Annotated in this window: 26 protein-coding genes and 2 pseudogenes; 18 read left to right on the top strand and 10 right to left on the bottom strand. The window is 43.3% G+C overall.

Going from position 1 to position 49,118, the window contains the following annotated elements; translation table 11 throughout:
* The 10 genes and pseudogenes from BACCELL_RS06220 to BACCELL_RS06180 all read left to right on the top strand — a co-directional run.
* Positions 1-838, top strand: a pseudogene (locus BACCELL_RS06220) (beta-L-arabinofuranosidase domain-containing protein); the annotation flags it as partial.
* Positions 839-916: 78 nt separating this feature from the next.
* A complete protein-coding gene (locus BACCELL_RS06215; protein ID WP_007210780.1) occupies positions 917-4,924 on the top strand; it encodes a hybrid sensor histidine kinase/response regulator transcription factor in 4,008 nt (1,335 codons plus the stop codon).
* Positions 4,925-5,055: 131 nt separating this feature from the next.
* Entirely contained in the window at positions 5,056-7,974 is a 2,919-nt protein-coding gene (locus BACCELL_RS06210; protein ID WP_007210779.1) for a SusC/RagA family TonB-linked outer membrane protein, read from the top strand.
* An 18-nt stretch (positions 7,975-7,992) separates the two neighbouring features.
* Positions 7,993-9,594: a RagB/SusD family nutrient uptake outer membrane protein gene (locus tag BACCELL_RS06205; RefSeq protein WP_007210778.1), complete on the top strand. Its 1,602-nt coding sequence runs from the start codon at positions 7,993-7,995 to the stop codon at positions 9,592-9,594.
* Between the two features lie 32 nt (positions 9,595-9,626).
* Positions 9,627-11,750 carry a carbohydrate binding domain-containing protein gene (locus BACCELL_RS06200; RefSeq protein ID WP_007210777.1) on the top strand — a complete coding sequence of 708 codons (2,124 nt, stop codon included), beginning with the start codon at positions 9,627-9,629 and terminating at the stop codon, positions 11,748-11,750.
* 191 nt (positions 11,751-11,941) lie between these two features.
* Positions 11,942-13,486, top strand: a pseudogene (locus BACCELL_RS06195) (IS1182 family transposase).
* Positions 13,487-13,812: 326 nt separating this feature from the next.
* Positions 13,813-13,950 (top strand): hypothetical protein, encoded by a 138-nt coding sequence (locus BACCELL_RS26815; protein ID WP_007210771.1) that lies wholly within the window; start codon positions 13,813-13,815, stop codon positions 13,948-13,950.
* 7 nt (positions 13,951-13,957) lie between these two features.
* Entirely contained in the window at positions 13,958-14,425 is a 468-nt protein-coding gene (locus BACCELL_RS06190; protein ID WP_007210770.1) for a CYTH domain-containing protein, read from the top strand.
* A gap of 117 nt (positions 14,426-14,542) precedes the next feature.
* Positions 14,543-15,835 (top strand): MgtC/SapB family protein, encoded by a 1,293-nt coding sequence (locus tag BACCELL_RS06185; RefSeq protein WP_026366563.1) that lies wholly within the window; start codon positions 14,543-14,545, stop codon positions 15,833-15,835.
* Positions 15,836-16,018: 183 nt separating this feature from the next.
* Complete coding sequence (locus BACCELL_RS06180; protein ID WP_007210768.1) at positions 16,019-18,547, top strand: TonB-dependent receptor domain-containing protein; 2,529 nt, start codon at positions 16,019-16,021, stop codon at positions 18,545-18,547.
* Positions 18,548-18,656: 109 nt separating this feature from the next.
* On the opposite strand, the gene BACCELL_RS06175 is transcribed toward BACCELL_RS06180, so the two are convergent.
* The 8 genes from BACCELL_RS06175 to BACCELL_RS06140 all read right to left on the bottom strand — a co-directional run bounded on the left by BACCELL_RS06175 (position 18,657) and on the right by BACCELL_RS06140 (position 34,167).
* Positions 18,657-20,534, bottom strand: coding sequence for an outer membrane protein assembly factor BamB family protein (locus tag BACCELL_RS06175; RefSeq protein WP_044153429.1), 1,878 nt, complete (start codon positions 20,532-20,534; stop codon positions 18,657-18,659).
* 49 nt (positions 20,535-20,583) lie between these two features.
* Complete coding sequence (locus BACCELL_RS06170) at positions 20,584-21,804, bottom strand: alpha/beta hydrolase family protein (RefSeq protein ID WP_007210765.1); 1,221 nt, start codon at positions 21,802-21,804, stop codon at positions 20,584-20,586.
* Positions 21,805-21,930: 126 nt separating this feature from the next.
* Positions 21,931-24,759: a triple tyrosine motif-containing protein gene (locus BACCELL_RS06165; RefSeq protein ID WP_007210764.1), complete on the bottom strand. Its 2,829-nt coding sequence runs from the start codon at positions 24,757-24,759 to the stop codon at positions 21,931-21,933.
* Between the two features lie 197 nt (positions 24,760-24,956).
* Positions 24,957-26,279 (bottom strand): glucoamylase family protein, encoded by a 1,323-nt coding sequence (locus BACCELL_RS06160; protein ID WP_007210763.1) that lies wholly within the window; start codon positions 26,277-26,279, stop codon positions 24,957-24,959.
* Between the two features lie 8 nt (positions 26,280-26,287).
* Entirely contained in the window at positions 26,288-27,148 is an 861-nt protein-coding gene (locus BACCELL_RS06155) for an endonuclease/exonuclease/phosphatase family protein (protein WP_025725647.1), read from the bottom strand.
* Between the two features lie 26 nt (positions 27,149-27,174).
* Positions 27,175-29,496: a beta-glucosidase BglX gene (gene bglX, locus BACCELL_RS06150; RefSeq protein WP_007210761.1), complete on the bottom strand. Its 2,322-nt coding sequence runs from the start codon at positions 29,494-29,496 to the stop codon at positions 27,175-27,177.
* 107 nt (positions 29,497-29,603) lie between these two features.
* Entirely contained in the window at positions 29,604-31,070 is a 1,467-nt protein-coding gene (locus tag BACCELL_RS06145) for a RagB/SusD family nutrient uptake outer membrane protein (RefSeq protein WP_007210760.1), read from the bottom strand.
* 28 nt (positions 31,071-31,098) lie between these two features.
* Entirely contained in the window at positions 31,099-34,167 is a 3,069-nt protein-coding gene (locus tag BACCELL_RS06140; RefSeq protein WP_007210759.1) for a SusC/RagA family TonB-linked outer membrane protein, read from the bottom strand.
* A 215-nt stretch (positions 34,168-34,382) separates the two neighbouring features.
* Between BACCELL_RS06140 and BACCELL_RS06135 the strand changes: the two genes are divergently transcribed.
* A complete protein-coding gene (locus BACCELL_RS06135) occupies positions 34,383-34,610 on the top strand; it encodes a hypothetical protein (RefSeq protein WP_007210758.1) in 228 nt (75 codons plus the stop codon).
* Between the two features lie 69 nt (positions 34,611-34,679).
* On the opposite strand, the gene BACCELL_RS06130 is transcribed toward BACCELL_RS06135, so the two are convergent.
* The gene (locus BACCELL_RS06130) at positions 34,680-35,594 is read right to left on the bottom strand and encodes an AraC family transcriptional regulator (protein WP_007210757.1); all 915 of its coding nucleotides are present in this window, start codon (positions 35,592-35,594) and stop codon (positions 34,680-34,682) included.
* A 190-nt stretch (positions 35,595-35,784) separates the two neighbouring features.
* Between BACCELL_RS06130 and BACCELL_RS06125 the strand changes: the two genes are divergently transcribed.
* The 6 genes from BACCELL_RS06125 to BACCELL_RS06100 all read left to right on the top strand — a co-directional run bounded on the left by BACCELL_RS06125 (position 35,785) and on the right by BACCELL_RS06100 (position 47,657).
* A complete protein-coding gene (locus BACCELL_RS06125; RefSeq protein ID WP_007210756.1) occupies positions 35,785-37,209 on the top strand; it encodes an L-fucose/L-arabinose isomerase family protein in 1,425 nt (474 codons plus the stop codon).
* Positions 37,210-37,336: 127 nt separating this feature from the next.
* On the top strand, positions 37,337-38,851 hold the full coding sequence (locus tag BACCELL_RS06120; protein ID WP_007210754.1) for an alpha-L-fucosidase: 1,515 nt from the start codon (positions 37,337-37,339) through the stop codon (positions 38,849-38,851).
* Positions 38,848-41,145, top strand: coding sequence for an alpha-L-rhamnosidase-related protein (locus BACCELL_RS06115; RefSeq protein ID WP_007210753.1), 2,298 nt, complete (start codon positions 38,848-38,850; stop codon positions 41,143-41,145). Before BACCELL_RS06120 ends, BACCELL_RS06115 begins: the two co-directional genes overlap by 4 nt.
* Positions 41,146-41,156: 11 nt before the next feature.
* Positions 41,157-43,943, top strand: a complete 2,787-nt coding sequence (locus BACCELL_RS06110; RefSeq protein WP_007210752.1) for a family 78 glycoside hydrolase catalytic domain — start codon at positions 41,157-41,159, stop codon at positions 43,941-43,943.
* Between the two features lie 23 nt (positions 43,944-43,966).
* Entirely contained in the window at positions 43,967-45,484 is a 1,518-nt protein-coding gene (locus BACCELL_RS06105; protein WP_007210751.1) for an alpha-L-fucosidase, read from the top strand.
* Between the two features lie 22 nt (positions 45,485-45,506).
* Positions 45,507-47,657 carry a TIM-barrel domain-containing protein gene (locus BACCELL_RS06100; RefSeq protein WP_007210750.1) on the top strand — a complete coding sequence of 717 codons (2,151 nt, stop codon included), beginning with the start codon at positions 45,507-45,509 and terminating at the stop codon, positions 47,655-47,657.
* Between the two features lie 171 nt (positions 47,658-47,828).
* Here BACCELL_RS06100 and BACCELL_RS06095 read toward each other — a convergent pair whose 3' ends face one another.
* Complete coding sequence (locus BACCELL_RS06095; RefSeq protein WP_007210749.1) at positions 47,829-48,692, bottom strand: helix-turn-helix transcriptional regulator; 864 nt, start codon at positions 48,690-48,692, stop codon at positions 47,829-47,831.
* 237 nt (positions 48,693-48,929) lie between these two features.
* On the opposite strand from BACCELL_RS06095, the gene BACCELL_RS27590 reads away from it, so the two are divergent.
* Positions 48,930-49,052, top strand: coding sequence for a hypothetical protein (locus BACCELL_RS27590; protein WP_007216970.1), 123 nt, complete (start codon positions 48,930-48,932; stop codon positions 49,050-49,052).
* Positions 49,053-49,118: the final 66 nt, after the last annotated feature.

Genomic DNA, 49,118 nt, shown 5'->3' with positions numbered 1-49,118 from the left:
CAACATGCACCAAGGCTGGCCCAAGTACGTTCAGAACCTGTGGTACTCAGCGCATGACAACGGCCTAGCCGCCACACTGTATGCCCCTTCGGAAGTAAAAACAAAAGTGGGTAGCAACAATATACCTATACATATAGTAGAAGATACGAAATACCCGTTCGAGGAGACCATCGACTTCACTATACAGGCGTTGGACACAGACACCAAGTTCCCGTTCATTGTCCGCATACCGTCGTGGAGCACAAAATCTGTAGTTAAGGTTAACGGACAGGCTGTAGAGTACAAGGCCGACAAGAACAACTTGGTATCCATAGACCGCATATGGAAGGCGGGCGACAAACTGACACTCGAGTTCACTCCCGAAGTGAAGCTAAGCGTATGGAAAGAAAGATCGCGCGCCGTGGAAAGAGGTCCGTTGGTGTATGCACTGAAAATGAATGCAAACGAAAAGTTCCTGGATGACGTTCCGGTACAAGACGGTCCTAACCTATGGTACTACCAACACACCTCGACCGACACATGGAACTACGCCTTGATGGACGTTCCAGCCGAAGCGATGAGTACACACTACGTGGTGAATACCGACAAGACCGCTGCCGTGAATCAAAACGACGGTTATCCGTGGAACGTCAAGAACGCACCGATTACCATCAAGACCAAAGGACGTCAGATGTTCAACTGGCGACCCTACAACAAATCGGCCGGTCCGCTTCCCTACTCGGTTATGTTTGCGTCCGAGGTAAGCGAAAAGGTAGAAGACATTGAACTAATTCCTTATGGGTGCACCACCCTGCGCATCACTCAATTCCCGATAACCGGATACCACAGTGCAGAGTAAAAAAATATTAAAAAACAACAAGAACTAAATGTGCAAAGGTGATTTCTTTGTACATTTAGTTCTTCAAGTTTAAAACAGATGAGACAACGCTTGTTATTTTTTATTGTTCTAATCATGATATGCGTAACTCCGGCCCTTTCCGACGAGTTATCGTTCCAGTACTTATCCAGTGCCCAAGGATTGAAGTGCACATGGGCATGGAACATAATGAAAGATAGCAGGGGATACATGTGGTTCTCCACCACAAACGGAGCCTATCGCTACAACGGCTACGATTTTGAAGAATACTCGTTCAAACATATCGGCCGCTATTCCCGGGCAAAAGTGTACTTCGTCTACGAAGATTCCCAAAAAGACCTATGGTTCGGCACCGATGACGGACTGTACCGTCATAATCGCAACTTGAACACCTACACACGCTACAGTGTAGATGCCGACTCGCCCATACGCCTTTCGTCCAACCTCATCCTGTGCATGCTCGAAGACACCGACGGAACATACTGGGTAGGAACCAACTACGGTATCAACAAACTCGACATCGAAGCCGGCAAAAACATCATGTACCAAAGGCTGTACACCACAGACAACATCCGTTCCACAAGCCTTATCTATACTTTCTTTCTCGACAGCAGTAACCGCTTATGGGCAGGTGGGGGTGAAGGAATCGCTGCGTGCTACAACCGAAAGAACAAAGCATTCGACACGCTTCCTCACGACAAGCTGCCATGCAACCAACGAATAAACAAGATATACGAAGATAACGAAAAGAATTTCTGGTTTGCTACCGAGGGCGACGGCGTTTTCAAACTCGACAGCCTGCAATGCACAATGACACACTTCTGTGAAGAAAACAAAAACCTGTCGAACAACATTGCACGTGCCTTTGCCTCCGATGCCGACCATGCACTGTGGATAGGAACTGAAAAAGGAATTACCATAATAAAAGACAGGCGTCCGGAGTTTGTCTACGTAAAAAGTTCACTGCCCAACGGGCTTAACGACAACGCCATTTACAGCATATACACCGATGAGGACAAGAATGTGTGGGTGGGTACATTCTTTGGCGGTGTAAACGTACACTACACCCGCACCGGCCTATTCCACACCGTCAACGTCACCAAAGGTGATTACTCGCTACAGCGCAGTGCTATAAGCTCCATCATCAATGTCGATGGAAAAATCTTGGTAGGAACCGAGAACTTCGGGCTGTTCGTGCTCGACGAATCCAATAATAAGGTCGATGTGATAAACACTGAAAACAGCAACCTGAATAGCAACAATATACACTCGCTCTGTGTGGACAATAACCAGAACCTCTGGATCGGTACATACTATGGTGGAATCAACATTAGCCCCAAAGGTGCTTCAAGCTATAAACACCTGCGACAGCATAGCCAAGAAGCAGGCAGTATACAGTACAACAACGTGTACTGTATCATTCAAGACCGCAAAGGTACGATATGGATCGGTACACAATATGGCGGACTGTGCGTGTACAATCCCACAAGTGGCAAAGTGGAGCAAGCCCCCATTAACCTGCCCAACGACATCTTTGTTTGGGATTTGATGGAAGACAAGCAGGGCAATATCTGGGTGGCTTCCTACAGCCACGGAGTATTCAAATTGGACGTACAAAACGGGTACCGGGTAGTGCCGTTAACCGAACAGGTGTACAACAACGTCAACCTTTACGAACTGTCCGACGGAAAGATAGCGTTAGGTTCCGAAACCATGGGGCTCACCATTATCGATCCCACAGATATGTCGACCCGTAAATACACGGAGAACAACGGTTTCCCCGACAACACCGTCTATGCCATCCTGCAAGATGCGCACAGCAACATTTGGCTGTCCACCAATAAAGGGCTCTATAAGTTCGATCTGCAATTGTCCAAGTTCACCAACTACACCGTAAGCGATGGTTTGCCCACCAATCGTTTCAATTACAAAGCCGCGGCCAACATTGACGGAAAACTATACTTCGGGTCGACGGAAGGGCTTGTAGTGGTAGACCCCGATATGGAAAAGCCTGACGATGCCATCCACCCCATTTGGTTGGACAACTTCTACGTTCATGGCGAAAAGCAAGAGGTTGGGTCGGGCAAGCTGCTCAACCAAGAACTGAACAACATCCGGGAAATCCATCTCAACCACAAGCAAACCTCATGGGGTGTAGACTTTACTTGCAACACGTTCAATTTGCACAGCAAACCTCGGTTTGCCTATAAATTCCTCGGTTTCGACGATCAATGGCAAATGTTAGATTCCAAACATCGGCTCGACTTTCCCGCATTCAGTTACGGGAAGTACAAGTTGAGCATCTGTACTGTCGACAACGACGGCAAGCCGCACAACAACCAGCGCATACTGCACGTACGCATCAGTCCACCGTGGTGGCAATCCACCTTGGCCAAAGTGCTGTTTGCCCTTGCCTTGGCAGGCATTACGCTTTATTTATTTTACCTGTTCACCACCAACCAAAAGAACAAGCACGCATTGGCGCTCGAAAAAGTAGAACGGAAAAAAGATACGGAGATCAACGAACTCAAACTGCGCTTCTTTGTCAACATATCGCATGAGTTCAAGACACCCCTCTCGTTAATCTTGGGGCCGGTGAACCAATTCATGGAAAACCGTGTAAAACCATCTAAACAACTGCACTACTACAGCATTATCAAGAAAAACGCCGATAAACTTTTGAACCTGATCAATGAACTGTTGGCGTTCAGAGAGCTGGAACACCTGAAACTGAAAATAGAACCCATCAACTACTTGGAGTTCATTCACTCGGTACTGAGCAAGCACACGTTGGTGTTCGAGTCCAGAGACATTCAATTCGACGTCACAGACGCAGGGCAGAACACCATCATACACGCCGATGCCGACAAGTTGGAAAAGATATTCGACAACCTGCTGTCCAACGCTTCCAAATACACCGACCCTAACGGAACGCTATCCATCGATATACAGTGCAATACCGATGAGGTGGTTACCATCGTAACCAATACCGGAGCAGGCATCGACAAGGACAAGCTGCCGTTCATCTTCGACCGCTTCTTTACTAACGACTCTTACGACAAGTACTCGTCGGGCGTTGGACTTTCCTATGTCAAGTCATTGGTAGAGGTACATGGCGGCACTATTTCTGCCGATTCTCAGCCCGGAGAGTACACTCGCTTTACGTTCTCCATTCCTATCCGCAAAGATATATTGCAGGTGAAGCCCCGTGCTATAACCGATTACAATTTGGACGTATTTTCCGACAATCCGGCTTTGGCCGCCACAGGTGCCGAGCTGCCCGACCTACAGTTTGAAGCCGTGACCCGCAACACACAAGTACTCATCGTGGACGATGACAACGACTTGCGCGAGATTATTGCCGATTACCTGTCGGACGCATTCATGATAACCGCTGTTTCGAGTGCCGAAGAAGCCTTGAAACTGATAGAACAGCAATCGGTGGATATTGTGGTGAGTGATGTGAAGATGAAAGGCATGTCGGGCTATGAACTTTGCCAAACCCTGAAAGGCGATATCAACACGAGCCACATCCGTGTGATATTGATGACGGTACTTTCCGAAACAAGCTACCGTTACTCCGGATACAAGTCGGGAGCAGACGCCTACATCACCAAGCCGTTCGAACTGTCCTTATTAGAATTGCGCATCAGGAACCTGTTGTACAACAGTTATGAAGCCAAACAGAAGTATAAGGTAGACATTGACCTGTCCAACGTAGAGGTGGCTCATTCCAATTCCGACGAAGAACTGCTGAACAATGCCGTGAACCTTGTGCTCAAGAACCTGTCCGATCCGGAATTTGGCGTGGAAAAGTTCTGTACAGAGCTCAACATGAGCAAGGCCTCCTTGTACCGCAAGCTTCGCGCCACCACCGGACAGTCCATCAACGAGTTTATTCAGAACATACGCCTCAAGTATGCCGCACGCATCCTGATCGAAACCGATAAAAACATTTCCGAGATTGCATACGAAGTCGGATTCTCCGACCCGTACTATTTTAGTAGAGCGTTCAAGAAGTGCTTTGCACAGTCTCCACAGCATTGGCGCGACTCCAAATCTTCATAAAAACGGCCCCCTCAGGTGCTCCTGAGGCGATATTTGACAAATTGTCCATGTATTTGAAATAATTGTCCATTCCCGTAAACGCGCTATTAACTAAGTTTGCCGTCGATAATTAATTTTTAAAACTAATACGTATGACAGGAACATTTAGAACAGGAAAGATTGTATTGAACATCTTTTTATTTCTATTCTTTGTTGTATCCACAGTTTCCGCACAAAACAAGACAGTAACGGGAACAGTGAAAGATACAGATGGTAATACATTACCCGGTGTAACCGTTGTAGAAAAAGGAACTACCAACGGTGTAAGTACAAACATGGATGGCAAGTTCTCCTTAACACTGCAAGGAAACAAACCCGTACTTGTGTTTTCATCCATAGGATTTACTACAATAGAGAAATCTGTTACAGGATGGCAACATGACCTACAGATTGTGATGACGGAAGATGCCGTGGTGTTGAGCGATGTAGTGGTTGTAGGCTACGGTACTGTAAAAAGAAGCACGCTTACCAATGCCATATCATCGGTAGGCAATAAAGACTTTGTACAAGGAGCAGTAAGTTCACCTCTCCAACTGCTTCAAGGTAAAGTAGCCGGTTTGGCCATTAATACCACTTCCGGCGACCCCAACGGTGCAGAAGTGCAAACCATGCTCCGTGGTGTTTCTACCCTTAGCGGTAACCAGCAGCCATTGGTCATCATCGACGGTTTGCCCGGAAGCCTCAACAATATAGCGGTAGACGATATTGAAAGCATTGACGTATTGAAAGACGGATCGGCAGCAGCTATCTATGGTACACGTGGTACAAACGGAGTAATCCTTGTCACTACCAAAAAAGGATCGGCAGGAAAAGCAACAATCAGCTATCACGGGTATGCCACTCTCGAACAAATATCCAACGAAATCGATGTGCTGTCTCCGGATGAATATCGCCGCTTGCCGGAACTGACAGGTGGATTGGTATCTGCCATCAATGACGGAGGAACCAATACGGTATGGAAAGACCAGGTATTTCGTGATGCCTTGAACCATACCCACCACTTGGCATACCAAGGTGGCGACGCACAAACGAATTACTATGCTAGCTTAAACTACAAAAAAAATGAAGGTATTATGAAAAACACCAATCAGGAACGTACTACGATTAAGATTGGGGTAAACAGAATGTTCTTGGATAACAAGCTATCTGTGGGGGCCAATTTAGACTATGTGAATGTAAAAGGTAAGAAAGTGGCGCAAAATGCTGTTTATTTTGCCACCCTAACCGGTAATCCTACCAATCCAATTTTTGACGAAAATACAGGAAAGTACACTACATTCTATGATTCGGAAAACCCGGTACGCCTTATTAATGAATTCAGCAACGACCTGAAGTGGAATGAAATTACTGCAACCGGTAAAGTCGTGTACCGTCCCATCGAGGAAATATCACTGACCATGCAGGCCGGAACAACCAAACATAACAATAACAACGGTACGTATGCCACACGAGCTTATGACAATGTACACAACGGGCAAGTGTGGCGCGAAGCAAAAACCAACGAATCGCGTACATTAGAGTTATTCGGACAATATACCAAAACCATCAAACTGCACGATTTCAGCGTGCTGGCCGGATATAGCTACAATGATTTCGAAGAACAAGCTTTAGATATATACAACTATGATTATCCAACAGATGCTTTAGGATACAACAAACCCAATTTAGGTTTGGCCTTGAAAGACGGACAAGCAGCTATGAACGGATATAAATACATGAACAAGTTGATTTCTTTCTTCGGAAGAGTGAACTACAGCTACAATGACAGATATCTTTTCTCGGGTAGTTTGCGTTACGAAGGTTCAAGCAAGTTCGGTAAAAACAACCGTTGGGGATTGTTCTATGCCGCATCCGGAGCATGGCGCATATCGCAGGAAGAGTTCATGAAAGACCTCACTTGGTTGAGCGACCTTAAACTTAGAGCAGGCTACGGGGTTACAGGTATAGAGCCTACCAACCCTTATCAATCGCACCTGCGCTACGCATTCGGTTCGCCTATACTTATCAACGGCACAGTCGTACAGCCGGTTGCTCCAACCGAAAATGCCAATTCCGACTTGAAATGGGAAGAAAAGCATGAAACGAACATTGGTTTAGACTTCGGTTTGTTCAATAACCGCCTGACGGGTAACATTGATTACTACATCAGAAACACCAAAGACCTGTTGTACACCTACAACGTGCCGGTTCCTCCCAACTTGGCATCGACCACATTGGCCAATGTAGGCGAGGTGGAAAACAAAGGGATAGAAATCATCTTGTCGGGAGAACCGATCCGAACAAAAGATTTCCGTTTGAACTTGACGGCCAACTTCTCGCGTAATACAAACAAGCTGACTAAACTGTCGAACGAAATGTACCAACGCGACTTCCTTGAGTTAGGATACACCGGAGCACCTGTGCAAAAGACAACCCACATTGTACAAGAAGGCGGAGCCATAGGTAACTTCTACGGATGGAACGACATAGGTATGACCGAAAATGGAGACTGGATCGTGGAAGGTGGCGAATATGGTGATAACAGTTCTCGCCGGATATTAGGAAACGGTATTCCTACCATGAGAGCCGGATTCACTGTTGCTGCCACTTACAAGAACTTCGACCTTACGGTATCTATGCGAGGAGCATTCGACTTTGAAATCTTGAACCAATACCGCATGCTTTTCGAAACATTCGAAAAAGGAACACAGTTCAACTACCCTAAAACATTGCTAAGATCGGTATATGGTCAATACGTAAGACGCTCTCCGGCATACGTGAGCTATTATATAGAAGAAGGAGATTATCTTAAATTAGACAATATCACGTTAGGGTATACATTTAAGTTGCCTAATGGCAGTGCTGTAAAAAACCTGAGGCTATATGTTTCGGGTCTCAACTTGTACACCTTTACCAACTATAAAGGCATTGACCCTGAAGTAAACATGAACGGACTGACTCCGGGTATGGACTACTGTGATGGTTATCCAACGACACGGTCGTTCTCATTGGGTGTAAAACTTGGATTTTAATATCATAAAAAACAGAATATGAAAAGAAAAAACATCATATATAGCGCAATCGTGAGCTTATTCTTATTTGGCTCATGTATCGACCTCGACGAAAAGGTGTACGACCAATTGACAGCCGATAAATATTTTGAAAACTTTACGGAAGCAGATATACCCGGAGCTATAGCACAGGTTTACAGTGATCTGCAGAAACTTTATAGTGGTGACAACGCACACACACAAGGAGCATATTTGTACACCACGGAAGAGTCGGCCGACTTGTGGGTAACACCCAAAAGAGGTGGCTCTTGGTACGATGGAGGTATTTACTACCGCCTCAATCAGCACAAATGGCTGTACGATGATGCGCACTTTGAAGGAAATTGGGATAGAGCATACAAGAGTATAAACAACTGTAACCGATTGTTGTATCAGTTCGAAAGCATGGGATTCGACAACGAAGCATTGGTCTCCGAACTAAGAGTGGCACGTGCGTTTTGGTACTATATCTTGATTGACCTATTCGGCAATGTACCCATAGAAACCAAATACGACAATCCGGCCGGATACCTGCCCGAAACATCGAAACGTGCAGATGTGTTCAAATTCATCGTTAAAGAAATAACCGAATCCATAGATCACCTGTCAGACAAAACCTATGGACGCTGGGACAAATTCTCAACTTCCATGTTGTTGGCCAAAGTATATCTGAATGCAGAAGTATGGGAAGGTGAAGGCAAGACATACTGGGATGAAGTGATTGCATTGTGCGACGTGATTATCAAAGACCCACGTTACGATTTGGAAGCAGACTATAAAGCACCATTTGTAACAGATAATGAAAACTCCAAGGAAATTGTAATGGGGATAAGTAATGATGACGTCTACGATTACGGATGTACTTTCCTTATCCACTTATGGACACAGCACTGGAAATACCAGTTCCATGCCAACACCATTACCGGATTTTGGGGAGGCTGTTGTGCCCCTCCCGAATTTGCAAACAGCTATGACCCAGACGATTTGAGATTTGAAAAATCATGGCTCATCGGTCAGCTTTATGATAATGTTGGAAACTTCGGTCCCGTCGGTGCTCCAATGTATTGCGACCCTTGGCATCCAAGCGATAAAGATAAATTGCTGGCATACACTAAAGACGTGCCTTTATACCCGAACGAAGACACACCAACTACAGGCGAACAATATGGAGCCCGCATGAATAAGTACGAAATAAAGAAAGGTGCGGTGAATACATTATCGAATGATTTCGTTTTATTCCGCTATGCAGATGTATTGTTCATGAAAGCAGAGGCACTCTATCGTAAAGGTGGCAAAGTGGCTACACAGGAAATTGTAGATTTGATTAATGATGTTCGCAAACGTTCTTTCGTTAACTATACCGGTAATAAAGTTTTAAAAGTTGCAGACTTGAACGACGAACGATTCCTACAAGAATACGCTTGGGAATTCTGCCAAGAAGGACATAGACGTCAGCAATTAATCCGATTCGGAGTGTTCACTTCTAAGAAATGGTTCTTACACGATTCAAGTGAAGACTTCCGTAACCTATTCCCTATTCCACGTAAGGAACGGTTGGCAAATCCTAAATTAGAACAGAACCCCGGATACCCATTAGATTAATAAACAAGTAACCTTTAATAAATACATATATCATGATAGTTAAGAACTATATATTAAACTTACTGTTAATGCTTGCATTATGCGCATGTAGCGAAGATGACAAAAGAAATGGGCCTTACCCCTATCCGCCCAAAGACCCGAGCAAGGAATATATTGAGATTTGCGACTTTGAAAATACATTTATTAACTTTAAAACTAATGACAGATTAGAATACAGTGTTGTAGACAATCCGTTTAAAGAAGAACCCAACACCAGTGAAAAATGCGGGAAAGTGGTTTCGGCAGGTGATATGTGGGAGCTGATATGGTCGGAACCAGTATCAAAACCGTTCAACTTCACGGAAGAAGGGGCATTGTTCACCGTACAAATACGGTCGCCCAAAGCAGATGCACCTATATATTTCAAACTCGAAAGTTCGGCAGGAGCAGATGCCAAGGAAATAGTCACTGTGAAATCTACAGTGGCCAACCAATGGGAAACGCTTGAGTTCGACTTTACCTCTTGGAACTTACCCGACAATGTGTACGACAAGATCGTGATGATTTTCGATGCAGGCGTAGAAACAGAGGGCGGTGAAGAATGGTTTCTCGATAATATTCACCAAAAAGTAGGAGAAGCCGTTGAACCGACACCTGATCCGGACCCGGATAGTGAATACATAAACTATTGTAACTTTGAAAATACATTTATTAACTTCAAAACTAATGACAGATTAGAATACAGCATTGTAGACAATCCGTTTAAAAATGGTATAAACACCAGCAAGAAATGTGGAAAAGTTGTTGCAGCAGGCGACCAATGGGAATTGATTTGGTCCGAGCCCATCACTTCGGATTATAACACGAAGTTCAACTTCTCCAAGTATGGCGGACTGTTTACAGTGAAAGTGTATTCTCCGGCAGCAGACATACCTGTATATTTCAAACTTGAAAGTACGGCATGGGCAGAAGCCAAAGAACTACAGAATGTAAAGACCACCGTGGCCAACGAATGGGAAACGCTGGAGTTTGATTTTACTTCTTGGAACTTGCCCGATGAAACATACGATAAAGTTGTAATTGTGTTTAACGCAGGAGTTACAACCGAAGGAGGAGAAGTATTCTATTTTGATGATATTACAGGGCCGAACAACAAAAGCGAATCGCTGATGACTCGTTATGAAAACAACCCGGTATTGCGATACCAAGGTGCTCCTACCTGGATGTGCGAACACATAGCCAATGTTGCTATTTTGCCTCCAAACGAATCGCCTGACGGAGAGAACTGGTGGATGTATGCTCGAGGTAGCGGCTACAACGCAGCCAATGTATATCATGATCAGATTGGTTTGTTTACACAGGATGCGGCTACATTCAATCCAACAGGCGGATGGATAGCCAATGAAAACAATCCAATAATACCTCACGGTGCACCGGGAACAATCGATGAAGACCATTTGCTTGACTGCGCTCCGGTAGTGGGTGGCGACGATAATGTATATTTCTACTATCACGCGAAATGCGGACAATCAACCAATACACTCCATAGTTCGTTAGCTTGCCGAAAATCTACCGACGGTGGATATACTTTCGGTGATCCGGTTAAACTGCTCGACGGGGTGGGATGCAGCGATGCTATATACCACAACGGAAAGTACTACATATACTATGGATACGGATATGGTAATGATGGACACATGAAAGTGGATTGTGCCGTTACTTCCGACCCGATGAGCTTTGCCAATGCAGAGATTACAACAGTACTTTGGCCGGGTGGAGGTCCTGCAAACCATGACCGCTTAACAGTAAACGGAACGCGTATTTTCCGGTTGGATGGCGTGAACAAATGGTTTATGGTGTATCAAAGTAGTACACGCTACTTCGACTTCCCCGACCGTTTCCATGTGGCCTATTCCGACGATTTGCTGAACTGGACAAAAGTAGATAACACCAAACCTTTTTTCAAACGCGGAGACGCAAAACAATGGGACCAAGGAGGAATTTGGTTTGGCGAAGTGTTTGAATACAACAATATGCTTTATCTGTATTACGAAGGATGGGGCTGTGAAGGACGGGTTCCGGATAGAGATGAGGTTTATTTCAGGGACGGACACTCGAGCACCGGCTGCGCCTCGGTATCGAAAGATGAATTCTTAGAATGGTGTGGGCTAAATTAGTTAATTGTAAGAAGTGTAAAGGATAACATTGTGTGAAAGAAAAAGAGGGTGTATTAAAATTCTGGTACATCCTCTTTTCATATCCTGTGGTAAAGAAAGCATATAATGAAACAAAGCCCTGACTTGCCCAAGCCAAGGCTTTGCCATATCATAAATAATTTGTATCTTTATGATATACAATCATATATAATATGTCAGAAAACATACACTTTCGGGATTACAATCCCAAACAAACAATTCTTTTTCCTCAGCGTCTTGACAAGGATATTGCGGAGAATGCCCCTGTGATTGACACGGTAATTGACAACTTTAAGTTGGAAAACTTCCGCAAACTTTATAAAGAGCGCGGCCGCAGTCCATACCATCCGAAGGTGATGCTCAAGGCCGTGATTTATGGCTACATGAACAACCTTTATTCCTGTCGCAAGATAGAATCCGCCCTAAAGCGCGATATCCATTTTATCTGGCTCGCTGGTTATGAGCAGCCTGACTTCAATACCATCAACCGCTTCCGCAACTGTGTGAAAGGAGAAATCAACCGTGTATTCACCCAGTTGGTGATTATACTGGCGGAAAAGGGATTCGTCACGCTTGATGTGGAGTATATCGACGGTATAAAAATCGAATCGAAGACGAACAGATACACTTTCGTATGGTGCAAGACTACCGAGAAGAACCGTGTCAGGCTGATTGACAAGATTAAGGCTCTTCTCGAACAAATAGGTGAAGCCATAGCGCAGGAAAACGTCCGGGAGGAAAACGGGCAGGATTTCACACCGTCAGACCTTATGGGTATTGCCAATGCACTCAACCGTTCCTTGCAGAAAGAGCCGGAGCCCGTAACGAAAGAGGAAAAGCTGCACCGGAAAGAAAAAGAGAGACAGATAAGGAGATCAAGGAGCACGCCGGCAAACTTGATGAATATGACGGAAAACTGCGTATTCTTGGGGATCGCAACTCCTATTCAAAAATCGACCATGACGCCACATTCATGCGCATGAAGGAGGACGAGATGAACAACGGGCAGACCAAGCCGGGTTACAACCTGCAGATAGGAATAGAGAACCTGTTCATTCTTGACTTTGGTTTGTTTCAATCTCCCGGAGATACTTTTACCATGGTCCCGTTCTTCAAGTCGTTTTTTGAACGCTACCGCAAATTGCCGGGTATAGGAGTTGCCGATTCCAGCTATGGTTCGGAAGAGAACTACCGGTTCATGGAGGAAGCCGGCATTGCCGCCTATGTGAAATACAACTGGTTCCTCGTGAACAGCGCATGCACTATGAACCCAACCTGTTCAGTCCGCAATCTTTATATTATAATGCCGAAGGGGACTATTATGTCTGCCCGATGGGACAGCACATGGAACGCATTGGCACAGCACGATCGAAGACGGGAAGCGGATATGTTACCGAAAGCGCACGCTACAAGGCCCGATGCTGTGAGGGATCCCGCTTCGGGGAAGTTGCTTCAGAGCTAAAGGGAACAGGATAATCGAAGTCAACCACCGTCTAAACGAATATCGGCGGAAAGCCGGGGAAAGGCTTACCTCAGAAGAGGGAATCAAACATCGGGGACGGCGATGTATAGAGCCGGAAGCAGTCTTCGGACAGATGAAATACGACATGGCGTACAAACGGTTCCGTCATTTTGGAATTGACAAAGTCAAAATGGACTTTGCCTTCTTTGCCATTGCCTTCAATCTAAAGAAAATGTGCTTTTTCGATTTAACCTAGAGCGACGAAATACTACTACGTAGTAAATATTAAACTACTTGTAAGTAGGTGGGCATTTACTGCGTAGTAGTTTACTAACTGCTTGTAGATGGTTCGGGATATCTCTTTGCCGTACCTGAGATGCACTTGCTCCGTACCAAAGCCGTACTTTCTTCGTTCAGAGCTACTTCTGACCGAAGAATATACGGAGCAAGTACGGCTCAGATACGGTTCGGGTATGGTTCAGATATTAGCTTGTTACAAATAAATTTCCTCTTTTCTTTTGGAATCTTCCCGAATTTCATGTTACTTTGTTATTAGTTGAACTTTAATACTAAGAACACATTATGGGAAAGAGTAAGAAAAAGGTTATGCATAGCCGTAAAGAAGAAGAACAAGCTAAGAAAGTGTTGTTGATTATTGGTGTATCTGCATTGATACTGGTGCTGGTGATGCTGATAGGATACTCGTTCTTAGGGAAATAACTAATAGATGTCGCAAGAAATAGAACGGAAATTCCTCGTGACGGGGGAGTACAAATCGAGGGCGTATGAACAAAGCCGTATTGTACAAGGTTATATCAGTAGTGCAAGAGGCCGGACCGTGCGGGTGCGCATCCGTAACGGAAAGGGATATCTTACGATAAAAGGTGCTTCCGATGCTTCGGGACTCAGCCGATATGAGTGGGAAAAAGAGATTCCATTGAATGAAGCGGAGGAACTGATGAAACTTTGTGAACCGGGTGTTATCGATAAAACTCGTTATCTGGTGCGCAGCGGACGGCATACGTTTGAGGTGGATGAGTTCTACGGTGAAAATGAAGGTTTGGTAGTTGCTGAAGTGGAATTGACTTCGGAAGACGAGGCTTTTGAAAAACCGGATTTCATAGGGCGGGAAGTAACAGGCGACGTCCGTTACTATAACTCGCAACTGATGAAGCATCCATACACCGTTTGGTAAGGCCTTAATACCCTGTCAACAAGAAGTTAAGAGTTTGTCAACAAGGAGTTAACTTCTTGTTGACAGGAAGTTAACTCCTTGCAAATGGTTGCTAATCAAGTATATTCTGAGGACGAAATGGAGAAACTTTATGAATACCTGCCTAGAGAACTGGTGACCTTTGTATTGGTGACTTTGTTTTCTTTATTAATAGGACTTTCACAGCGGAAAATCAGTTTGAAGCGCGAAGGGGAGACAACGTTATTCGGTACGGACCGCACGTTCACTTTTATAGGTATTTTGGGGTACCTGCTTTATATTCTTGATCCGGTGGATTACCGCTTGTTTATGGGCGGTGGCGCTATATTGGGACTGCTGCTGGGATTGAACTATTACGTTAAACAATCTCAGTTCCATGTATTCGGGGTTACCACCATTATTATCGCACTCATCACTTATTGTATTGCTCCTATTGTAGCCACACAACCCTCTTGGTTTTACGTGATGGTGGTTGTGACGGTATTGCTCTTTACCGAATTGAAGCATACTTTTACAGAACTCGCACAGCGCATGAAGAATGACGAGATGATTACTCTCGCCAAGTTCCTCGCTATCAGTGGCATTATCTTACCGATGTTGCCGAATGAAAATCTGATACCCGACATTAATTTGACTCCTTATACCGTCTGGTTGGCTACGGTAGTTGTATCCGGTATCTCTTATTTGTCTTATCTGCTGAGGCGATATGTATTTCATGAGTCCGGTATTCTGGTATCCGGTATTATAGGTGGTTTGTATAGCAGTACGGCAACTATTTCTGTTCTGGCACGTAAGAGTCGCAAGGCACCTGCACAGGAGGCGCCGGAATATGCCGCGGCAATGTTGTTGGCAGTGAGTATGATGTTTCTTCGTTTCCTTATACTAATAGGCATATTCAGTAAGGCGATTCTTGCGGAAATTTATCCATACCTCCTTATAATGTCCTTCGTTACGGCGGGAGTGGCCTGGTATCTGCATCGGAAGCGTAAGTCGATTCCGGTGACGGGCGAAGAAGCTGAAGAAGAAGATAGCAGTAACCCGTTGGAATTTAAAGTTGCACTGATTTTTGCCGTTCTGTTTGTGATATTCACCATTGTGACACATTATACTTTGATTTATACCGGTACAGGTGGATTGAATGTCTTGTCGTTCATTGCCGGGTTGAGTGATATTACTCCATTTATTCTGAACCTGCTGCAAGGTTCGGGTGTTGCCGTTGTGGTGGTGACAGCTTGTTGTATGCAGGCTATCGTGAGCAATATTGCCGTGAATATGTGCTATGCGTTGTTCTTTGCCGGTGGGAAGAGTCCGTTGCGCCGGTGGGTACTGCGTGGGTTTGGTGGTGTGATTGCAGTGAATGTCTGCCTGCTACTTTTTTTCTATTTGCTATAAATTCCGCAAGAACGCTTACAAATATTCTCTCTAATCCCTTTTCTTTGTGCTTTTTTAACTCCGAAAATCTCGTAGGTAAAGAAAAAGAGCCTACTTTTGCCGCATTCATGTGACAAAATAGCTACGATGTACGTCTAATACAAAAACAGTCAACTAATATTCATCAAACAAACTAAAACAGAAATGAAAATTAAATGCCCTTTGCTGCTTATAATGCTGGTAATATCCTCATTGGTAGCGGCACAGAATGCGGCACCTCCATTTCAGATTAAAGGAGTCTTACTGGATTCTTTGACTCAAGAGGGAGAACCTTATGCCACAATCAAAATCGTGAAAAAAGAAGCGCCTGCCCATGCATTGAAAATGCTGGTAACAGACATGAAAGGTAAGTTTCAGGAAAAGGTTCCGGGGACGGGTGATTTCGTGATGACGATTTCTTCTATCGGTAGAAATACCATTGTGAAAGATTTTACTGTGAAAGCAGGAGAGAAAATTGTTGATTTCGGTACGCTGTATATTACAGATGCGTCCAATGAGCTTGGACAAGTAGAGGTGGTAGCTCAAAAACCACTGGTGAAAGCTGATATTGACAAGATAGAATATAATGTACAGGATGATCCTGATTCAAAGTCAAACTCTGTATTGGAAATGCTTCGTAAAGTGCCTTTGGTTACTGTAGATGGCGAAGATAATATTAAGGTGAACGGTAGTAGCAGCTTTAAGGTGTATGTGAATGGTAAACCTAACAATATGATGAGTAATAATCCGACGGAAGTACTGAAAAGTATGCCCGCCAATTCTATCAAACATATCGAGGTTATTACTAATCCCGGTCCTAAGTATGACGCTGAAGGTGTAGGGGGGATCCTGAATATTGTCACTGTAGGTAGCGGACTGGAAGGGTATACGGCTACATTTAGTGGAAACGTTAGTAACATGGGGGCTGGTGGTGGCCTGTTCGGTACAATTAAGAGTGGTAAGTTGACGATAAGTGCTCGTTATAATTATAATTATAATGATCGTCCGCGTAGCTATTCTGGTGGTACTCGTCGTACAGTAGGCGACATAACCGACGGTTCTTCAGATTTAGATTATAGTGGCGATAGTAAAGGGCATGGTAATTTCCAGTCCGGCAGCATGGAAGCCAGTTATGAAATTGATACTTTGCGTTTGATAACCATGTCGTTCGGACTTTGGGGTGGCGGAAATAACAGCAATGGACTGAGTAATACTTTTGCAACGATGCCCGGTACCGGTGATGATCTGTATCAATATGTATCGAACAATAGAAGCAAAAGTTCCTGGTATTCTATTGATGGTGGCATTGACTACCAACGTATGTTTCATGTAAAAGATCGTATGTTGACCTTCTCTTATAAAATCAATACCAGACCGGAAAGTTCGGATTCATACTCCACTTATGATTATGATATGGAGGATGTAGCTCCGGATTGGCAGGATTTTATGAAACGTATGAAAAATCAGCATAATGATGGATCCCAGAATACTACTGAACATACTTTCCAGGCTGATTATACGACGCCTATCGGCAAGATACATACTCTTGAAGCCGGTGCGAAATATATTCTCCGTGATAATTCTTCGGAAGATGATCGTTATGAACAAGCGTCAGCAACTCAAGCTGATTATGAGTTTGACAATGATCACAGTTCGCATTATAAACACCAGAATGACATTTTGGCTGCATACCTTGGATATGGACTGAAAGTGAAGAAGATATCCGGAAGGCTTGGTGTGCGTTATGAGCATACGAAGCAGGAGGTGAAATATCTGTTGGGTAAGGGAGATAACTTTGATAAGAATTTTGATGATTTAGTTCCTTCTGCAAGTATTGGCTATAAGTTGACAGATATGTCTAATCTTCGTTTTGGTTATAATATGCGTATTTACCGTCCGGGGATCTGGTATTTGAATCCTTATCTGGACGATAGTAATCCTACAAATATAAGCCAGGGTAACTCTCATTTGGATAGTGAGAAGAGTCATTCATTTAACTTGAGTTACAGTAACTTCACGCAGAAGTTTAATATCAATCTTTCAGCCCGCTATAGCTTTACCAATAATAGTATTGAACGGGTAACAGAACAGGTGAAGGATACAGAAATTTTCGGTCTGCAAAATCCTACAGGTAAAGAAGTGCTTTATTCTACTTATCAGAATATAGGTAAGAGCAGGAATGCCAGCCTAAGTGGTTATATCAACTGGAATGCTACCTCCAATACACGTATCTATGCAAACCTTTATGGTAACTATACTTATTTGGAAGGCGCCAATGGATTGAAGAATGACGGTTGGAATTTGTTTGCTTATGGTGGTGCTCAGCAGTCTTTGCCTCACGATTGGCGTATCAGTCTGAATATTTATGGTCAGACGCCTTGGATCATGTTGCAGGGAAAGGGGAGCAGTTTCTTTGACTACGGATTGAGTGTAAACAAATCATTCTTGAAGAAGCGTCTGACCTTGTCGGCATTTGCTAGCAATTTCTTTAAGAAATATCAGCATCCGACTTCAAGTATAGAAGGTGTAGGCTTTATACAGGATAGTTGGAATAAATATACTCGTCAGCGTTTTGGTGTAAGTGTTAGCTATCGCATCGGTGAGTTGAAAGCCAGTGTGAAGAAAGCCGCGCGTACCATCAGCAATGATGATGTGAAGAGTAGCGGTGGTGAAGGGGGCGGTGGCGGAGAATAATCTGCCCGTACTTTCCTGAATTATTTTTCATCCGCAGATGGCGCGGATAACGCAGATTTACGATTAATGAAGTCTGCGTTATCTGTGACGTCGGCGGATGAACTGTTTTCTATAAGGGATATTCCAGACAAGTCACCGTACCATCCATTGTCATGACAATGATTTTCCCTTTTCCTGCATTCTTTAGTGAAGTTATTGCCGAATGGGAGATTTTGTGTGCCCAGGCAATGCCGCTTCCGTCTGTCCGCACGGCATGGAGAACACCAAATTCAGTAGGAATGAACACCAGTTGTTCGGTTGTTTCCATACGGGTGGGGATGAAGTTGCTTTCGTAGGGCATTGATGTATTCCAAAGACTGGTATAGGTGCCGTGAGATATATCCGCAGCGGTGATGTTGTTCTTGATTCCTTTCACATACATTGTTTTTCCATCCGGTGAGAAGCCGAGGGACTCGCGTCCTTTCGCTTCATCGGAAGCCCAAAAAATTTCTCCCGTCCCGGGATGGAATGAGCGGACGAAATAGTCGGAGCTGAGAACTATGACTTGTTCATTCGTCTTTCCTTGCCGCGTATACGGCAGTACTACCGGCCAGCAGGCACCCGGTGAGAAATATCTGCCTCGTTTGGTGTCGAACTCCCATATTTTCTCCCCACTCCTGCGGTCGATGGCATAGAACATCGCTCCCCAAGTGCCTATATATACGCGCTCTTTATCCACAGCCGGGCGTGATTCGATGTAGCCTTGCAGACCATTACAAGTCCAGTTCAGTGTTCCGTCTGTCAGCTTTAAAGAGTAGAATTTACCGTTGCTGCTGCCGATGTAGACTGTACCTTCGGTTACGACAGGGCACGCTACAATGGGGTAATCAGTATTGTATTTCCATCGCACTGTGCCCTGCTTTCTGTCAAGGGCATAGATGAAACCATCACAGGAAGAGACTATGACAAGTTTTGGGGTGATAAATGGGGCTGAAAATATCTTGTTTCCGGTGGTATAGGTCCACTGGGTTTTGCCGTTCTTGGCATTAAGGGCATGGACAACACCGGCTGTATTGGTGTAAACGTACAAGTTACCGTCTATGCTTCCCTGCGAAGCGATATCGGTCACATCCTTCAATTTCCAGGTTTCGCGTACCGAAGGATAAGTAGCATTGATAGCGAAATCCGGACGATAGTAAGTGGTATCCTTCTTCTCCTGCAAAGGTGCCAGATGGATCGTATTCCATACAGGGCGGGTTTCTGTTTTGATGATGCGTTCATGGAACTCTAATGTATTGCCGCGAAGTGTGACCAGGTTATATCCGCCTATCGGATCTTTTCTGCGCAGGGACGAACGGCCGATTACGGCGGGAATACCTTCGGCATCATAAGCACGGTTCACGTGTAGGTGTCCGCCGAGTATTGCCTGGATATTGCGCGCTTTAAGGATGTCGACAACTTCGTACCAGTTACTCAGATCCTGATCGATAGGGAAGTGATTGATGAAAATAATGGGTTGTTCTGCCGGAGTGGCGCGAACGATAGAATCGAGCCACAGAATTTCTTCGCGGGGAATGTGAGGTGGTCCCATACGCAGACTTGGTCCGGCGCCACAGCCGATGAAACGTACTCCCTGCCAGTCGTAACAGAAATGGGAGGCTTGGAAAATCTTGTCGAACATAGTGCATCCGTTTTCACTCCAGTTTACATCATGGTTGCCGGGGATGAGAAAATAAGGTTTCCGGAAGTTCTTCAGAATGTCTTGCAGCAGATAAAATTCCTTGGTGTCACCGAATTCAGTGACATCGCCGCTGAGGATGGTGAAGGCAACGTCAGGATTGGCATTGATGTCTTCAATGGATTGTCGCAGGTCGTCTTCGGCATAGGCGAAAGAATTGAGATGTACATCACTGAGCCATGCGAAAGTGAAGGCTCGTTCGTTGCTGCCTTGTCCGTAGGAAAGGAGAGACAGCGCTATCACACAGATAGCCAATAAAATTCTTTTCATGATTCTTTGGGGGTATTAGTAAGTGTTATACCCCCAAAGATAAAGAGTTTTAGTGGAATAACCAGCGCTCATAGTCCACCTTTTCGTAAAGTGGCGCAATGGTTACTTCTGTATTCGCATCTTTCTTTCCAAGCAGGAACTTGTCGACAAACGCTTCTACTTCAGGATACTGGCTTTCGGGTAGCTGGCAGTGCCCATGTCCGCCTACGATGGAGAAGCCCATTCTGTCGGCAATGCCGAAGGTTTCCCATACTTTACGGGCAGCACGGCAGGAGACATAACCCGATTCATCAGCCAGCCATACATAGTCCGGGTTTCCGAGTACCAGCAGTGCACGCGGTGCTACCATGGCACACAGTTCGTGGTGGTCATACGGCAATTTCGATACATTATCTTCTTTATACTGGAACATGCTTTCCTTAAACCAGGCATGACTGGTTCTTCCCAAAGTTTCCACTTCACCCAGCGTTTCGGAAACACGCCATGCTGCCGCACCGCCACCACCCGGTTCCTGAGCAATGGTCAGTGCAATACGCTCATCGAATGCTCCGGCAAAAAGAGCCATTTTCCCGGCGAAGGAACAACCGGATATGGCCAGTCGTTTGGTATCTATCTTGCTCTTTTTACCTACGATTTCCAATCCGTCAATGATACGGCTCACTCCCCAGGACCAGGCGCAATAGGCTCCCATGTCTGTACGGTCAGGATAAAGTTTGTTGATAGGCTCGTTGCCGCGCTTTTGTGTGTGCGACATGACTTGTGTGAAGTTGAATGCGATTTGTGCTATATTGCGGCTCGTGAAGATGGTGGGAGGAAGACTACCCGTGCCTCTGCCTATTCCAATGATGGCTGGGAAAGGGCCTTTACCTGCCGGATAAGTAATTTTTGCTTTCAGGGTGAGCGTTTGTCCGTTCACTGTTACATTTACTCTAAGGGTATCATCCACGATATCCGCTGTAATGTCTTTTTTCGATACTACGGGTTTCTTGCCGATTTCGTAGTGTTCTATTTCGCGGGCTATCTCTGCACGCCGTCGGCTCCAGTCCTTGAAGTTGGTTGAACGGCCACTGCCATCGGACCATTGAAAGGGATCGGTCAGTGTTTTTACTACCGGCAGTTCGTTGATACCTGGCAACACGGGTGCAGGATTCTTTATTCCCGTATTTTCCACAGTGTAGACTAAGGGGATTTTCTGTGCAAATGTGGAAATGCCCATACCCATGTTCAGCAGAACAATCAGTACCCATAAACGTGTTTTCCTGTTTTTCATGTTTCTATCTTTTAAGAGGTTTACATCTGTTGGCAAAGATAGACGATGTTTTTTTTAACCGGTTAGTAGGATGTTACAGATACTTTTCATGGTGTTACATAATTAGAGAAATAGACTTCGTTTTTATTAATCTATATTCAAAAAGTACTCATTCAGGTTCTGTGTAGGCTTCAGATCGAGCTTCTTTCGCAATCGGTACCGGTTATTCTCTACTGCACGAACCGAAAGGTTCATTAATGAGGCAATATCCTTAGTCTCCATATTCAGCTTGAGGCAGGCACAGAGACGCAAGTCATTGTTGGTCAGCTGCGGATGCGCCTCTTTCAACCGTTTGAAGAAGTTGCGGTGCTTCTGTTCGAACTTGATAAGGAACATTTTCCAGTCATCTTCCGTATCGAGGTTATTGGCAAGCAACGTATTTATTTTCTGATAAAGAGGTAATAAGGCTTTCTGCGTATTACGGGAGCAAATCTCATCTACCATCTCTTTCAGTTTCAGGATAAGTTCGTTCTTGTGGATGATGAAAGAGGTCTGGGTAAAGATCTCGGCGTCTTTTTCCTCGATTTCATTTTGCAGTTGCTCGTTCATCAAACGCAGGCGTGTAGCTTCCTGAGATTTCATTCTACGCAAGTGCTTGGTTTGCAGGCGTCGTTTCATCAGGTAGAAGGTGCCGAACAGAGTGGCGATAATGAGTAAGCAGCAGGTAAAATACCACCAGACAGTATTGTACCAGGGAGAGAGTACGTCGAATTCCAGAAGAGTGTCCGGTGAGTAATTGTTTAAGCCGTCCGTGGTACGCAGGCGAAGTATGTATTTGCCTTGCGGCAAGCGGGCGTAGGAAATGCTGTTCAGTCGCTTCGGGGCACTCCAGGCACTGTCCATTTCTTCCAGTTGGTATTGAACGAAAAGGTTTCCGGCAAAGGCGGCATTGACAGAGAAGCCGACAGTTACCGTATTGTCTTTATAGGGGATATGAATAGTTTTGTTGAGGTCCATGAAACCTGCATTTTGTTCTTTTCCGGCATGAATAAATTCCAGATTAGGGGCGGAAAGTTCCACGGTTTGCCGTTTGCTGCGATGAGAGTCATGGAGGATAAAACCTGCATCCAGGCAAATGAGTGAGAGGGAGTCGTTGAGAACGGAAATATTCTCATAAGCCGTGATGAGTGAAAGATTGTCAGCTTCCACCTTATATGCTTCGCGGATGCGGGCAATGTATCCGTCGTAGAAGAAACGGTAGACAGATGAGCCGGTGATGGCCCAGCTTTCTTCACTATCGATGGGAACGATACGTTTCAGATCGTGTATCGTTTCGAAACATCGGTTCAGATGCTGCTCAAGCTGCAAGTTGTCGTTGACCTCATCATAGATATAAAATTGATCATTGCCTAAGAATAGGATGCGTCCGCCCGATTTGAATAATTGCAGGCGGGCAGGGAGTGAGTTGTCCTTCTCATTACCGTAATACGTATAGTATCGGAAAGCGCTCTGTTCGTCATTCAGACGGCATTTGTAGACGCCTCGACTGCTGGTTTCCAACCAGATATTTCCCAAATGATCTACTTCGGCATTATATATCGGGTCGGCGATCTGGCGCATGGAGTTTAGCTCTCCGGTAGTTCTGTTTAATATCAGGAGTTCATCATAGGTAATGATAATCTGTATTTGTTTTCCATTGATGGTTGCCTCCAGGGTGCGGAAGACTCCTGTATTGATGCGATACGGGTGACGGATATGGAGATCGGGAAGAATTTCCAGCAGTCCGTTAGTATGTGCGCAAAACAACCGTCCGTCTATTTTACGGAAGGACCATACCTGCCCCTGAGTGCCCTCTATCAATTTGAGGGAAGAAAACATATCCAGATCATTGAGCTTGTCATGGCGGGTGTAGTAAATTCCCTGATTCGTTCCGATGAGCAGATTGTCGTGCCAGATAGTAGCATCGTATATGCCGCCGAAGCCACCGTCTGTGGAACGGTAGTAACTTAAACCATCGGTATACCGGATGTAAGCGAGCCCACGGTCAAGGGCTACCCAGATGTTATTTTGATTATCTTCGTAAAGGGATAGAACGGTGTTATTCTGAAGAATGTTAGCAGTGGAGAAGTGATTGAGGATATTTCCATGGGTATCTACTTCATATATGCCACTGAGCTGTGTGCCCAGATAATAGGTGTTCCGTTTGGCGGAATAGATGGCGCAGTTCAGTTCCTGCCCTCTCAATTGTCGCGAGAGGGAGAGGTTCCAAGGGATAAAGTTCTTTTGATCGTAGATATAGATTGCACCGGTGGAAGTGCCTACCAGATAACGGTCGGTATCGTAGGGTAGGATGACACGGGTAGTGGTGCCGTTCAGGAATTCGCTCCCAGGGATTTTGTTGAGTATGCCGTTGTGCAACTGATAAAGTGCACCATACATTTCTTGTACCCAGTATTCATTACGTACCTTCAGAAGAAGTAAAAAGGCGTTTGGCCCATCAACGGGAGTGATGGTATGGTGATCGTATACGTAGATATGACTGAAAGACTGGAAATACACTTTGTCGCCTTCTATCCAGATACGCCAGAAACTTTGGTTGTCGAGTGGGTTATCCCCATTGATTAATCCTTTCAGTGAAGTGTATTTCAGTTCTCCTGATTGGTCTCGATCCCAGCGTCCCAAGTCTTCGGAGCCCCCACTGTAAATGGTGTGGTGGGATTCTACGGCTATGGCACGTACGAGGCTGGCATCAGGTGTTTGAAAGAGTTTCCATTCCATGCCGTCGGATGCCAGCAGGCCGATGCTGTTACCGAAGTACATGATACCTTTCTCATCTTGCCCGATAGACCAATTCTTGTTGGCAGCGTGGTATTTGTCACGTGAGAGGTTGGTGACATAAGGCTTCTGGTTGGCGAGTATGGTGGCACATACAAAAAGGGACACACAGGTTATGATAATGTTTTTTCGGATGTCCATAATAGGTTGAATAAAGGTTAGAAAAGGTCATGACCTTATTGTTATTCTTGGGACAAAGATAATTAATTTAAGGTTAGAGTAAAAATATAGGGGATTTTCTTTATTCACCACAGAGTGACACAGAGTCTCACAGAGTTCAATCTATAAAAAACAAAAAAATGAAACTCGGCGAAACTCTGTGTTACTCTGTGGTGAGCTTATTTAAACCCCAGCTTCTTCAGTCCGGTTTGCACATCGGGATGGCTCATGAATAGTTTCCACAGCAGGCCGGTACGGTAATTTTCTATCATTACAGCGATAGGTCCTTGGTCGATGGCAAGATAGCGTTTAGGATACCAATCTTCCGTTTCGCTGAAAGCGTCATAGAAGCCATAAGGTCCCAATACCTTGTCTCCCATTCCATAGAGATAGCGCATTACTTCCAGTGAGTATTCCGGAGTATAGACAATGGAAGAAAGAGCGGCAGTGGGAGAGATGACTCCGTGATCTGCCGACTCGTTCGGAGCATGGGCAGAGTAGCCGTTGACAGAGTAACTGGCGGTCAGTCCCCAACAATCAGGACCAAAACCTTTCCACTGCTTCGGGTTGCGGATGCAATAGGCGCGGTTGATCAGAGTAAGATTGCGCATTTCATTGAAATAACCGGGACAATACTTATCAGATAAATTTGTCGGGTCCAGTCCGAGGAAAGAATAGTGTGCCCAAAAGAGGGGACCGGCTTCACAACCTTGATAGCGCAGGTGAAGTTCGATATCTTCTACCTTGTGGGGATCGACAATGGCGCCTTTTTCTGCCCAACCTTCATGATAGACAGTTGCGGGAATGCTGTGCGTGGGGGAGGCAGCAGCAAGAATGTACATGATGAGACACTCATTGTAACCGTGTACGGGGAAATTCATTTCCCAGCCGTATTCGGGACTCCAGTGCCAATAGAGTACATTCTGATCGTTCCGGCGATAGAAATTCCAGTCAACTTCACGCCACAGTGTGTCGATGCGCCCGGCAAGGGCTTGTTCTGCGGGGGAGCCGTTGATGTAATATTGGTGTACGGCAAGCAGACCCTGCATCAGGAAAGCGGTTTCCACGAGGTCACCGCCGTTGTCTTTCTGTCCGAAAGGTTTTACCCGTCCGGTATCTCCGAACCACCAGTGCGGGTAGGCACCGTGGAAACGGTCGGCTGTTTCAAGAAAAGAGACGATGCGCTCCATGCGTGCCAGCCCTTCTTCACGGGTGACGTAACCGCGGTCGATGCCTGCCAATACAGCCATGATTCCGAAGCCACTGCCACCGGTGGTCACTACATTCTGGTCATCTTCGGGATAGATACCATCTATATGGATACGTTCGCATGCCAGTCCGCTATTAGGTTCGGCTCCTTCCCAAAAGTAATTGAAGGTACGGCGTTGCAGGGTGTCCATCAGGGATTCGTCGCTTATCCGGTCCGGTTTTGCTGCCGGGCTTTTACATTGTGTAAAGCCCAGCAACAACAGGAGCAATAATAAGCTATATTGTGTCTTCATACCTATTTCTATCGAAGGATTACGTCAACAAGTACGGGATCGTGATCAGAAAGGAAGCCATTCTCCGGCCTGTCCTGAATGACACGATAACGGTTCGTTTTCATGCCGCCGCTCACAAACACATAATCCAGCAAGACACGTTCTTCCAGCGGCAGTCGACCGAAATCATGGAAAGACCAGGATGGACCGTACGTAATGGCTGCCACCTTTGACGCATTTTCCATTCCTCCTTTTTCAAGAGTCTGCAGAGGTGTCTCGTCGGGAGTACAATTGAAGTCGCCGGTGATGATGGCTGGCATGTGCGGGGCAATCTCTTTAATCTTGTTCAGAATGAGTTGTACGCCTTCTTTACGCGCTATCTCTCCGTCGTTGTCCAGATGGGTGTTGAAGAATACCAACTTCTTCCCGTTACTCTTTTCTTGCAGTATGGCCCAGGTAGTAATACGGTTGTAGGAGGCGTCCCAGCCTTTGATGCCGATGGTTTCGGGCTGTTCACTAAGAGAGAAATTACCGTATTCCACCAATGTGAACCGGTGGCTGTTGAAGAATATCGGGCAATATTCGCCTGCTTCCTTGCCATCGTCACGTCCTACGCCTAAAGCGGTGTATTGGGGAAGACCTTGTTTCAGGTCTTCCATTTGATTGTGACGTACTTCCTGCATACCCAGCAGGTCGGGCTGATAGTAGGTAATCATTTGGCAGACGTTATCTTTGCGATATTTCCAGTTATTGGCACTGTCCGAAGGAGCATCTAGGCGAACATTAAAAGTCATCACCTCCAGTGGCTGTTCATTTTGTGCAGACTGGTTTTTGCAACTGCCGAGAAGCATCAGGCCACACACGCAGGTCAGTAAAGCTATGTGTTTCATGTTTCCTTTGTTTTTATTCTGAATTATCATTTTAAGCTCAAACGGGCTATTTTTACATGCTGGCTGTTACCGCCGATCATTACATCAAAGTCTCCCGGTTCGGCTACATAGTTGAGATCATAGTCGTAGAAGTGCAACAATTCCGGGGTGATTTTGAAAGAGACCGTCTTACTCTCACCTGCTTTGAGGAAGATTTTTTCGAAGCCTTTCAACTCTTTCACCGGGCGGGTAATGCTTCCCACCAAGTCGCGGATATACAGTTGTACCACTTCCGCACCATCCCGCTTACCGGTATTGGTCACTGTAACTACAGCGGTTACAGAACCGTCCTGGTCCATTGCAGGAGCGCTCAAAGTAATGTCCCCGTATTGGAATGTGGTGTATGACAAACCGTAACCGAACGGATACAGTGGATCATTGTCAACATCCAGATAGTTACTGCGGAACTTCTCGAACCATTTACCTTCTTTCAAAGGGCGGCCGGTGTTTTTATGATTATAGAACAAAGGGATCTGCCCTACATTCTTCGGGAATGTCATGGTCAGTTTGCCACTTGGATTTACATCACCGAACAGTACATCGCCGATAGCATAGGCAGCTTCGCTTCCGCCGAACCATACATTCAGGATAGCGGGTACATTTTCCTGTTCCCAGGTCAGTGTCAATGGACGGCCAGTGAAGAGGGTCAATACAACCGGTTTTCCGGTCTTCAACAATGCTTCCAGTAATGTGCGTTGTACATCGGGAATATTCAGATCTGTCCGGCTTGAACTTTCTCCGCTCATTTCAGAAGATTCACCTAAAGCGGCAACGATGACATCTGCGTTTGCCGCTACCTTCAACGCTTCTTCCAGCATTTCCTTGTCTGTGCGGTTGTCACGGTTCAGCGAACGTCCGAACATGGTGGCGCGTTCTTCGTAAGCGGCGTCACTACTGAGGTTGCTGCCCTTGGCATAAGTGATGTTCACCTTACCTGCCATCATTTCTTTCAACCCTTCATATACAGAAGGGTAATCGTTGAGGCGTGCAGCCACACTCCATGTTCCCGGCATGTTGCTACGGGTATTTGCCAATGGACCTATAACGGCAACCGTACCTTTTTTTGCCAATGGCAATACAGGAACCTGACCGGTTTTTGCCGGTTGATTCTTTAAAAGTACAAAGCTTTCACTCGCAATCTTGCGGGCAACATCACGGTGTTCTTTGGTGAAGATATCCCGTTTCGGGCGCTTCAGGTCACAATATTTGTAAGGGTTGTCAAACAATCCCAGCTTATACTTGGCCTCAAGGATACGGCGACAAGCCTTGTCCAGTGTTTCCATGTCAATCTTTCCTTCGGCTATAGACTTTTTAATGGTACCGATGAAGCCTTCGCTCACCATATCCATATCTACGCCTGCGTTGAGCGCACGTGCCGAAACTGTCTGTAAGTCGCCGATACCATGCGCAACCATTTCAGAAATTCCAGTGAAGTCCGTCACTACAAAACCGTCGAATCCCCATTGTTTACGCAGTACATCGGTCATCAACCATTTGTTGGCTGTGGCGGGCACACCGTCTATTTCATTGAAAGAAGCCATAACGCTACCTACACCAGCCTCTACAGCAGCCTGGTAAGGGTATAGGTATTCGTTGAACATGCGGTTGCGGCTCATATCCACAGTGTTATAATCGCGTCCGGCTTCTCCGGCTCCGTACAGAGCGAAGTGCTTTACGCATGCCATGATCTCATCGTTTCGTTTCAACTGATTGTTGAGGTCCACTCCCTGATATCCCGACACCATTGCTTTAGCGATGGCGCCTCCCAGGAACGGGTCTTCACCGTTACCCTCGCTGACACGTCCCCAGCGCGGATCACGGCTGATATCTACCATCGGGCTGAATGTCCATGAGATACCATCGGCACTGGCTTCGGTAGCAGCAATGCGGGCGGACTTTCTGATAGCGTCCATATCCCATGAGCAAGAGAGCCCCAATGGAATAGGGAAGATTGTTTCGTAGCCATGCACCACATCCATACCGAATATCAGGGGGATACCCAGGCGTGATTTCTCTATGGCAAGTTTCTGTACATCGCGGATCTTCTCTACTCCTTTCAGGTTGAGAAGTCCGCCTACCCATCCTTGCTCAATCTTTTTGGCTACATCGCTGTTCTGTGCTTGTCCGGTAACGATTTCACCGGAAACGGGCAGGTTTAGCTGACCGATTTTCTCTTCTACAGTCATCTTCTTCATCAGTGTGTCGATGAAGCGATCCATGTCCTGCGGAGCTTTTTGTGCCTGCATACCGGTAACACCCATCAGGGCAGTAGCCAGCAATAAGCTTGTTTTTCTGAAAACTTTCTTCATGATATGTTTTGTTTGGGCATTTATTTAAGTTTCGCAAGTTAATGATAATCCGGTGCAATCTGTATGTTGTTATCATTAACTTGCGAAAACTAAATTAATTCATAAGGTTACTCATCCTTCGGCTCTTTCAGCAAATCAGGAATCTGAGTATACTGGTTGAAAGGAAGCGGCAAAAGTGCCTTATCTTCAGACCAGCCTTTCAATTCTGTTTTTGCCAGACCGGTGCGTACAAGGTCGTTATAACGTTCGCCCCATTCGCACATCAACTCCATACGGCGTTCGTCGATAACTTGTTGGAAAGTTACATTGGTAAGTTCCGGCATCTTGGCACGTCTTCTTACTTCATTGAATGGAGCGTCACCATTCTTGCCATTTTTGATTTTCGCCTCGGCATTCATCAAGAGAACATCAGCATAGCGGAAAATACGTGCATTATTGTTTGTACCGTATTTCGTACGTCCCGGTGTTAATTGGTTCAGCGGGGTGTATGCTTTACCGTTCCAGCAGTCGGTCTTTTTCGGATCTACTTGCTCCCGGATATAATCACCGTCCGGTGTCGTTTCTCCTGCCAGCAGGAATGAAGTGGTGGCACGTATTGTCTCTCCACGAGCGTATGCCCAGTCACGGAAAGATTTCAGGATACCGCAGTCTCCCCAACCGCTGATGTCACTGCCGGAGTTATTGGGACCTTGACAAACAAACCATTGGTCACCATCAATCAGATCTCCGGAACCATTGCCGAAGTCAGTCATCTGACATTCGAATATAGACTCGTCACAGAGCTTTCCGGGAATCTTCCATAACTGGTAGAAGTCGGGATAGAGTGAGAAATTACCATGCTCAATAATATCGTTTGTCAGTTCTTCTACCTTTGCATAGTTACCCATGTTCAGATGAAACTTGGCAGCCAGCATCTCGGCAGAGAACGCTGTAACGGCTCCCTTGTGTTCACTTTGGTTCGGACGGATACGCGGCATATTATCAATGCCGTACTGCAAATCTTCCAATGCATATTTGTTTACCGCATTGGCAGTGGAGCGGCTCAAATCAACCTGATTATTGTCGCGGAGAATGGTAACCGGACCAAATGCCTGCACCAGACGATAGTAGGCATAAGCACGCATAAACATCACTTCACCACGATATGCCTTATAGTTTTTCATATCGCTATCGTTGGTGATATTCTCAGCGTACAGGTCTAACGATTCAATAGCTGCATTGGCAGTTTTGATAATATTGTAATATTGCATCCACAATTCGTTGAAGCCCCAGAAAGAATCATTATACTTATATTCGCTCAGGTTGTAATAGTCGCTGCCATTCCACTGGCCGCTAAATACGTCCTGGTCGCGAATCGTAGTAATTTCCCAGATCACCCAGTGCAAACCGCTGGTGCGAATCTTTGCATATACGCCTGATACCGGTTGGTACATATTGCTGATATTGGTATAATCCACCTTCTCTTCCGGCACTTTTCCTTCAGGCTCTTTGTCCAGAAAATCATTACAGGATGCGAACGATAATACCATCAAGGCGGACATTATATATATAAAAGGTCTTATTAATGTTTTCATTAGTTCTAAATTATTAATGGGTTATTTCTTAGAAATCAATTTTCAAACCTAAGGTGTAAGTCGATGTCAAAGGATATACTTCGGTATCCCAACCTTGGCTGTCGGACAATTCAGGAGTGAATGCGTTGGCCTTGAAAGTTGTGAACGGACGGTCGGCAGTCAGACTCAGGCGTAAGCCCGGCATGGTATAGTTACCAAACTTGAGGTTACGGAATGTATAACCAAGCGTAATATTCTGAATACGGAAGTAGTCGGCACTTTCTACAAAGTAAGAGCTATACTTCTGGTCGCTTACGTTCCAAGGTTTCAGCAGGGCGGCAGCCGACGGATTGGAGTTCGTGGAACCCGGGCCTGTCCAGCGTTTTTCATATTGGGCGCGGTCGAAGTTATAATTCTGTGAAGAATAACGAAGCGCACGTTTACGGTTGAACATCTGGGCACCGGCCTGTCCGTAGGTAGTCAGCTGGAAGTCGAGGTTCTTGTAGTTAAGACCGAGGTTGATACCGTAAGTAAAATTAGGAATATAAGAACCTAATGTAGTACGGTCATTTCCGTCAAGAACATTGTTTCCATCGAGGTCGGCATACTTTAAGTCGCCCGGTACACAATCGTTGGCCACTGCAATAGGATCAGCGGCAATTTCTGCCTCTGTCTGATAAACACCTATCATTTTGAATCCGTAGAATGAGTTCATTTCTTTACCTACTATATTAACGGTCTTACCGCCTCTGATGATACTGTTACCGTTCAGGTCTTTCACGCGGTTTCTCAAAGTAGAAATGTTTACACCGATATTGTATGAGAAGTCTCTACCGATTTTATCGTTCCAGTTGGCACTTACATCGATACCGGAGTTGAGAATCTTACCATAGTTTCCGGCAAGGGTGGTGGTGCTGAATGGGAGTAGCGGAGCGATCACAGCGTTATTAGTCATACGGTGATAATAGTCAACGTCGATATTCAGACGGTTGTTGAGGGTAATAAAGTTTATACCTGCATTCCATTCTTCAACAACTTCCCACTTCAACCAACTGAAGTATGTACTGTTCTGATAACCTGCAATGGTAGAATTACCAAATACACCGGAGGCAGCGTTACCGGTCGCGATAGAAGCAAAACCGTCGCTTGCTGCTACTTGGTCGTTACCCAGCTTACCCCAGCTTGCACGTAGTTTCAGGAAGTCAATCCATTTCTGATCTTTCAAGAATGATTCTTCGGACAGAACCCAGGCTGCACCTACTGAAGGGAAGTAACCCCAATGTTCCTGATATTTGCTGGAACCATCGGCACGCATTGTGAACATCAACAGATATTTGTCATCATAGTTGTAGTTCAGACGGGCGAAGTAAGAAACACCTCTGTAGCAGTAGCCGTCGTCTTTTACGGTAGCACCTGCTGCGTCACCGTTCTTGATGTACCAGTATTCGTCAGCTCCATCGGGAACGTTGCTTGCTTTACCTTCGAACATACGCCATTGTTCCTGACGCATGGAGTAACCTGCCATGGCGCCGAATCTGTGTTTGCCCCATTGGTCATTATAAGTCAGGGTATTATCCCAGATATAGTTGTAATACTTGTTTTCGTTCTTTGTAAGCTGAGTGGTGGCTGATTGTTGCCAGCTGCTTACGTAGTATTTCGGAGTAAACTCACGACCTTGGGTAGAGAGGAAACTATAAGAATAGTTCGTCTTGAAATTCAATTTGCTGGGAATAAAATCAATCTGAGCGTAGAAGTTGCTCAATACCTGATAGTTTTCTTTGCTTGAATCGAAATACTTGGCAGTTGCGACAGGATTATAGAAGTTTGATGTATAACCGATTGCATCCGGAGAACCAAATTTGTCAGGGAAAGACTTTTCATTGTACTTGTCATCATAAAGAGCTACGATGGGAGGACAGTTGAATGCTTTCTGCCATGCCTGATTGTTAGGCACTTGTTGTGTGGAGTTACTAAACACACCGTTGAAACCGACTTTCAGCCAGTTCGTAGCATCATAATCGACAGAACCACGGAAGTTCATACGTTTGTAGTTGTTGTCAACATCCATAATACCATCTTGATACAAATAGCTTACGCCGACAGCATACACCGCTTTTTCGGAACCACCGTTAATGTTTAAACTGTGGTTTGTGATAGCGGCAGTGCGCAGAAGCTGGTCGTACCAGTCGTTGTCTGCTCCAAAAGTCCAATTATGGAAGTCGGGGTCATCATAACTACCGCCGTATTTGTCGATGGATTGTGTGAAGTGAGTCTTATAGGAGTCGAAGTTACCTTCGAGAAGCATAGTTGCATATTCGTGTGCATTACAGAGTTCGAGCACATTGGATGCTTTCTGGATACCTACATAACCGTCATAAGTGATCTTTGCTTTCTGGTTACGCGAACCTTTTTTGGTAGTGATGAGAACTACACCGTTTGCAGCGCGTACACCATAGATAGCGGCAGCCGAAGCATCTTTCAGGATAGACATTTCCTGAATATCCGCGTTGTTCAGGAAGTTGATGTTGTCGTAGAACATACCATCTACAACGAACAACGGCTTACTGTTGGAGAATGAACCGATACCACGGATCTGTACGGTAGGGCCTTCACCTGGAGCACCATTATTTACGATATTGACACCGGGAACTTTTCCTTGGAGGGCTGCCATAGGAGTAGTAGAAGGTACGGCAGTCAGGGCCTCACCTTTAACTACGGTAATGGGAGCCGTCAGGTCTTTGGCCTTTGCAGCACCATAACCGATTACGATAATTTCTTCCAACTGCTGTGAATCCTCTTTCAATGTCACATTGATAGCCGAACGTCCGTTCACTTTTATATCTTGCGGTAACATACCTATATAACTAAAAGTGAGTGTTCCGTTTTCCGGAACGTTCGTTAATGTATATTTACCGTCTAAATCGGTAACTACACCGTTGCTGGTACCTTGCACGAGGATGGATACACCAATCAGTGCGTCACCCGATGTGTCGGTTACGGTACCTGTTACTGTTCTTGTCTGGGAGAGTACGGGCATTGCTACCAATATGAGGCACGCCGTCAAGAATAGATTCTTTAGCCATAAGGCTTTTTTCAGAAGATGTGTTTTACTCTTCATCGCATTAAATTTTTTTAGGTGGATAACTCTTTTTGTTTTCTTCTTAGCTCTGCGCAGTGCTCGAATTAAACTTCATCGCAAATGTAGAAATTTCGATGTGCGAACTGCAAAAAAGATATTCACCACCAATACATATCCCTGATTTTTAACAAATCGGGGACTACTCATTTACTACTCAAATCAATTTAATGTATTGTTTATGAGATGGATAAAGAGTGAATATAGAAATAACTATTTTCAGAAGAAACTTCTCTAATGTAACAGATACTCTGTTTACTACACTAATCCCTCTTGAAGAATATAAGTTGGATAAAAAGAAATTCAAGGAGGTTGTGTTGTCTAATGATGAACCTTTTGGTGGATGGGGATTGGGAATGAGTAATATTTTATACATTAACCAAGTGTTTTTGTTTGTTGTAGTACATTCTGTTGCGTTTTTATAGGCAAGCTGCTTTCACTGCGTCTTAATTTTGTTTTTTCGGAGATAAAGACTGCAGATGTAGTGAAAGTGGCTAATTGTGTCTTAAATCGTTGGAAATGTATTTCCCCTGTGCTAAGTTTCTATATTCCAAAGGCGAATAACCAGTTCGTTTCTTGAAAAGAATACAGAAATAATAAGGTGTGTCAAAACCTACTTCGAAAGCAATCTCCTGACTGGTCATGGTGGTATTTGCCAGCAATTCCTTACTTGTCTGTAACCGTAGTTCTTCTTTGTATCTGGATGGGGAAAATCCGGTATATTGTTTGAAAACCTTTCGGAAACAGGAATAGCTCATGTTAATTTTAGTGGCTATATCTTTCGGTGTAATTTCTGTTTTATAATTTTCAGCGATAAGATGTTTAGCTGTATTTATCTGATCAAGCACATTCATATTTATAAATGAATTCTGTTTATGCTCTGAATAGGTATAGCCAAGTAGAAGATGGACTATTCCCGCAAGTATTTGCTGGAATCCTGTAGTCTGTTCTTGTGCCACGTTGGCTGCCTGTTTGTATAATTGAATTACATTCTCATTTAATCCGATGTTGAAGATAGGATTGTCTTTTCGGAAGAAATCTACTTCAACTAACTTCTCTATGTCTTGTCCATTGAAGCCAATCCAATATTCGTACCATCCTGTTTCTTTATCGGGTTTGTAGCTATGCCATTCGCCGGGAAAAAGTAAAATCATGTGGCCGCTATGTATCTGCATTTTCTTCTTATTCATAGATACGAATGTTCCTTTTCCGTCGAGAATATAAATCAGTTGGTACTCATTGAGTATTCTTCCTTTCTCCGGAGAGAAAAGATAATGAAACGGATGACTGGCTGATGGGTAGACAGAATTTGGCTTAATTAGCTGATGACCTACTGTGTTGACCGTTAATCCCCATCGAGTATCCTGCTCGCTGGAGGAGAGATATTTTACATTTGAAGTTCCGCTCATAGGGGGGTAATATTTAGTTTATTATAATATAGGCAAATATAAATATTTAAGATTTATTTGTTAATAGCATATCAGATAAATAATAGGACATATTCGACATGTGTTGAAAAAGTAATATCTATATAGCAAAAAGTAATATGTTGCTTTATGGCGATGGCTTATTTTTGTATGCGAAATAAAAAAATAGTATATGCAGAGTCAATTAAAAATAGGTCTTTTCGGCACTGGTCTTGATACCTATTGGGGGCAGTTTGATGGATTATTGGATGTCTTGAACATATATCAAGGCAGAATAAGAGAGCGAATAAAGAAGCAACACAATATTACGGTTGTTGATGAGGGAATGGTTGATAGTCCGGAAAAGGCATTATCGGCTGCATCCTCTTTTATGAGAGAAGAAGTCGATCTAATATTTCTATATGTTGCTACATATTCTCTTTCATCTACAGTGCTTCCGATAGCACAAAGATTAAATTGCCCTATAATCGTTTTAAATCTTCAACCTGTTCCGGCTATTGATTATAACTATATCAATTCGATGAAAGACCGAGGTGGCATGACAGGATTTTGGTTAGCTCATTGTCAGGCTTGTTCGGTTCCCGAAATAGGCAATGTTTTTAATCGCGCCAATTTAAGGTACGATTTTGTAACAGGATATTTAGAGGATGTCGATTCATGGAATGAGATAGACGGATGGATAGAAGCTGCACGTGTACGATCTGTGATGAAAAATAATAGGCTTGGTGTACTTGGACATTACTATTGTGGAATGCTCGATGTATATACCGACTTGACTCAGCAATCCTCAGTCTTTGGTACACATATAGAGATTGTAGAGATGTGTGAGGTTAAGAAGTATAGAGATACTGTCAGTACGGAAGAATTGGTGGCTAAAATAGATGAATTTAATAGATGTTTTGAGATAACTTCCGAATGTGAAGAAGCAGAAGTGGTACGTGCTGCCAAAACATCGGTTGCCTTAGATAAACTTATTGCAAATCATAGGCTTGGCTCAATGGCCTATTACTTTGAAGGGAGTGATGATAAAAGTTATGAAGACATTGTGACTTCTGTAATAGCAGGACATACATTACTTACCGGAAAAGGTATCCCTATTGCCGGTGAATGTGAAGTAAAAAATGTACAGGCCATGAAAATCATGTCGGAGTTTGGAGTAGGTGGTTCCTTTTCAGAGTTTTATGCTATGGATTTTAATGACGATATTGTTATGTTAGGACACGACGGACCTGCTCATTTTGCAATAGCCCAAGAAAGAGTTAAGCTTGTGCCATTGGCTATATATCACGGTAAGCCAGGTAAAGGTCTTTCTATTCAAATGAGTGTAAGACACGGTGCGGTGACTTTATTGGCAGTATGCGAGAATAAAAATGGAATTTTTTTTCTTGTGGCTCAAGGAGAATCGGTTTCTGGTCCTGTTCTGGAAATTGGTAATACCAATAGTCGTTATCATTTTTCGATTGGTGCAAAGGAATTTATGAATAAATGGAGTAAGGAAGGACCTTCTCATCATTGTGCAATAGGAATAGGACACATTGCGGATAAGATTGAAAAATTGGCATTCCTATTAAATATACCGGTAATAAGGATTTGTTAACAATGCCTGTTTTGTGCTATCTTTCGTCTGATTCGTACTTTCTGTATAATGAGACTTTTCGTACTTTTGTATTCATATATAATTGGGTGTATGCTTTAAATAATTGTAACTTTAAAAGAATAGTTTGATGAAAAACGCATTATTTATTTTGTGCTTATTTCTGTTTCCTTTGGAAATGGTAGCTCAGTTTGAAAACTATAAGATGGATTGGACTAAGATATCCAATGAATCTCAGTATAATTCAGAGCCCGAGTGGTTGAAAGATGCCAAGTTTGGTATCTATTTCCATTGGGGTGTTTATTCTGTTCCGGCATATTCGTATGAATGGTATCCAAGGCTGATGTTTATGGAGAATCGGAAGGAATACAAATATCATAAAGAACATTATGGTGATCCGAAGAAAGTAGGATATGAAGCTCTGGTGCCATTGTTTAAAGCTGAAAAGTTTAATGCAAAAGAGTGGGTCGATTTATTCCAGTTGGCAGGTGCTAAATTTGCAGGACCGGTGGCAGAGCATCATGACGGTTTCGCTATGTGGGATACGCAAACTACTCCTTGGAATTCAGTATTGATGGGTCCCCAAAAAGATATTGTTGGCGAGATTCAGCAAGAGATAAAGAAACATGGAATGAAGTTGATAACAACATTCCATCATGCTCGTTTACTTCAACGTTATAAGAATGATGTCAATCGTACGAAAACTCCTGATTTTTGGGATATGTGGGATAGTCACTTTCCGTATTTGGAAAACATGCCTACTTCTTCGAATAACCCGATGTTACGTTTACTTTATGGTAATGTAACGCCTGAGGAGTTCTACGAGCCAATATGGTTTGGAGCTTTAAAAGAAGTGATAGACAAGTATAGTCCAGATGTAATTTGGTTTGATGCGTGGTTGGATATGATACCGGAGGAATATTTATATAAATTTGCCGAATATTATATCAAAGAGGCAAAGAAAAAAGGCAAGGAGGTAACTATCTGCCGTAAGCAAGGTGATTTGCCACTGAATGTAAGTATTGAGAATCTTGAAAAATCGAGGAAGCAAAACATAGAACCACGGTTATGGATGACTGACGAAACTATCAGTACGGATAGTTGGAGTTACACAGAGAATATGGTACTAAAGACATCTAAAGATTTAATAGATGTCTTAGTGGATATAGTAAGTAAAAATGGTGTATTGTTGCTGAATGTTTCCCCGCGTGCTGATGGTACAATCCCAGTGGAACAGAAAGATATACTACTTTCGATAGGAGAGTGGCTGAAAGTGAATGGAGAAGCCATTTACAATACGAGACCTTGGTATATGTATGGAGAAGGCCCCACAACTCAGCCGGAAGGAGATTTCAAGAATCACAAAGAATTCTTGAAAGTAAAATATTCCTCGAATGATATTCGCTATACTACAAAGGAAAATATAGTTTATGCGATAACTTTGGGAATGCCCAAAGCTGGGACTTCATTGTTACTAAAAGGATTTGCCGGGGCATCTGTACCTTCCTCTGTGAAAGTAAAGAATGTGAGAGTGCTGGGAAGTAATCAAGTTATTAAGTGGAAAGAAACTCCTGAAGGTTTGCAAGTTGAAACGCCAATAATGGAAGGTGACAAAGCCATCAGCTTTAAGATAGAGTGTGAATGAAATTTATCGTAACTTTACTCCTGTGCTTGGTCAGCCTTTCATCATTTGGCTATGACTGGAAAGCCTATTGGATTAGTACGGATGCTTGTCAAAGTGAACCTAACACTTGGTTGAGTTATCGCAAAACCATTCATATAGTGCAGGTTCCCGATGAGGCTATAGCTCGCATTGCGGCTGATAGTAAATATTGGCTTTGGATAAACGATAATCTGGTGGTATTTGAAGGCGGTTTAAAGCGGGGACCTAATCCGGAAGATACCTATTATGATGAAGTAGATATTGCTCCTTATCTAAAAGCAGGTTCGAATACAATTGCCGCTTTAGTCTGGTATTTCGGTAAACAAGGATTCTCACATAATAGCAGTGGGAAGGCGGGGTTTCTATTTGATTGCCAAACTTCAGGTATCGAGATCATAAGTGATAATAGCTGGACATGTTGTATTAACGAGGCTTATTCAACGTGTTCTGGGCCAAAGCCTAATTTCCGTTTGTCCGAATCTAGTATTCTTTACGATGCTCGTAAGGAAATGGAGGGATGGGTCACTCAGTCTTTTAAATCCTCCTTTCCAGGGGCTTCAAAGCTACAGAAGGCTGGAGGTGCACCTTGGAATAAATTAGTTAAAAGGCCTATCCCTTTATGGAAAGATTTCGGCCTGAAAAATTATGTGAAGTCATATAAAAGTAAGGATACTCTGATATGTGTGCTACCTTATAATGCCCAGTTTACACCTTATATTAAAATAAAATCACCAGAAGGTTGCAGGATAGTAATGGGGACAGATAATTACTATTATTATAATGGAGCTACCGAAAATCTTCGGGCGGAATACATAACGAAGGCAGGTATACAGGAGTATGAGAGTTTAGGATGGATGAATGGGCACCGGATGTATTATTTCATTCCTGAAGAAGTGGAAGTGTTGGATGTGAAATATCGGGAAACAGGATATGATTGTGATCTTGCCGGAAGCTTCTATTCTTCAGATGCCTTCTTGAATCAACTTTGGCGGAAATCATTACGTACGTTGTATGTTACAATGCGTGATACCTATATGGATTGCCCCGAACGAGAACGTGCCCAATGGACAGGCGATGCAGTGAATGAATCGGGCGAATCTTTTTATGCTCTTTCTCCTTCCAGTCATGCACTAACTAAGAAATGGCTTTGTGAAATCATTGACTGGCAACAAGATGATGGTAGTATATTTGCTCCGGTCCCTGCCGGTAACTGGCGCCTGGAACTTCCTGGGCAGACATTGGCCTCTGTGGGTTATTATGGCGCTTGGAACTATTACTTACATACCGGGGATAAAGTAACCCTGCATCATCTGTATCCAGCAATTAAGAGATATATGGAACTGTGGAAAGAGAATGAAACGGGTGTTGTGTCTTTTCGGAATGTTGGATGGGTATGGGGCGACTGGGGAAGTGAACGAGACATGTTTCTTCTGATTAATGTCTGGTATTATTTAGCATTGAAAGGTATGTATCAGATGGCATTGGAATTGGGATACACAAATGATGCGGACAGCTATATTCGCCGGATGACTTCTTTTAAGAATGCGTTTAATACACATTACTGGACGGGTATAGCTTATCGTGACTCTTCATATAAGGGCAAAACAGATGATAGGGTACAAGCATTGGCCGTTGTTGCAGGACTTGCCGATAAAGATAAGTATGAGGCATTATTGAACATCTTCAAGACTGAAAAACACTCAAGTCCTTATATGGAGAAGTATGTTTTTGAAGCCATGATGATGATGGGATACGAAGTTGAGGCATTGGCCAGGCATAAAGAACGAATGAAGTATATGGTGGAAGATCCTTATTTCTCTACTCTCTTTGAACATTGGAATATAGGAATCGAAGGATATGCTGCCGGTACCGTAAATCATGCATGGACAGGAGGAGGTTTAACCATTTTATCGCAATATCTGTGTGGTATAGCCCCGCTAAAACCAGGATATGAACAGATTGCCATTGTACCTCAACCGGGAAATATACGACAGGCCAAGGCTGAGGTTGCATCTGTAAAAGGAATGATTAAAAGCTCGTTTGTTCAAGAAGAGAAAGGGATTACGATCGATGTAAAAACTCCTGTTGATATACCTACTGTAGTGGGCGTTCCTATTAATAATACTAAAGAAATTAGAGTAAATGGTACATTGATATGGAAACAAGGTGCATATAGAATTAACCGGGTAGCGTTGGCTTATGAGGATGATTCGCAAACGCATATCAAGTTTTTGGTCAGAGGTGGGAATTATATGTTTCAATCAATAAATCATTAAAGAATACGATTATGAATATTTTGAAAGTATTTGGTTGGATAGCTCTATTCTTATTTGCCGGCTCTTTGCAGGCGAAAAAGATAGAGATAATTGATATACGATGTGAGAACCAGGAATGTCCAATGGGGGTGCAAACGTTGAAACCTACTTTCTCATGGAAACTTTTAGGAGATACTAGAAATCTAACTCAGGTTGGTTACCGGATATTGGTTTCGGACAATGAAGACCTTTTGAAGAAGGACATCGGTAATATTTGGGATTCTGGGAGGTGTAACTCAGAAATATCGATAAATATATTGTTTGGAGGAAAAAAGCTGCTGTCGGCTGCACGTTATTATTGGAAAGTACAAGTATGGGATAACCAAGGAGTCCAGTCGAAATGGTCGGAGATAAAAAGTTTTCAGATGGGATTGATGAAGCAGGAAGACTGGGCTCCTGCCCGTTGGATTGCTATGGAGAGTGTATCTCCAAAAGATGTGGTGTATCCTGGATTTCAGTTAGCTGGTAATAAAGTGGACTATCTGGAAAAGGAAGCTCGGATGCCTCAATTCCGCAAACCGTTTCAGGTCGAAACTAAAAAAATACAATCGGCTACGGTTTTCATCTCCGGGTTGGGACATTTCGAATTGAGTCTCAATGGCAAAAAGGTTGGTGACCATTTTCTAGATCCAGGCTGGAGTAAGTACGATAAATCTTCTTTGTACGTAACATTTGATGTGACTGACCAACTACTCAGCGGAGAAAATGTGTTAGGTGTAAGATTGGGGAATGGATTTTTGCATGTTCCCCGTGATTCAACCCGATATAGAAAACTTATTTCGACTTTTTCTTTTCCAAAGATGATTTGCAAAGTACATATCACTTATGCAGATGGTACAACCAATGACATTAATAGTGACCATAGCTGGAAAGTTACTCAAAGCCCGATAACTTTCTCAAGTATATATGGGGGCGAGGATTATGATGCCACTCTGGAACAAAGGGGGTGGGATACGTCAGATTTTAATGATATTTCATGGATAAATGCAACCGAAATTTTTGCTGTGGGTAACTTGTCTTCTCAAATCTCGATGCCTCTGAAAGTTAAGAAACAATTAAGAAGTATCAGTGTTCGAGAAACTCATCCAGGCATTTATATTTATGACTTTGGACAGAATGCTTCTGCCATAATAGCTTTGAAAGTTAAAGGTAAATTTGGAGCAAAAGTAGTGATGAAGCCAGCAGAGTATCTGACAAAAGATGGGCTTGCCAATCAGAATAATAGCGGAACTCCTTATTGGTTTTCATATACCTTGTCAGGCAATGGCACGGAAAATTGGAGTCCTTCTTTCTCGTATTATGGATTCAGGTATGTGCAGGTTGAGGGGGCAGTTCCGATAGGGGTTAAAAATCCTCAAGGGCTTCCGGTTATTGAAGATTTAAGCCTGCTGCACGTTTCCAACACCTCTGAAGAGGTAGGACAGTTTGCCTGTTCTTCTTCGGTATTTAACAATATCTACTCATTGATTGATTGGTCAGTCAAAAGTAATATGTCACATGTATTGACCGATTGTCCGCATCGCGAGAAGCTAGGGTGGCTAGAAGTGGCTCATTTAATGAGCAGCTCTATTGCTTATTGTTATGATATAAAGCAGATGTATACTAAAATCGTAAATGACATGAAGGATTCTCAATTAGAGAATGGACTAATACCTAATACGGCACCGGAATATGCAAGCTTTCCTCATGACTTTAGGGATTCGCCCGAATGGGGAAGTGCTGGGGTTATATTACCTTGGTTTTTATATCGATGGTATGGTGATCTATCTGTGCTAGAGGAAAATTATCATTTGATGGTTTCTTATGTAGATTACTTAACGTCCCGTTGTAAGTATCATATACTGTATCATGGTTTAGGTGATTGGTATGATTTGGGACCCAATCATCCCGGTTACAGCCAGCTTACAACGAGAGGACTAACACCTACCGCTTTATATTATTATAATTTAAATATTCTTGCCGAAACATCTAAGCTCTTGAATAAAGAACTCGAATATCACAAATACACGGAACTGGCAACCAAGGTGAAGATTGCCTTCAACGCAAAGTTTTTTAATGTGGAAAAGGGATATTATGATCGGGGAAGCCAGACGGCGAATGCTATTGCTCTTTATATGAATTTAGTGAACGGCGAAGATCGTGAAAGCTGTTTGAAACAAATTATTGCAGATATCCATAATCGAGATAATAGTATTACGGCAGGAGATATTGGATTCAGGTATCTATTACGCGTACTGGAAATGGAAGGTGCGTCCGATGTAATATATGATATGAATAGCCAATCGGATAAGCCTGGTTATGGCTACCAACTGAAACAAGGGGCTACTTCGCTTACCGAATCTTGGGCGGCCTTACAAACAGCTTCGCATAATCATTGCATGCTGGGGCATTTGATGGAATGGTTTTATAGCGGTATTGGTGGTGTAAGGGCGGACAAAGAGAGTGTTGCTTTTAAGAAGTTTATACTACACCCAGAGATGGTAGGGAATATCTATTGGGCAGATGTTTCATTCAAATCCCCTTATGGAGAAATTAAAAGCAAGTGGGAAATTAAAGATACTTCGTTTGTTTATAAGGTTACCGTTCCTGTTAATACCACTGCATGGGTATACTTGCCAGGAGTAGATGTTGAACTCATCCAAGAAAGCGGGAAACCAATAAAAGAGAAGGCTGATATTCAATTTATAAGAGTAGAAAATGGACGGAGTATTTATGAAATTGGTTCAGGAGATTATTCATTTTCTATATCACCTTATTAGAGTTCATTTATTAAAAGATTTATATGGAAACCAAGAGTACTGTTTATTCACTAATACTGTTGCTTTGTACGCTGTCTTTTCAAGCAAGTGCACAGAGTGAGTCATATAAGAAGAATTGGAAATCTCTATCTAAAGAGAATGCTTATAATCGGGAACCGGATTGGTTGAAAGATGCTAAGTTTGGTATATATCTGCATTGGGGTGTATATTCTGTGCCAGCTTACTCGTATGAGTGGTATTCCCGGCATATGTTTATGGAGAGTCGTAAAGAGTATCAATATCATAAAGAACATTATGGGGATCCTAGAGAGTTCGGATATGATAAATTGGTTCCTCTTTTTAGAGCGGAGCACTTTAATGCTAAAGAATGGGTTGATTTATTTCAGCGCGCCGGTGCAAAGTTTGGTGGCCAAGTAGCTGAACATCACGACGGGGTTGCTATGTGGGACAGTAAAATTACCCCTTGGAATGTCGCGTTAATGGGACCTAAACGAGATGTTCTGGGAGAATACAGCCGAGAGTTAAAAAAACATGGAATGAAAGTGATGACCACCTTCCATCATGCCCGTTTGTTACAACGTTATAAAAACACGGAAAGGCCTGATCGTCCTGAATTCTGGGATCTATACGATAGTCATTTCCCTTATTCAGAAGAGATGCCTACTTCATCTAACAATCCGATGCTTCGTTTACTTTATGGGAACGTAACCCCCGAGGAGTTTTACGAGCCTATTTGGTTGGGAGAATTGAAGGAGGTTATTGATAATTATAGCCCGGATATTATCTATTTTGATTCTTGGCTTAACCTTATTCCTGAAGAATATCTCTATAAATTTACTCAGTATTTTTTAGAGGATGCTAAAAAGAAGAACAAGGAGGTAGCTATCTTTCGCAAGCAGGAAGACTTACCTTTGAATGTTAGTATGGAGATTCTGGAGAAATCCAGAAAACAAGAGATAGAATCACGTTTGTGGACCACTGAAGAGACAATAAGTACAGATAGCTGGTGTTTTACCGAAGATATGGAGTTGCGAAAAAGCGAAGACCTGATAAATGTGTTGATTGATGTGGTCAGTAAGAATGGCGTTCTTATGTTAAATGTGTCTCCCCGCTCTGATGGTATCATTCCACAAGAGCAGCAATCCATCTTATTGAATATTGGAGACTGGCTAAAGATAAATGGAGAAGCTATTTATGGAACCCGACCTTGGTATGTGTTTGGCGAAGGCCCTACCAGTCAACCGGTGGGAGACTTTGAAAATCATAAAGAGTTTATGAAGCTAAAATACACGGCAGATGATGTGCGGTATACTACAAAGGGAAAGACTGTTTATGCGATTACTTTAGGGGTTCCCGAAGCTGGTAAAACCATGACGTTCAAAAGCTTTAAAAAAAAGATCAAGGCGTTGAAAATAGAAAATGTTTCGGTTATAGGCTCCAATCAACTCGTTCCTTGGGAACTGACTAAGGAAGGATTGCAGGTGAAAGTTCCTATTGTACAAGGGAATAATGCTGTAGTGTTTAAGATAGAATGCAATTAATAACAAAAATAATTCGCTTATAATGAGAAAGATTGTAATATATGTTTGCGGACTGTTTATGGTACTTGCCGCGTTTGCTTGTGTGCAGAAAGATAATGTTAATTTAGAATGGAAAAAAGAAGGACAAGGGATATGGAAAATTTCCGTTGGCAAACAGGAGAAGGTTACTCTCCTGAGTGAACTGGATATTACTCCTCAATGGAAAGCCATTGAAGAAATAGGAGACGCTCCACTTGCCATTGATCCTAAAGATGTTAAAACGGAAGTTGTGGATGGTAAGACTTATATACGTTTTCCACTTGACAAAGATGAAAAAATATTTGGTCTTGGTCTGAATTTCAAAACGGTAGAACAACGAGGCAGAGTTATGCGCCTGCATGTCGATCATTATGGAGGAAGTGATAATGGCCGTACACATGCTCCTATTCCCTTTTTTGTCTCCAGCAAAGGATACGGTGCATTGATTAATTCTGCCCGTTATATTGATGTTTGGGTAGGAACAAGTGTCCGTCAGGATAGTTCTAATCCTCCGGTTGCAAAAGATAGAAATACTGATAAGGACTGGACTGCACAACCTTATTCAGACAACCTTGAGTTTCTGATTCCAGCTGAAGGAGCTGAAGTTATTGTATTCTCCGGTAAGACGATGCTAGATGTAGTTCGTCGTTATAATCTTTATAATGGGGGAGGTTGTTTGCCTCCCAAATGGGGATTGGGATTCTGGCATAGGGTACCAAGCCTGTTTACCGATACGGAAATAGAACGGGAAGTGCAGGAATTTAGAGACAAAGGATTCCCGCTGAATGTGGTTGGACTTGAACCAGGTTGGATGACAGCTTCCTATCCTTGCACATATGAGTGGGACAATACTCGGTTCCCAAATCCCCAGGCATTTACCAAAAAAATGAAAGAGAGCAATATTCAAACAAACCTTTGGATGAACCCATATATTTCTCCCAAAGGGGAATTATATGATAGAATTAAGCCCTATACAAGTAGTCATACTGTTTGGTGCGGCATTGTTCCGGATTATATGATGTCTGAAGCTCAACGAATATTGATTGATCATTTTAAGAAACACCAATTGAATTTAGGGGTAAGTGGCTATAAGATGGATGAGAATGACGGTTATGATTCGTGGTTATGGCCGGATGTTGCCTCTTTCCCTTCAGGAACTTCCGCTGAGCAGATGCGACAAATTTATGGTTCATTAATGCAGAAAGTCACTACTCAGATGTATAAGGATGAGAATAAGCGTACATATGGATTGGTACGCGCGGCCAATGCGGGAACTACTTCTTTTCCTTATGTTATTTATAACGACTATTACAATCATCACGATTTTATCACAGCATTAGTTAATAGTTCATTTATTGGAGTACTCTGGACTCCCGAAGTACGCGCTTCACGGACTTCTGAAGAATGGCTGCGCCGTATGCAAACTGTTTGCTTCTCTCCGCTGGCTATGTTGAATGCATGGGCGGATGGAACAAAACCCTGGACTTTTCCTGAGGTGGCCGAGAGTGTGAAAGCTATTTCGCTGCTTAGGATGCAATTGATCCCCTATCTATATACCGCCTTTGCTGATTATACTTTTAAAGGGACTCCGCCTGTTCGTGCCATGAATTTGGAAGAAGGGTATAATATGGATGAGAAAATGTTGCAGGTATCTTTCGACGCTACGAATAATCCGTATGCGTTGGCTATTAAAAAAGAAGTGAAAGATCAGTTTATGGTTGGTAACTCCTTATTGGTAGCGCCTTTGTTTGAGGGGGAGAAGGAACGTAAAGTCATATTGCCTAAGGGAAAATGGTATGACTTCTACACCGGAGAATTTGCCGGTGAAGGAGAAATTATCAGTGTAAGTCCCGGCTTGGATAAAATTCCTGTATATGTGAAAGATGGAGGAATCGTTCCGATGTTTCCCCCTATCCGACAGATAGATAACAAACAATATCCTTTAGAAGTTCGTCATTATGGAAACGCACCGGGTATATATGATCTTTATGATGATGATGGGGAAACGTTCAACTATCAGAAAGGAGAGTTTGTTCGTATAGTATTAACTGTAGATGTGGATGCTTCTAATAATAAAATGGGTAAAGCGAGCATTCCTGGAGGTAAAAATGTATGGTCATATAGCGATTATATCTTTAGATATATGACTAAATGATGTTATATTATGATTCAGTAGTAGAAATGATCCGCATCACCTTATCTGAGCCTTACCTACTCCTTGCTTATTCCATGCAGGGATACCTTTATACGATACAACTATGGAGTAGGTGAGGTTTGGATAGAATTTTATCCAACCTCTAAGCGCATGATTGTCTCTAAGATTACTTTATACTTTACTGAATTTTAGTCTATATTCAAGTGGGGTTATTCCTACGGTTTTCTTAAAAAGTCGGATGAAATAGGAGTGATCTTCGTATCCCAACATATAAGCGATATTCTTGACTGGCATATCTTCAGTAATCAATATCAATTGAGCTTTTTCGATTTTTTTTTGATTGATGTATTGCAATGGGGTGGTTCCCACTTCTTTCTTGAATAAACGTATAAAATGGTCTTTGGAAAGATTGGTTATTTCAGATAATATATTAATATCAGTGGGCTCATAGAGTTTTTTCCGAATAAACGAGAGCGTTTTTTGTATACGAGTATCTTTAGTTTCAATTCTGGGTTTTGCTTCTTTTAGAAAACGGGATACAAGTTGGTAAACAATCCCTCTTGACTCAACTTTTACAGAGAAAGTCCGTTGCTTATTTCTTATGATATTTTGAATTAATGTGGGGCTGTTGTCATAGGTCGTTGGATCGGATTGTGGTAAGCCCATAGCTGGATTTATGTCACATAACCTCTTGAATAATGCCAAATCCAGTTTGCTGGCGGGAATTTCAAAAGGAAAGTTCCAATCTTCCAGAAAACTGGATTCAGACTGATGATCTTCATATATATGCATGTAGTAATGACTAAAATGTGAATCACAAATATAGCTATGCAGCATGAAAGATGGAATCAGATAGAGGTGGTTGGGTTTTAATTCGTGAATGCCGGAGGGAGTTTTTAATTTAGCGATTCCTTCATTAATGTAATAGAGTCTTGTAAACGGGCTATTTACGTTTTTCCAGTTCCAATCGGCATTATGAATGGCCAATCCTACATTTAATACTAATAGGTGCAATTGATCAATGGATTGTAGCATAAGACTTGTGTTAATATGATTAGAATAAGCTGCTACAAATATAATAATAAGTAGTAAATGTACAATTAAAAGTCGATAAAATCTTATTTGTTATCGTTTTTCGCTTGGATAATTCCATCTGTTGACTGCGAATCGATAATGTCCTATGATATATCGTGTTTGGATAATAACAAAATAAAAGAGATACTTTATATTTGTATCGTATAATAATTAAGGAGTCTTATTAATATCTGTATTATGAGAACAAAAATTTTATTGTTACTTACAGTTTTATTGTTGTTTGTAAAAATTACCACAAATTCGCCTTGCCGGATTTTGGCTCCTGAAAAAGATGAGAAGATGGTACAAGGTAAACTCTAGTATATATGGAAATCATTGAGAGATTACAAAAGAAAGGTGAGTTAATAAAATAGTTCCGATGATAAA

It is taken from the genome of Bacteroides cellulosilyticus DSM 14838 (assembly GCF_000158035.1).
Taxonomy (GTDB): domain Bacteria; phylum Bacteroidota; class Bacteroidia; order Bacteroidales; family Bacteroidaceae; genus Bacteroides; species Bacteroides cellulosilyticus.
The sequence above is the reverse complement of the archived record's forward strand: the minus strand, read 5'-3'. Positions and strand labels throughout refer to the sequence as shown.

Coding starts and splice junctions, on each gene's coding strand:
- BACCELL_RS06205 (WP_007210778.1), top strand. CDS start 7,993: ATGAAAAGAAAAAACATCATATATAGCGCAATCGTGAGCTTATTCTTA.
- BACCELL_RS06200 (WP_007210777.1), top strand. CDS start 9,627: ATGATAGTTAAGAACTATATATTAAACTTACTGTTAATGCTTGCATTA.
- BACCELL_RS26815 (WP_007210771.1), top strand. CDS start 13,813: ATGGGAAAGAGTAAGAAAAAGGTTATGCATAGCCGTAAAGAAGAAGAA.
- BACCELL_RS06180 (WP_007210768.1), top strand. CDS start 16,019: ATGAAAATTAAATGCCCTTTGCTGCTTATAATGCTGGTAATATCCTCA.
- BACCELL_RS06145 (WP_007210760.1), bottom strand. CDS start 31,070: ATGAAAACATTAATAAGACCTTTTATATATATAATGTCCGCCTTGATG.
- BACCELL_RS06130 (WP_007210757.1), bottom strand. CDS start 35,594: ATGAGCGGAACTTCAAATGTAAAATATCTCTCCTCCAGCGAGCAGGAT.
- BACCELL_RS06155 (WP_025725647.1), bottom strand. CDS start 27,148: ATGAAACACATAGCTTTACTGACCTGCGTGTGTGGCCTGATGCTTCTC.
- BACCELL_RS06125 (WP_007210756.1), top strand. CDS start 35,785: ATGCAGAGTCAATTAAAAATAGGTCTTTTCGGCACTGGTCTTGATACC.
- BACCELL_RS06160 (WP_007210763.1), bottom strand. CDS start 26,279: ATGAAGACACAATATAGCTTATTATTGCTCCTGTTGTTGCTGGGCTTT.
- BACCELL_RS06105 (WP_007210751.1), top strand. CDS start 43,967: ATGGAAACCAAGAGTACTGTTTATTCACTAATACTGTTGCTTTGTACG.
- BACCELL_RS06175 (WP_044153429.1), bottom strand. CDS start 20,534: ATGAAAAGAATTTTATTGGCTATCTGTGTGATAGCGCTGTCTCTCCTT.
- BACCELL_RS06215 (WP_007210780.1), top strand. CDS start 917: ATGAGACAACGCTTGTTATTTTTTATTGTTCTAATCATGATATGCGTA.
- BACCELL_RS06210 (WP_007210779.1), top strand. CDS start 5,056: ATGACAGGAACATTTAGAACAGGAAAGATTGTATTGAACATCTTTTTA.
- BACCELL_RS06100 (WP_007210750.1), top strand. CDS start 45,507: ATGAGAAAGATTGTAATATATGTTTGCGGACTGTTTATGGTACTTGCC.
- BACCELL_RS27590 (WP_007216970.1), top strand. CDS start 48,930: ATGAGAACAAAAATTTTATTGTTACTTACAGTTTTATTGTTGTTTGTA.
- BACCELL_RS06185 (WP_026366563.1), top strand. CDS start 14,543: ATGGAGAAACTTTATGAATACCTGCCTAGAGAACTGGTGACCTTTGTA.
- BACCELL_RS06165 (WP_007210764.1), bottom strand. CDS start 24,759: ATGGACATCCGAAAAAACATTATCATAACCTGTGTGTCCCTTTTTGTA.
- BACCELL_RS06120 (WP_007210754.1), top strand. CDS start 37,337: ATGAAAAACGCATTATTTATTTTGTGCTTATTTCTGTTTCCTTTGGAA.
- bglX (WP_007210761.1), bottom strand. CDS start 29,496: ATGAAGAAAGTTTTCAGAAAAACAAGCTTATTGCTGGCTACTGCCCTG.
- BACCELL_RS06115 (WP_007210753.1), top strand. CDS start 38,848: ATGAAATTTATCGTAACTTTACTCCTGTGCTTGGTCAGCCTTTCATCA.
- BACCELL_RS06190 (WP_007210770.1), top strand. CDS start 13,958: ATGTCGCAAGAAATAGAACGGAAATTCCTCGTGACGGGGGAGTACAAA.
- BACCELL_RS06110 (WP_007210752.1), top strand. CDS start 41,157: ATGAATATTTTGAAAGTATTTGGTTGGATAGCTCTATTCTTATTTGCC.
- BACCELL_RS06140 (WP_007210759.1), bottom strand. CDS start 34,167: ATGAAGAGTAAAACACATCTTCTGAAAAAAGCCTTATGGCTAAAGAAT.
- BACCELL_RS06170 (WP_007210765.1), bottom strand. CDS start 21,804: ATGAAAAACAGGAAAACACGTTTATGGGTACTGATTGTTCTGCTGAAC.
- BACCELL_RS06095 (WP_007210749.1), bottom strand. CDS start 48,692: ATGCTACAATCCATTGATCAATTGCACCTATTAGTATTAAATGTAGGA.